The following is a 51,466-nucleotide window of genomic DNA, read 5'->3' on the forward strand; positions in this document are numbered from 1 at the left end:
GTTGGCGCTGCGGAGGTCGGCGCCGTAGAGGTTGGCGCTGCGGAGGTCGGCGCCGTAGAGGTTGGCGCTGCGGAGGTCGGCGCCGTAGAGGTTGGCGCTCTCTTTCAAAGCCACTTTAACGGCCATGCCGAGCTTCAATGACGGCAAATCGTCAGCCTTGCAGTCAATCTCAGCAGAAAACTGCACTTCGCCGCTGAATCTGTTCAGAATGTCGAATTTCATTTGTTTGTTCTCCTCATAGTGGTGTGGTGGTGGTTGGTGGTGTCAGTATGCCCAGATCAGCACTGCGGCGATGAAGATCGACAGCGCCAAGAATCCGGCGATGTCTTGCAACAACTGCTTGTGCACTTCCGTGATGATCTGCTGGACGCTAGGCGCTTCCACCAAGGCCGCGCTCATTCGCTAGCCTCGACACCGCCGACGCGAACGAACACTTCAAAGGTGCCGCCGTGCTCTTTGTGCAGGCGTGCGGCTTCAACCAGCGCTGAATCGTAGGAGGGATGTTCAAAGGGCCACATGCAGGGACGAATGCGTCCAGTGCTGTCGCCGCGGCGGAATACGAAGTGGCCACCGCCGACTTCCTCGCCGTTGCGCGGCTTCTTGGGGAAGCGGCGCATGTATTCGTATTTCGTCTTGGGCTTGCCGTGCTTCTTGGCCTTGTGGTCCGGGCGCTTCATGGGCTCGTCGGACTGGGCAGCAACAGCGATATCGCCGAACTCTTCGGGACGCGGTCTGTACATGGTGTATCTCCTCTTGTGGTGTGGTGGTGGTTGAGATCGAATTGGAGATCCGCCCGGAGACGGATGCCGAATGAGGTCAGGCGGCGAGACGAGCCCATTCGTTAATCAGACCACGTTCTTCGGCCTCGTCTGCAAGCCAATCCTTGATGAGTGCGGGTGTGATCTTCTCACCAGCATCGACGCGCACGTTGTAGCCGTTGAGCCTTTCGCGAACGGCAGAGAGCTTGGTGTTGCAATCAGTGATTTGGATGTTGCGCTTTGCTGTAAGTACTTCGCTCATCGTCTCATCTCCGGTTCTTGTGGTGGCAGCGAGATCGGCGGGTGGGGCTTCTTCGTCGCTGCTGATGAGCCGACTATGCGATAAACGAACAAGAGTGTCAAACAAAAGATTCGAAAAACGGATAATGTACGTTATTTGTTCTGTTCGATACCCGCATATTTCGTTTTGGCTCGCACAAAAAAACCGCCTCAAAGGGCGGTTTCATAATCACATGTGGGGCTGGTTATCGGAATTTGACGCCGGTAACTTTTGCGACGTAGTCGATAAAAACGTCCTCTTCGACCGCGCCTCCATTTATTGAGTACAAAGACCATCGGTCTTTTCGGGTTCCCCGCAGAAGGCGCTTTACCATAACCTTTCCATCTGCGCGCCAGACGACGCAAATGTTATTAATGTGTAAATCCTGGGGGTACTCGTAGACGGTATCGTAGAAAATCACCGACCCATCAGGGATCATTTCTCCCATTGAGTCGCCCTCAACCTCTAGGGCCGACGTATCAATGGGATAGTCACCGGTATTCTCAACTTCACCTATGACGCCGGCGTCAAGGCCGTGAACGTGCCCGCCCGCGCCGACCTTTCCGCGTATTAGAATAGGGATGCGGATTGCAGGTTCACCAACAAATTTTGCGAACTCTACATATTCCTCTAAGCCGATCTTGCGGTTTTCTGAAAATATCTTGTTGATGTAGTTCGCTGGCTTTCCCACGTGACGGGCAAGGTCAGATTGCGTCTTTCCAACGCGATCCAATCCATCCTGAAGCCACCGGCGAAAGTCATCCATAGTCATAGTCTGTTCCATATTTCGTTTATCGCATAAAATCGCGCAAAAATCTTTTCCGAAAATCGAATAAATATATTGACGTTTCAGTTCGATTATCGCATAACCAAAATCAACAGCGGCCACACAAGAAGCCGACAGGGCAAAAGACCCCAAGACGAACCTGCAGCATGAAAGGGAATGCGCATGTTTAAGGATTGCGAAAGAAGACGATCGACGACCCAAGCGTTGATCGGCATGAGCGCCATGACGGCGAGAAGAAGATGGGAGCATGAAGCTCCTGACCGCAGAAGAAGATGGCGGCCAGTGACCGGGCCGCCGTAAGCGCCAGTAACCAACTGGCGATAACAAAACCAAGAATGCCAGAAGGGGAGACGACTATGAGAAAGACCGCAACCAATGACTTCGAAAACTTAGCGCCGGTGGAGCATGAAGCTCTGCCGGCGTTGTCGTGCGTGCAGCATAAAACGAAAAGGGGCGTAATGAGCCGGCACCACCCGTAACTCCGCCCCTTCTCCGTACTAACACGCCGAGGAGACCTTCGCCGTAAGGCGGGATCAAAGCGCGTGTTCCATATCCGACACCACATCGGACAAGTGTATTCCTACACAAATTTGTAGGAATTGTCAAGCGGTAGTGCGGGCAGCCAACCTGTTATGCCGTAACTACTCGCTCCGAAAGGACGATGACATGGACAGCTTCCACGTTCCTCACCTCAAGCTGCGAGCCATCGTAGCGGCACAGCTGGACGGCACCGTTGCTCATACCTTCGAATCGCCCGATCCAGGCGAATCCGCCCGAATGTGCCAGAACGTCGTCACCAGCGGTGGGCCAGCGGGAAGGATCGAGCCACGCTTTCACGCCGACGTGGAAGATAGGCTCCATCACTTTCGTGTCGATGACAATCGCGTATCGGCCTTCCGGAATTCGTTTGCGGCCATCGTTGATCGGGTCGAATTTGAATTTGCCAGCTTTGCGGTCGGATATCTTGCCGTAGGTGCGGGCAACCGTAATCGGCGTGATGGAGGGGCTGGTTTCGGCCGCGTCGCGAGCCATCTCCGCCACGTCATCTTCGGAGACGCCGAGGAAGGCGGCAATCGCCGGGAATTGCCTAGGTCTAGGAATGACGCCAGCTTTCCAGGTGCTGTAGGTCTGCTGAGGCACACCTAGCTCTTCGTAGACAGCGCGATCCTTTACGGCTCTCCGCTTTTGCTCTTTCAGTATCGATTGCAGGAGGCGCGACTTAACTTCAGGCATGCATCCACCTTGGTGAAATCTTGACAAATTTGTAAAAATAGTTTAGTTTCATAACCCTGCCGCTTTGTCAACCGCATGGCGGCCACCACCCAGAGGAGACGACATGACGCTTATCACCAGCACTATGCTGGCGGATATGCACGCGCGCCGTGAGAACGGTGAGAGCGTCGCAGATATTGCCGCCAGATACAACGTCAAGCCAATGGCCGCATACCAGCGACTGCGGCGCACATACGGCCTGCAAAAACAGCGCGCCTTCATCCCGGCCAACGACAACAACCCCGACCGCACGACGCGCATGGCGCCGCACAACGGCGGCTGCTCCACGCTTTCCGGTCTTATGCCGGTTTCGCTGCCGCGCGTCGCTGCGAACGACAACATCGACGATGCTGACTTGCATGCAGGGCAGGTGGTCAACGACTACGCGCTGCGTGGGGTGGCGGCATGACCTGCGACTGCGAATTCTTCAATTTCGGCGATCCGGTTCGGAGCCGACAAAATCCGCACCTAACTGGCGTCGTCGTCGGTGATCGCAACTGGGGCAGTGAATACCTCGTGCGCCTTGCCGACGGTGCCACGACGATCTGGTGGCATTCGATCGAGATCGAACACGACCCTGATGGCGAGCCGCCGGCTAAAGAGGATGACGACACCAACGTCGTCAAGGTCGACTTCACACAACGGCGCGCGATGACCGCCGAGACAACAACGGAAGGAGCAGCGTGATGGGTGAGTTTAAGAAGGGTGACGTAATCAGAGCGAAGCGCGACATAAACAGCTTTTTCGACAAAGGGGCTCATTATCGTATTGCGAAAAAGATCGGCCAGAACTTCGTTCTCACCGATAACGACGAGCCGGAGATTGAGCATGCGAAACACCATACCGATTTGTCGTGGCTGATCGAGAATTTCGAATTGGTCACCCTCAAGATCGAGGCCGGCAAGTTCTACAAGACGCGCGATGGCCGGAAAGCGAAAATTGAACGCTTGCACTATAGCGACAGCTACGATTTCGTGGCGACGGTCGAAGGTCTGCCCGGCAACAAAGTCTACAAGAAAGACGGCAAGCACGGCAGCTGGTGGATTGCTAACAATCCCAGCGATGACATCATCGCCGAATGGATCGACGAGCCCGTGGCGAAGCCCAGCAACGACAACGCCAAGCCGAAGTTCAAGGTGGGCGATCGAGTCGAGATCACGGCAAACGATAACTACCGCGTCAGCTTCGTTGGAAGCTTCGGAACCGTTAAAGCAGTGCCGGCGAAAGCGGCGGCAGGATTCAGGGTTGAACTCGATGATGGGCGTGAGTTCCCGTTTTGGCCAAGCGAGATGACGGCTCGACCTTCGTCGGCACCCAAACCCACCACAACCATCGTTGCCCTCATCGAAAACGGCCAGCCCAAGCCATCCTCGACACCGCACGTCCATACATCCACCGACAGCGCCGAGAAGGAAGCCAAGCGCCTTGCTGCAAAATACAAAGGCAAGCAGTTCGGAGTGTTCACGCTGACAACCACGCATGAAGAAGCCGCCACGGTCTATGACCATAAGTGGCAGAACATGGCTGCGCTGGGCCTCAAAATCGACGCGATCAAGGAATTGCGCGCTGTTGCTGGGCTTGACCTTTTGTCAGCAAAGCGGGCCGTCGAAGCTTTCGACGCCGCAGCCTAACCACCAAAGCGGCTGGCCACCAACCAGCCGCACTTCACCACATCATTGAGGAGACAGATATGTCTAAGAACGTATTCGAGAAGCTTGCGCAGCGTGAGCATGAGAACGACACCAAGCTTGGCATGCCTTCAACCGACGCCGCTCACTTCGATCGGCGCATGCATCTGATGTCGTCCATTACTGGCGGCAACGGATGGAGCAAATTGCCAAAGGAGCCGCGCAAGTTCGCGGACGGAACAACGCGCGGCGTTCGCAAGCGTGCCGCACGCGCGGCGGCAAACTCAAAGGTAAGCGAGAACCGCCTGCCGATTTACATGCACAGCGCTGCCCGTCGCCGAGCTGCGGCTGATGCATTGAGGGTTGCGGCATGACACGCCCCGCAACGAACTGGCCAGCCTTCTGGTCTGCCTTCTCTGAGGCTGCTCTGACGCTATCGGCATTCGCTGCCCTCATTCTCTGGCTGGCAGTCCTGCCTACGGTCGGCGTGCTGTACTTCTTGGGAGCACTGGCATGATGTCCCCCTGGTACACCGAATCCATCACCGCACCACCGCTCGATCACGTGCCGGTCACACCAACGCCGCGCAAATACGTCTTTCGTGGCCTGAAACGCGGCGGCATCGCGGCACTCACCGCAGCAGCGGCAGTCGGCCTCATCATGCTGTTTCCGTTTGCTCTCGTTGCGATCGCCGTGCTCGGCGCATTCTGGTGGATGTTTTGCCGTCTGTTCGCGCGCTGATCGCTCATTGGCGGTGGCTCATCGTCATTGCTGCCGCCGCCTACATCGCAGCCATCATTTTCACCGCACCACCACACTGAGGAGGCCTTATGGCTATTTCACTTAGCAGCCTGAAGTCGACGAAGAGATCTGACCCGCCAGTCATCTTGCTCTACGGCGTCGACGGTATCGGCAAAACCAGCCTTGCCGCCGAATTTCCTGACGCGATCTATCTGCCAACGGAAGGAGAGCGCACGCCGTCAGACGTTGAACTCGTCACGCCTGGCACTATCGAAAGCTTCGACGAACTGCTGGACGTATTCGGCGAACTGCTCACCGAGGAGCACGACCGCAAGACGGTTATCATCGACAGCCTCGACGGTCTCGAGCCGCTGGTCTGGGCTGCGACCTGCCGACGCATCGGCGTGGCCTCGATCGAAGAGGCCGGATTCGGCAAAGGTTACGTCGAAGCCGACAGCGAATGGAATGAGCTCATGGCGGCGGTATCTGCCCTCGCTCAACGCGGCATCTGCGTTGTGATGCTTGCCCACCCTGAAATCGTCCGGTTCGACAGCCCAGTCACCGATCCCTACAGCCGCTATCAGCCGAAACTGCACAAGCGCGCCAATGCGCTGGTCCGCGAGAAGTCGGACATCGTCGCCTTCATGAATTACCGCATCTCCATCAAGGAGAAGGAAGTCGCGCGCCAGACGAAGGTTGCTCACGCTGAGGGCGGCAAAGAGCGTCAGGTTCATCTTTCCGAGGGCGCGGGCTTCAATGCAAAGAACCGCTACTCAATGCCTGACACCGTGCCGTACCGAAAAGGGCAGGGCTATGCCGAACTGGCAAAGCACTTTCCTGCGCCGACGGGAGTGGCAGCGTGAAGTTCAACTGTGGCCCCACCCAACAGGAGCGACGCCAGCAGGTACGAGATCGTTACTGCGTTTGGCACAAATGGTTCGCATGGTTTCCCGTGCGTGTCGGCAATCACGATTGCCGCTGGCTGGAGACAATCGAGCGCAAAGCTGGAGCCGTGACTTCTGCTGGCCTGATCTTCGAATTCACGCCCTGTGACTTCAAGTATCGCCCCATCACCAACCAACCACCGCACCACCACTGAAGGAGACTACGCATGGCCAAGATTGGCATCAGAGTTGAAGCGACCGAAGAGAACACACAACAGCGCGATTTCACAAACCTGCCGAATGGCGACTATCAGCTGGAAATCAGCGCCTCCGAGATCAAGGAAAAGAACAAGGATACCCGCGACCATGCCATCAATCTGAGCGTGACCATCGACGTCCTTGCCCCCGATGAACTCAAAGGCCGCAAGGTCTTCAACAACTACAATCTGCAACATCCAAACCCTCAAACCCAGGAAATCGGCCAGCGCCAGTTTGCCTGCCTTCTCCGCTCGCTCGGTCTGAATGAAGCGCCTGAAGATTCTGATGAATTGCATTTCATCTCCTTCATGGCACGCATCGGCATGGGCAAGGATAGCAAGGAGAAGAATGCCGATGGCACGCCGAAGTACGCGGCGCGCAACGAGTTGAAAAAATATTACTATCCCGATGAGGGTAACCTGCCCGAGCCGAAGGTCGATGCCGCGCCACCCGGTGCCAACGACAACCGCCGTACTGCCGCCAGCAACGACAACAAGCCTTCCGCTGCGACCGCTGGCACGACGCGCCGACCCTGGGGAAGTAAATAACCATCAACGCGGGCTGCCTCACCAGCGGCCCGCTATTTCACCACTTTTGAGGAGACACCCATGCACCTTGTCATCCACAAGGAGGACCTAACGCGGGCGCTTGCCGCCACGACGAAGGTCGTCGAAGCAAGATCCACCATTCCCATCCTGTCGAGCGTCCAGCTTGCTGCCGCAGGCGACGGACTGGCCATCACCGCAACCGACCTCGATATCAGCGCCACCGCAGGCGCACCGGCTGAGCTCAGCAAGGCTGGCAACATCTGCGTCAGCGCGAAGCTGCTCAACGACATCGCGCGCAAGGCAACCGGCGACATCACCATGTCACTCGACGGTGACAAGCTTTCGGTCAAATCTGGCCGCTCGCGTTTTTCGCTTGCGACGCTGTCGGCAGAAGACTTCCCGACACTTGGCGAAGACAAGTTCGACGCTGAATTCGAGATCGACCTGGCAGCGCTGTTCGCACCGGTGTCGTTCGCGATCTCGACCGAGGAGACGCGCTATTATCTAAACGGCGTGTTCTTCAAGGGCGGCAGCAAGTCGGAAGCCGTTGCTACCGACGGCCACCGCCTCGGCCGTCACATTGGCCCGGAGCTGCCGGCCTTCGAGGGCATTATCGTTCCGCGCAAAACGGTCGGTCTGCTGCCGAAGGGCAAGGTGCAGGTGGCCGTCAGCCAGCAGAAAATCCGCATCGTGTCGGACGACGTGCGCATCACGTCTAAGCTGATCGACGGCACATTCCCGGACTTCGAGCGCGTCATTCCGAAGAGCAACGAACGTGTTGTGACTGTCGATCGTGATGCGCTGATGAAGGCTTCCGATCGGGTTTCGACGGTGTCATCAGAGCGCGGCCGTGCCGTGAAGTTCAGCATTGCTCCCGGCAGCATCGCACTTGCTGTTGCGGCTGGCGAGGCGTCGGCGAATGACGAAGTCGAAGCTGAATACAGCGGCGAGCCGATGGATATTGGTTTCAACGCGGCCTACGTCCGCGACGTGCTCAACGTGTTGCCGTCGGGTCCGGTTAAGCTGGCCTTGCAGGATAGCGGCACGCCGGGGCTGATCACGTCCGATGGCTTCGAGGGGCTGACGCTCGTTTGCATGCCTATGAGGGTCAGCTGATGGCAAAGTTCATAGTGGAATACACGTTTCATGGACGTGCAAGCAGAACGATCGAAGCCGATACGATGGAGGATGCAGAAGCTATTGTTGATGCGGATGTTAACCAGGATGACTTCGATATCGACGCAGACAGCATAGACGACGTCAACTTCGACATCCAGGAGATGCATCCCGTCACCCGCGATGGCCGCGAATTGTGGACCACGTACGTCATGAAGGGTGACGTGCGCGGGCATCAAACTGCGCTCGCATCATCGCCACTCTTTGCTTCTGGGGTGGGGTCATAATGGCCCCACTACCCAAACCAGAATCCAGCACAGTCCGCGCCATCTATGCAGCCTACGAAGCCGCAGCCTCGTCATGGGACAGCCTCGGCATATCCGTCGGCGAGGCCAACAATCCGTGCGACCGCGCACTCTGGTACGCCTTCCGCTGGGCAACTCCGCTCGAAAAGCACCACGGTCGCCAGCTGCGCCTGTTTGAAACCGGCAACATTGAAGAAGACCGGCTCGTTGCCGACCTAGAGCGCATCGGCGTGGATGTCTACGGCCAGCAGGACAAGATCAGGCTGGTGCAGGGGCACGTCCGCGGTAAGTGCGACGGCAAGGCCATGGGTGTCGTTGAGGCGCCCAAGACTGAGCACCTGCTTGAGTTTAAATCGAGTAATGCCAAAGGCATGAAGCTGATTGTTAAGGACGGATGCGAGAAGGCCAAACCGCTTCACTACGGCCAGTGCCAGCTTGGATTACACGCGTTTGGCTTGTCTCGCTGCCTTTATCTCGTCAGCTGCAAAGATGACGACACGCTCTATGCCGAGCGCATCGAGTACGATCCGGAGTTTTGTCTGCGCCTGCTCGCAAGGTTGGAGCGCATCATCAATTCGCCAGAGCCGCCGTCACGCATCAACGATTCCGAAGACTGGTTCGAATGCACCTTCTGCAAGCACAAACCTGTCTGCAAGGAGAGCGCATGGCCCCGCGTCACATGTCGCTCCTGCATCCATTCCTCACCAGAAATGGACGGCGACGGACACTGGTCCTGCGCTCGATGGGCAAAGCCGATCTCGTTCGACGAGCAGAAGGAAGGCTGCCCTACGCATCTGACGATCCCGGCGCTCGTGCCTGGCATTCAAACGGATTGCTCGGAAGAGGACGAAACAATCACTTATGTGCTGCTGGACGGCACGACATGGATTGATGGCGCCACCAACGCCTGAACCACCTCAGGAGGAGACCACCATGCCGCTTGTAGCACGCATGCCGCTTGTAGCTGCCAACGACAACAATCCGCGCAGTCCAGAGTTCGACCGCAAGCTGCTGGCCTACGAGCCGGCATTGCGGAGACTCGCGCGAAAGATCACCAAGAACGAAGACGCGGCCGATGAACTGTTTCAGTCGGCGATGGTCGTCATGTTGCGCCGTCATCGCGAGTGCCGCATCGAGACCTTTTGGACGTGGGCCGTCCTTTGCGTTCGGGGGACAGCGCAGGACTTCGTTCGAACCAATTCAACCAAGTCGCGCTCCGCTGAGGTTTGCAGTCTCTCCGCGTTCGAAGAACTGCCGGGTTCCACTAATCCGCACCAGGAGGAGGGCACCGACCTATCGCTCGTTGTCTCCCTGCTGGAAGGCCGCAACGGCACGATGCTGATGCGCAGGGCGATGGGCGAGACGCTGGAAGCCATCGGCAACGACCACGGCCTCACCAGAGAGCGTGTGCGGCAGATCGTCATCAAGGAGCGGGCGAGGGTGCTTGGGCTGCTGCGGGAGGCGGATTGATGCTATCGCTGCGCCACTACCAAGAAGAAGCAGAAAACGCCGTTTTCGACTATTGGTCAACGACGGCTGGCAATCCGCTCGTAGACCTTGCGACCGGCTGCGGCAAGTCGCTGCTCATGGCTTCGCTCATCAAGAGGCTGGTCGAAGGCTGGCCGGACATGCGCATCCTTGTCGCCACCCACGTCGCCGAATTGATCGAGCAGAACTACCTTGAGCTGCTCGGCATTTGGCCATTTGCACCGGCGGGGATTTTCTCGGCTGGCCTTGGCCGGCGTGACGCGCGTAGCCAGATCATTTTTGCGGGCATCCAGACCGTGCACAGCAAGGCTGCGCCCATCGGGCATATCGACGTGCTGATGGTGGACGAGTGCCATCTGATACCCGCCAACAGCAACACGATGTACGGTCGCTTCATCGCGGCCCTGCGTGCCATCAATCCTGACATGAAGATCCTGGGGCTCACCGCCACGCCTTACCGGCTGGACACAGGCCGGTTGGATGAGGGCGACGATCGTCTGTTCGACCAGATCGTCTACACTTATGGCATCGCCGACGGTGTTGCTGACGGTTATCTTGCACCGCTCTCATCAAAAGCGACCGCGACAACCTTCGATATGAAGGGCGTCGGCAGGCAGGGCGGCGATTACAAGCAGTCCGCGTTGCAGGCTGCCGTTGACAAGATGGACGTCACGCGCTCCGCCGTAGATGAGATCGTTGCGAAGGGCGCCGACCGTAAATCATGGCTATGCTTCTGTTCCGGTGTTGAGCACGCCGAGCACGTGCGTGATGAGATCCGTTCGCGGGGTATCTCCTGCGAGATGATCAGCGGCGAAACACCGAAGGACGAGCGCCGGCGCATCATCGAGGACTTCAAGTCCTACAAGATCCGGGCGCTGACCAACAACTCGGTGCTGACCACCGGTTTCAATCACAAGGGCGTCGATCTGATTGCTGCCCTTCGCCCGACGCTGTCAGTTTCGCTGTATGTGCAAATGATGGGCCGCGGAACGCGCGTCATATACGCGCCTGGCATGCCGCTCGGCACGCCTCATGAGCGCATTGCTGCAATCAAGGCCGGCCCGAAACCTTCTTGCCTCGTGCTCGACTTTGCCGGTCTTGTCGACAAGCATGGACCGGTCGATATGGTGCAGCCGAAGGTGCCGGGTAAAGGCGACGGCGAAGCGCCTGTGAAGGTGTGCCCGTTTGACGTCGAGGATAAGAACGGTCGCTTCGGTTGTGGCGAGAAGGTGCATGCCTCGGCGCGCACGTGCTCTTGCTGCGGCTATGAGTTCGACATCGACGACAGCCCCAAGATCACAGCGACGGCTGCAGATACGCCGATCATGTCGACGGCAGACCCAGAACCCCGCACCGTCACATCGCGTACGTTCCGCCACCACCCCGGTAAAGAAGGCAAGCCCGATAGCGTGAAGGTCACGTACATGTGTGGGATGACCTCAATATCTGAATGGATCTGCCCTCAGCACCAAGGATTCCCCAAGTCGAAGGCCGACCGTTACTGGCGATCGCATGGCGGCAAGATGCCGTTTCCCAAGACAGTGCTGGAATGGCTCGAGCGGCAGCGAGAACTGCGCGACACGGCCGAGGTCATGATCGCCCCACGCGGCAAGTATTGGGACGTCAAGCAGTGGGTGCCAGCAGATAATGACAACAGACAGGCGCCGGCGAACGACAACCGTGATGAGGAAGATTGGCAGGCGCTAGTGGCGGACGATGTACCATTCTAATGAATTTTCTATATACTCAACTTGACGAAACTAATGAAAATTCCTTATATAGGTGGTGCATGGATAATGACGAATTTCGATCCATTCGTAAGCGTCTGGGACTAACCCAGTCGCAGCTAGCCGGCGTTCTGGGATATTCCAGACCTTTACAAGTCTCCGAGATAGAGCGCGAAACAAATCCAAAGCCCGTTCCTAGGGCTATCGCGTTGTTGATGAGGGCATATGACGAAGGATACCGACCGAGAGAATGGCCTCGGTAAGGTTTGCACAAAATGCGGAGAGTGGAAGTCGCTGGAGAAATTTGGACTGCGAAAAAATAGGAAGGGAGAGCGAGTTCCATTTTCTCGATGCAAATCGTGTGAGAATGCTAGTTCTGCGAAGAAACGGTCAAAGCCAGGATACGCAGAAAAGGAGAGGCTAGCAAACAGGCTGTACGCAGCAGAGAGGCGCGCAAATGATCCTAATTATGTGGCCTCAAAGAACGAGAAGAACCGGATATATGCGGCCCGGCGGCGAGAGGATCCAGACCACCGTGAATCGATAAACCTGTTGCGCAGGGTGCTTTGGGCCACTGACGAGCAGTATCGTATTCGATCTGGCGCGCGGCTCGTATCTTGGATCAATGAAAATTACGACAGGTGGCGGTCCATTGGTGCAAATCGCAGGTCTTTAGAGCGAGGTGCCGATGGGAAATTTACGCCGGACGACATCGATCGCATCAACAAATCTCAGGAATTCAAATGCGTATACTGCGGCGCATCTACAGAAGAAGAATTTCACATCGACCATATACACCCCATATCGCGTGGCGGGACAAATTGGCCAGACAACCTGCAAATTCTCTGTCGATCATGCAATTGCAGCAAGAAAGACAAGACCCACGAAGAATTCCTAACGTACAGGTTGGCAACAGCAGACGCTATCGCTGAATCCTTGACAAATTTGTAAAAACGGTATAGCATTTGAACAATGCGCCACACCAATGGCGTCACCACATTGAGGAGATGAGAATGAGCGAGAGAAGATCCGCCAACGACAACTATTTGGCCGCCGACGTCGCCAACCTCGAAGCGCTTTTCGCTGACATGCTGGCCGCTTATCCAGAGCTGGAAGCGGACGAAGAGCTTCGCGCCGACATGCTGGAAGGCGAGACCAAATTCCACGCCGTCCTTACGCGCCTAGTGAACGGCGAGCGCGACGCCGACAGCCTGGCAAAGGCCGTGGCCGGCCGCATCTCCGACCTGCAAGCACGAAAGTCACGCGCTGAGCGCCGAAAGGAAGCCATGCGCAGCCTGATGTTCAAGTTGCTGAAAGCTGCGGGCGTGCCGCGCGTGCCGCTGGCCGAGGCTACCATCTCGATCGGCAAGAAGGCTGCTTCGGTTGAGATCATCGACGAGGCGTTGCTGCCGAAAGCCTATGTGCGCGTTTCGACGTCGCCGGACAAGACGGCGATCAAGGAAGCGTTGCAGGCTGGGTCGTCTGTGCCGGGGGCAAAGATGGGCGAGGCGGGTGAACAACTCAGCGTGAGGGTGGCGTGATCATCAAACAGCATGAGGAAATGAAAGACGAGGGCGTTTGCCCTCGTTGCGAGGAGCGCGAGCTTTACCGTGACAGCGCTGATGTAGGCGTAGGCATCATATATGGCCCGTGGGGCTGCCCATGCTGCGGTTGGTCGGAGTCAGAGCGATACGACTTGGAATTCGGAGGAGGCCTGCAAGAAAATGGTTCTTACCTTGATCCATATGGTGGCCTCACACCCGCAGAAAATCCCATCGCGAAGATGCTTGCTGCGGAGGCCAAAGCCGCATGACCAAAACCATAATGATCGCCCACGGTAGCGCAGCTGTTCAGGCTGCTCGCATCATCGCGGCAGTGGCGAAGGAGCGCGAAGACAAGGCGCGCGGCTATGAGTTGGCCGCGCAGTGGCATGACAAGCAGGAGAAGGCTTGCCGCGAGATTGCCAACGACGCGCCTCGTATTGACGCGCCGACGCGAGCGAAAGCAGCTGTTGCCGCCATTCACCACGGGGCGAGTGCAGCAGGCCTTAGGAATGCGGCGTCGCAGTTAATGCGGATCGCCATCACAGAGTAAAACCACCCGCCGCGCCACCAACGCGGCTTCCGCTTCGGCGGGAACACCACAGTCTGAGGAGACAAAACAACGTGAGCATCACCTCGATGCACGACGGAAGAGTCGTGCTGCATCAAAACGATTGCCGTGACGTGTTGCGCGGCCTCGCCGACAACTCGATCGACAGTGTCGTTACCGACCCGCCTTACGCGCTGGTCTCGATCCAGAAGCGTTTCGGGAGGCCGGGCTCCGCTCCGGCCAAAGACGTTTATGGTCGCGGAGCTGCCGGCTTTATGGGCAAAACATGGGACACCGGCGAAGTCGCGTTCTCTGAGGAATTCTGGGCCGAAGTCTTGCGCGTTCTCAAGCCAGGTGGCCATGTAGTCGCGTTCTCTGGTACGCGCACCTATCATCGCATGGCTGTTGCGATCGAGGATGCTGGATTTGAAATCCGCGACCAGCTTGGTTGGGTTTATGGGTCGGGCTTTCCGAAGTCGCACAACCAGCATGGCGATTGGGAGGGCTGGGGCACCGCGCTCAAACCAGCGTGGGAACCTATTGCTTTAGCGCGCAAGCCGCTTGTCGGTACCGTTGCTGCCAACCTTGCCGAGTGGGGCGTGGGTGCGATCAATGTGAATGGCTGCCGGGTTGAATGGCCTGATGGCAAGGTTCCAGAAATTGGAATGCCGGAGTGGGGCGGGCCCAATAAGAAATCTACTGCTGTTACGGGACAAGATGGCGAAACAGTTGAGCGGGTTGGTCCGTCACAGCTAGGTCGCTGGCCTGCAAACATCATCCATGACGGCAGCGACGAGGTGCTAGCTGCGTTTCCAGACACGAAGAGTGGCATGATGAAGGCAGGAACCGTCCGTGCGGCGCAGGATGTTCCGGGCTCTGTGGTCTATGGCGTCTACGGCGGCGACGCGGCAAAGGCTGACACGTATGGTGACTCCGGATCCGCGGCCCGCTTCTTCTACTGCGCAAAGGCTAGTCGGGCAGACAGGGATGCCGGCATGTCGTCGTTCGAGACAAGGACGGTCGACGTGCTCGCAGGTCATCGTTCTCGCCGCATGGAGGAGGTGAAGCGCCCAGACGGCGCAACTCCAGCCACCGGCAAAAACACTCATCCGACCGTAAAGCCAACCACGCTGATGCAGTGGCTCTGCCGCCTCATCACGCCACCTGGCGGCGTCATTCTGGATCCATTCATGGGCTCTGGCTCGACGGGCAAGGCGGCTGTTCTCGAGGGCTTCCAGTTTATCGGCTGCGAGCGCGAAGACGAATACATGCCTATCGCTACAGCCCGGATTGCGTGGGTGATTGGCGCGACAAGTAAGGACGTCGCTGAGACTGTTGCGGTGCCGGCGAATGACAACCGTCCTGCTGACTTGTTTTCGGAGGCAGCATAATGGCTAAGCTCACCAAAGCCCAAGCAAAGGCACATGCGCAGGCCTGCGACCTGCTGACCAAACCAGTGCTGACCGAAGACGACAAGGACTTCGTGCTCAATAATTGGAATGAGGGCGCGAACCACGTCAACGGAGCAGCTGGCGCGTTCTTCACACCTTATGACATGGCGTTTGATTTCACGATCGACGCCATCGGGCAGGGCGGATATGGCGGGCGGATTATCGATCTGTGCGCTGGCATAGGCATGCTGTCATACGCATGCTGGCATCGCAGCCACCAGAAGGCCCGCATCACCTGTGTCGAGCGCAATCCGGATTACCTCGCTGTTGGCCAGAAGATCCTGCCGGAGGCGGAGTGGATCCTCGCCGACGTGATGGATGTGCTGGGTATGGGCCTGGATCGTTTCGACGTTGCGATCAGCAATCCGCCTTTCGGTAAAATTAAGCGAGCTGGCGGGGCTCCTCGCTACACTGGCGCAAAGTTCGAATTCCACGTCATCGATATAGCCGCGCATCTGGCTGACTCGGGTGCGTTCATCGTGCCGCAAATGTCCGCTGGTTTTAACTACAGCGGCAAGCCTCGCTACGAGCGACAGAAGGACGGCGAGGCGGTGAAATTCCAAGAGCTAACCGGCCTTCATTTCGAGGCTGGCTGCGGGATCGATACCGTTTTCTACATCAACGATTGGAAAGGTGTTTCACCCATGTGCGAGATCGTGTGCGTCGAGTTTGAACGGCCCGAAGAGGTGCGGGTCGCTGAGGCGGCGAATGACAATGTTGCGCCGGTTCAGGCAGATTTGTTTGGGGTGGCAGCATGAGCTCACTTGTCACGAACAAACACATTGGCCTCTTCGGCAGCCTTAATGAAGGCTTTGCGGGCCTTTGTTGGCTCCTCGCGGCCTTCAAGCACAGCAAGGCATACCTGTTTCGCGTTGGTGAGTTTCTTGCCCTCGTCGGTCGGCCACTGATTCATCAGCGTCAGTGCCGCCTCACTGGTGCTGTCGATCGTTCGATACTGGCCAATCATGCCGGTTTGGAATGTCACCGGCTTATTCCATCGTTTGGGGTCCATGACGCGATACCTCCCGGTGCGAATCAACTGCGAACAGGCAGCAATGTTCCGTTGGAGGCACAGGCATGACCAAACTCCCAACCTCGCCCCGCCAACACACGCCGACGGTCGACGCCGACCACAACCCGACGACCTGCTTCGTATGCGGCATGCACGCCTTCGGGATCGGCGTGAATCCTAATCCAAAACATGACCCCCACTACATCTGCCGGAGGTGCGCCGTGGGCATCGACAATTACAAAAAGATCGATCGGCTCGACGACTACGAGCTGCGCGCCCTGGATGCCGGCGTTGACGCCGTCGGCGAGTACATCGCCGAGCATGGGGTCACCGATTTACAACACTTTGACGAACTCATGCAGCGGATGATGGTGAAAGCCGCGTGGGAGGGGTGCGCGCGGGGACTTAGGGCGGCGCTTTCGGAGGCGCCGTTTTGATGGAGGGCAAGATGCAGCATGCAAATGACAATCACGCCGGCCTACGCTTTTTGTCCGTGTGCAGCGGAATAGAAGCTGCGTCGGTTGCTTGGCACCCGCTTGGCTGGCAATGTATTGGCGTGGCAGAAATCGAACCGTTCCCTGCTTTCGTGCTAGCGCACCACTATGGCGCAGGGCGTCCAAAGTACATGCCTAACCCAGGAGAACCGGGCATCAAGCTGAAGGACCAGCGTTCGCGAAAAACTGCCCTCAAGGCAGTGTCCAGGTTGCCGGTCGAGTCGGTTCTCACCAACTGGGGCGACTTCACCAAGATCGACACCAAGACGCTCGGCCGCGTGGATGTTCTCGCCGGACGGCCCTCGATACAAGGCTCTCGGCAACAGTTGGGCAGTGCCCAAGTTCGTGTGGCTCGGTCAGCGCATACAGAAACTGATGCCCGCCAACGACAATCAGGAGACCCCCATTGCAAACGCCGCTTGAACTAGCGCAACACTACGCCGCCCAAGGCTGGCCGGTGTTTCCCTGCCGCTCGCATGCCGAGGAGCAAGTTGACCAGGCGACCGGCGAGCTTATCACGCTTGGCGAAAAGACGCCTTTGACGCCTAATGGCTTCAAGGGCGCAACGCGCTTTCCGCGCATCATCGAAAGATGGTGGTCGGATTGGCCAGATGCAGCCGTCGGCTTGCCGACGGGCGAGAAGACAGGCTTCTTCGCTCTCGACATCGACAACAAGCCGGGCGGCGCCAACGGCTTTGACTGGCTGTCAGAGATGGAAGCGGAGCATGGACCGCTGCCCGACACGGCCCGCGTGACGAGCCCGAACGGCGGCCTCCATATCTACTTCAAGTACGTCGTGGGCACGCGCAACCGCGGCGCTCTTGGCGCTGGCGTGGATATCAGGTCCGAGGGCGGTTACGTGCTGGCCGCCGGCAGCAGGATGGCCAACGGGCGTTCCTACAAATGGGAGACCGACACGCGCGAGATAGCGGACGCGCCGGCATGGTTGCTCGACCTGCTGTTGCCGAAGTCTGCGCCATCTCACACGCAGTATAGCCTGTCGGCTGCGACCAACAACGCGTACGTGGATGCAGCCGTGGACCGTGAGCTTGCCGACCTTTCTGGCGCTCCCATGGGCACGCGCAATAACGCGCTCAATGACGCGGCGTTTTCGATCGGCACTATCGTAGGTGCCGGTGCGCTTAGCGAGGCTGAGGCACGCGCCTTGTTGCAGGACGTAGCGCGCGGTTGGGGCAGGGACTGGTCGCGTTGCTGCAAGACGATCGAGAATGGCCTAAGGGCTGGCATTCAGAACCCACGCCACATTCCGGAGCCGGACTTCCCGGCGCACGACAACACGCGCCTCGTGGACATCACACGGATGATCCAGCGCGGGCTTGAGAAGGGTAGGTTGCGCGAGCAGGCGGCGGCGACCAACAACGACCTTACCGCGCGGGAAGATGTGCCGCGAGACGACGCAGATATTCCCGCACAGGAAGTCGTATCACCTGCTGGTGATATAGAGCCCGTCAACGACAACGTGCCGCAATCGCCGATCACGGCGACGGCATTCAAATGGATCGACCCAAAGACATTGCCGCGCCGTGAGTTTGCCTACGGCTCGCATTTTATTCGCAAGTATGTGTCGGTCACGGTATCGCCGGGCGGCCTTGGCAAGACGTCGGCCAGCATCGCGGAAGGACTTGCCATGGTGTCGGGCAGGGCACTGCTAGGGATCAAGCCACCCAAGCGCTTGCGCACGTGGATATTCAATGCAGAAGACCCGCGTGACGAAATGGAGCGGCGCATCATGGCTGCTTGCATCCACTACAAGCTGAAGCCTGCCGATCTTGAGGGACATCTGTTCCTGGACAGTGGTCGCGAGCAGGAACTGTGCGTCGCCATCGAAGACAAGAAGGTCGGCGTTCGCATCCAGCAGCCGATCGTTGAGGCGGTGGTCGAGCAGATCGAGCGATACGGCATTGACGTCATGATCGTGGATCCATTCGTGTCCACGCACGGCGTGAACGAAAATGACAACGGGGCGATCGACAAGGTGGCGAAGCTGTGGGCGCAGATTGCCGACTACACCAATTGTTCGATCGATATCGTGCACCATCTGCGCAAGGTGGCGGACCGAGAGGCAACCGTCGAAGATGCCCGCGGTGCCGTGTCATTGATCGGTGCAGCGCGCTCGGTTCGCGTTCTCAATCGCATGTCAGAGGAGCAGGCAGGCGAGGCTGGCATCGATAAGGCTGACCGCTTTGGCTACTTCTATACCACTTACGGCAAGTCGAACCTGACGCCGCTTTCGCACAAGGCGGAGTGGCGCCATCTGGTGTCCACACCGCTCGGAAACGGCACAGGCCTCGCCCAGCCGCAAGACTTCGCGCCGGTAGTTACAGAGTGGCATTGGCCGAGCGCCGAGGATGTGGCGGGAGACCTCACAGACGACCAGCGTGCGTCTATTCTGGCGGCTGTGAGCGCGTCCGACTACAAGAAGTCACCAAAGGCCAAGAACTGGGTCGGAAGCGCTGTAGCGTACGCAGTGGGGCTGGATTTGGACGACAACGTGCAGCGTAAGCGAGCGGCCAGCCTTGTGTCCGCCCTTATGCGTGAAGGCGCGCTGGTCGAGAGGGAGGAGCGGGACCCGGTTAGGCGCGAGCTGGCGGTGTTTGTGAGGGCGGGTTAGGAGATCCTTCCCGCTGCTTGTTCGATTATAACGGCAATATCGTCAGGAGCACTGACAAAGCCAAGGTCATCTCCACTGAGAAGTTCGACAATCGCCCATTTCGCAGCATTGATGTGCACAAGACGGACATCGACCCTTCCGCTTTCAAGATTCTCGTACGTCCGGAGAGGAACGCCCATCACCGCAGCGAATTGTCGCTGATTGAGGTGGGCAGCATTCCTCAACGCCTTCAGTTCTTCACCCGACATTGAATTCCACGCTCTCTTTTGTTATCTTGGGAACCGGAGAGGTTGCAGCCCCTCCGGCACCCAGTTTACCGGCCGATGGAGAGTGTCAATCTCCACTTGCCGAACCGGACTTGGACGGTGAGCTTGATGCTCATGGTATCCTCCAGTCGGTTGCCGAAGCGGTTTTGCTTCGGTGAATTCTTTATGCCACCATTTTGGTGGTTTCGCAACTGAAAACCACCATTTTGGTGGTAAAAAAATAGATCCGTCGGCCTTGCGGGGCTGGCGGCTTTTTTTGCGGAACCAATACCGTCGTCGCGAGTTCTGGATCGCAAGTAGCTTGCGCACTGACCACGGATGTACTGGCAGAAGATGACAAGCGACAGGAAGGTCGGTGCGGTTTCGCCCCGGCCTTTTTTGTTATTCAGGTGCCAGTTGGACATCTACGTTCATATCTTGATCGACATTATCGGCGCTCACCAGTGCGGCTTCGAAGTACGGATGGATAGGCATTTTCGGTTTTTCCGGAGCCTCTGCTATAAGTTTTTCCACCCAGTCTTGATTGTACGTGTAATCCTTGTGGGCCACGTGATAAATGCAATACGACTTGTCTGTGCGGTCAGGCTTCTTTGCCCCGTTGTTGGGTCTAGCTTTATATTTTTTCCAAGCTTTGGTGTGGTCGTTCATCGTAAATATCTTGTTTGCCTTGACCACCTCTTTGACTACGTCGCTCGGTTTGTGAGGGTACATCTCATCAGCGACGCGATATTTTTGGAGGACATTGTGTATGTCCTTTCCTTCCTGAGAATCCGGGCTGACGAACTGGATGTGCGATTTGCTCTTGGAAGCGCTGTCGAGCGTGTATACGACTTTAAATTGGTATTCGATATCATCCAGCTCAGCATCACTCTTCCCTGCAATAAGACTGGCATCAAGTGCTGCGATGTTGGGTGGGATGTCGTAAGCGTGGATTTGAGAGGCTTGATCAATTGTCATCTTGCCGAACTGAAGCGCCACGGAAAGATCGTTCTGGAGGCTCACTCTCTCCCCGTGCCACTCGACAATGGTCTTATCGAAATTAAGGCAACACGCTTGAAATATCGCTAGCCAATTTCCGTCACTACGGCCGAATAGTCGGTGCTCGACTTCGTCTCTGATCGCCTTGATAGCTTTGAGGTTGCTTTTTATTCCTAATGAAAGAGGGCAATCACCCTTTTCCAACATGTGGCTCAAGGCCCAAGTGGTCCCATCTGCGTTGGTCGGACTCACGCCCTTCTTCTCGTAATGGTCATGCATCAAGTAGCACCAAGCGACGTTTGCCAGCATGGAGAAAACTTCTGTCTTAAAACGGTATGAGGCGTTATTGAATATGGATACCGCAAGAATCATTGCCTCTCGCGACCTAATCAACTTTTCGTCGGTGTATGGGTTAAGACCCGTAACAGGATCGAAACTCCGCTTCATTTGCTTGTATTTAGCGACTTCATCAGGAGTAGCGGCTGTCACGGTTTGTGCTTTAGCGGAGCCAAGGCGGCCATGGTTTACCGTTGGGTGTCGACCGTGATTGATAAGAACATGAATGTCCTGGCTTCTTTCGCCATCATCTAGCATCGCTTTTACGAGGCTTTTTTCCTCGGCTGTGAGCCCTGCACCTGTTCCGCCCTTAGCCATAAAAATCCCCCATATACCGCCGTCCTAATACAACCAAACTATAATCCATAATTCAACTTTAAATACTGCACGGTTCTCAAAATTCTATCCGTGCAGTAACTGTGCACATCCGGGCGGAGACACCTGCACAGCGCTGCCCGGTTAGTGCACGTTTAGTAGGGTATATATTTATATATACCCCTACACGTGCAACCGTGCAGGGCGGTGTGCCGCGCGCACGGTTCTCAAGATGATTTTTATTCGGGCAACGTGCAGCGGGCAGAAGGGCGGTCCGGCTGCAACCTGCCGAGAAGGCTGGAACTCGAATCAGGGTGGCCGCATTTTCGCGTCACAAGGAGGGCGCCATGCCAGACAACGAACCACAGCCGTACACCGTCGAGCAACTGCAACAGAAATACTCGGTCAGCCTGCATCTGGCCGTGGAGGTCCTGGAGCGCTTCGGCGGCGATCGGTCAAAAATAGACAAGTTCATGAAGCGCTGTCCTCACCGTGATGGGGAGCAGCACTAAGACACAGGGCCGGCGATGTTTTTTTGTCCAGCCAGTCTTGACGCCGAGGGCGGCGCCACCAATATTTTTTCTCGCTTCGTAATCTGGTTGTTTTGGATTGGAGGTAAGAAATGAACAGCCAAGATGTTTTATTTCGAGTACCAGTTCGCGTCCGGCTTCAGTGCGGACTAGAGAGAACATTCCTCAGCGTTTTCGATGCGCTGGATTTTTTGGAAGCAGAGTGGCCGCTCCGACGCGGAGAGCGATACAAAAGAGCGGTCGACAAATGTCGTGCCGCTCTGGAATGGGCAACGCCCTCCGAAGTCGCCAGAGAGGCATTTATCGCAGCATGCCTTGAAGCTGGGATGCCGATGGTGATGGCAAGCCCTGTGCCGGCAAGCAAACACAGTTCCAGTGTCCGCGCTACTGCATAGCAACGCAGCCCCGCTTCTGGCGGGGCTTTTTATTTGCGCAAAAAATATTTCCAAAATCCACTACCCGTTTTCAGGCCGTTCTCGGAAAGTATGTGTGTCGCCACCACGACACCACACCACACGAGGAGGCCAACATGGCAAAAGCCACCAGCATCCGCAAAGCCACCAGCCAGACCACTCGTATCAACGGGAAGCGTGTCGTCATCCGCACCTCACCCAAGGGCAAGGTAACCGTAGCCGACGCACCCATCAAGGAAAGCGATGGACAGGCTGCCCAGGTTCGTGCGCTGCGAGCCCTGCCAGAGTTCGGTAGACAGTTCCTGCTTGCTGGCGACATGAACAGCGCGAAGCGCGGCCCGCGTGCCCAGGCTGACGCAATCGCGACCGGGCTGACACCAGGTGAAGCCGATCTGCGGATTTATCTCAAGGGCGGTGTGCTGCGGATGATCGAGAACAAAGTCGGTAAAGGTCGGCTATCACCGGCGCAGGTTGAGCGTCACGCGTCACTGGCGAGGCTGGGGCATCCAGTGGAGGTGGTGCGGTTCACGTCCACGGCAGAGGCGGCCAGCAAAGCCGTGGCAATCGTCAAAGACTGGTTGGCGGATAACGACAACAGGAAGCAGCAGTAACGGCGCCTACCAAGCGCTAGCACCACAGGGGAGACGGATATGAACGAGGAAGACGTAGACGAAATTCCGGTACGTATCGAGGCGTACCAATACGTAAACCGCCAGAAGACAATTGATAGCATTCGTAGCGCTTTCGACTGGCTGGAAAATTCGCGGCGCAAGGATCGATACGACATCGTTAGGACCGCAATTCTAGAGCAGTTCCTGAATCTGGAAGGACGCGTTCTCGGTCATTTTCATGAGTATGTAGGTGGCAAAGATTTCATACACAAAGACCAAGCGTGGATACTAGCGTGCCGACAGCGTGAGTTCGTCAGAGAGTGCTGCGCGAGAATGGCCGAAGGGAAAGACGAAGAGCCAACACCCCTCAGCGAGGCAATAAGAGAACTGCCGATCGGTCCAGAAGTGAAAGTAATTCCCGATTACAGCAAGAGGATCGTCTGATGAGCGAACAGGAAGACCAGATCATTGACGCCACTGGCAGGGTAGCCTTCACCGGAGACCAGCCGCATCCATACAGGACGAACACCCGCTTCCGTAAGGTGGATGGGAAGTGGGAGCCAATCGAGGAAACAAAAACGAGAGACGTTCTCAAAACCCCGCCGACTGCACAGGAGAGGGCGGATGGCCGAGAGAGAGCAAAAACCAAGGCGGCGGATGAGGCGAGGAAAATGGCGAAGGTTCGGAGGGCGATAGTGAAGCGACAGTCGATTGGTGATCCGGCGTTCCGACAGAGTGATGGAGAGGACTTCCCGTTGCTAGAGGCACTTCGTCGGGAAGGGCGCGAGGACATGATTGCTATTGTGATCCGATATCGTCGCCTAGTTGCCCTGTGCGAGGCCGAGCCATTGAAGGGGCTGGACTACAGCAAGGCAGATGGCGGCGAGGTTGTGCGGGAAACGAAGAAGCTGACGCCAGAAGCCGATATCGATGCTGCGAAAGCTTCCGACTGGAAAGATATGCCGGACGGCGAGATCAAGGTTACGACGAAGATCAAAAAAAGCCGAGGATCATACGCTTCCGCTGCTAAACGAACCATCGTCGCAGCCAACGACAATGTTGCGTCAGGCAGCGTCATCAAGTCGGAAAGCCTGCACGTCAAGATCACCGACGAAATTCTGAATGAACACATTGACGCAAAGCCCATTCTGGCAGAACTGCGCAACGCTTTGGGACCGCTGGTTGAGCCGTTCGAGGATGCGGTGTTAGGTGGACGATCTTATACCGATGTGGGTAGGACGACCGGTGAGGACGGGAGGCCTTCCGTTGCGGGGAAAGCCATCGTTGGCATGGCGTGCGGAACGATCAGCGTGAAGTGGCAGGAGATAGATAAGCGAGAAAAGGCCCTAGAAGCCCTTGCCCTTCAACGCTTTCGCAGTCGTGCGGCGTAGGCAGTGGCAGCCACGCCGTTTCAGCGCACCGAGGGGTGAGAGGGTATCGAAAGATATCTTCGCCCCTTTGCGGTTACGACCGCCCCGCCGTCATGCTGCATTCGGTGCAGCCGCTGAACGATGCGGGTAACTATCACGTGGAGTAGAGCAGTCTGGTAGCTCGTCAGGCTCATAACCTGAAGGCCGTGAGTTCAAATCTCACCTCCGCAACCAATTGGCCATTTGACGCAAGATGCTAGCGGCTTGCACGCGGCATTCGTCGGCCATTTCCAATCCCATGCGCGTTCTCCTCCGCGGCGTGGTGATCGTGCGGCCCGTTCCCTTAAGTGGTTGAGCGGGCCGCTTTGAGTTTTTGAATGGATGGTTGGCGCAGCGGTAACGCAGCTGTTTGCTAAACAGTACATCCGAAAGGATGCGTTGGTTCGAATCCAACACCATCCGCCATGGGTGAGCGGCAGCGACGGTGGAGCTGCACCGGTCTGTAAAACCGGCACATAGAAACGCCGCAGGTTCAAATCCTGCTTCACCCACCAACTCTGGAAGGCGCCGCTAAATGGTTGGCAATCGGTCTTGAAAACCGAGGGGGCCGCAAGGTCAGGGGTTCGATTCCTCAGTCTTCCGCCACATTCAATGGGGTGTGCTCTGGGTAAGCGGGTAATCCTTGCAAGATTGCCGCCGGTCGGTTCGATTCCGACACGCTCCACCATTACGCCGGCATAGCTCAGTAGGTAGAGCGCCTCCTTTGTAACGAGGACGTCGTGGGTTCAATTCCTGCTGCCGGCACCATTCATCTGTGTGTAGCTCAGTCTGGTCAGAGTACCGCACTTGGACTGCGGGAGCCGCTGGTTCGAATCCAGCCACGCAGACCAATCACCAGGCAGCACAATGCCCAAACCCTACGGCCGATCAGCCGAGGCCGCGCTTTACCGTCGCCTGTACAAGACAGCGCGATGGCAGCGACTGCGCGAGGCGCAGCTTACGGCTGAGCCGCTATGCCGGTTCTGCCTGGCGATAGAGGATGTCACCGAAGCTACTTCATGTGACCACATCAAGCCGCACAAGGGCGACGAGGCATTGTTCTACGACCCGACCAATCTGCAATCGTTGTGCGCTCCATGCCACGACACATTGAAGGCTCGCATCGAGCGAGGTCAGCAGGCCGTGGTGATTGGTGTTGATGGATATCCGGTGGAGGTCGGTGGGTAGGGGGTGCCTCGAAAGTGGCCGACCGACCACCGCAGGACCGCCGGGGTAACGCAATTCAAATGCAAACACAGATTTTTGCCTAGCGCGTGCGCAAGCGCGCGTGCGTGAGGGGATTCCGCATGTCTGAGAAGAAAAGCCGCGTCGACAGCGTTGACGAGGCCGTAAGGATTGCTTCTGCGGCGTCTGAGGAAATCTTGTTTCCCGAAAACGTGCCCCTTGATGACGGCGACGTCCCATTTTTCAAGAACGTCATTGCCGAATACGCCCGCGCCGACTGGTCCGCGCACCAGCTTGAGATTGCCGCGATGCTCGCTCGCACGATGGCCGACCTAGTTAGGGAGCAAGACCTGCTCCGTACCGAAGGTTCAGTCGCCGTTACCGAAAAAGGCACGCCGGTCGCCAATCCCCGAAAATCCGTGGTCCAGATGCACGCGTCTTCCATCCTTTCGTTCCGCCGATCACTGGCGCTGCATGCGCGCGCCGTACAAGGCGAGGCGAGGGACGCGGCAAAGCGGCGAGACCAAGCCAAGGAGATCGAGGCAGGCGCGAGCGTGGATGACGAACTCCTAGCCTGATTGAGGTTGTGAATGCTTTCTGAGGCCGTGGTCGGCGCCATCAAGTGCGGCCCGATCCCGGTTCTGCGCGACTGGCGCGGACTACCGACGTCGGAGCTCACCCGCGGCGAGAAGATGTGCCGCTTCATCGAAGAATATTTGGTCGTGCCAGAGGGCGCGCTGGTCGGTCAGCCGATTAGGCTGCTCGACTTCCAGGTGGCCTTCATCCTGTCGGTCTATGACAATCCGAACGGCACGTCGCGCGCATATCTGTCGATCGCACGTAAGAATTCCAAGACTGCTACCATTGCCTGTCTGTTGCTCGGGCACGTGATTGGACCAGAGGCGTTTCCGAATAGCCGCATCATGTCTGGCGCGCGTTCTCGTGATCAGGCTGCGGAAGTTTTCAACTACGCCAGCAAGATGCTGATGATGTCACCGCGCCTTAAAGGGCTGTATCGCATCGTCCCGTCCGGTAAGATGATTGTCGGCCTGCGCAAAAACGTCGTTTACCGCGCCAGCTCGGCCGAGGCCAAGAGCGCACACGGCGGTTCGCCACTCGTCGCCATTCTGGATGAAGTTGGCCAGATCAAAGGCCCGCACGACGACTTCGTCGAAGCGATCGTGACATCGCAAGGCGCCTATGGCGACAAGGCGATGATCTTCGCTATCTCGACGCAGGCAGCGACTGACGGCGACCTCTTTTCGCGATGGCTGGACGATGCCGAGACATCAAAAGCACCACGAACGGTTTCGCACCTCTATACGGCTCCGGCTGATTGCGACGTCCTCGACGAGGAAGCGTGGCAGGCCGCAAACCCTGCGCTTGGCAAGTTCAAGTCCGTTTCATCGGTTCGCGACGACGCGGAGCGCGCGGCACGTATGCCGACCGAAGAAGCCAGCTTTCGCTGGCTCCATCTCAACCAGAGGATCGATGCCAATGCACCGTTTGTGTCTCCGGCTATTTGGCGAGCGTGTAACGCTCGAGTTGTGGACTTTGATGATCTCCCTGTGTTTGGTGGGCTCGATCTTTCTGAGGTGAGCGACTTGACTGCTCTGGTGCTCATGGCGCCGAAAGAGCAGGACGGAAAGACCATCTGGCAGGTGAAACCAACGTTTTGGCTGCCGGGAGACGGCATCCGAGCCAAAGCCAAGGCCGACCGGGTGCCTTACGATGTCTGGCACAAGGATGGCCATCTCGAAGCCGCCCCAGGCAGAACCGTCGACTACGAGTTCGTTGCGCATTACCTGCGCGACCGGTTCGAAGAGATGGACATTCGCAAGATCGCGTTTGACCGCTGGAATTTCAGGCACTTGAAGCCGTGGCTGCAGAAGGCTGGATTCTCGGACGATCAGCTTGAAGGCGACGACGCTGTTTTCCAGCCTTTTGGGCAGGGCTTCCAGTCGATGTCGCCGGCTCTACGCGAGCTCGAAAGTATCATCCTGAATGGCAACCTCGCCCACGGCGACCATCCGGTGCTTACGATGTGCATGATGAATGCCACCGTCAAGTCGGATCCTGCCGGCAATCGAAAGCTCGTCAAACATAACCGCGAACGCCGCATCGACGGCGCAGTCGCCTTGGCAATGGCAACGGCGATGGCCGGAACCTACGAGGGCGGCGACAGCGGAAACCTGGACGACTTCGTCAACAATATCATCTCTGTCACCTGGTGACGGGCAACCTAGTGGTGGGGCCTGATGGGCTTTTTTGAGAGATGGGTCGGAAGGCCTATCAAGCTCACCGATGGCGAGTTCTGGCGAGGCTTCTTTGGCCTCGGTACCACGTCCGGGGAGACAGTCACGATCGAGAGCGCCCTTTCGCTCGATGCGGTTTGGGCGTGCGTCAATCTCGTGCAGAACGCGGCCGGCACGCTTCCTTGCATCGTTTATGGCGAGGACGGCGTGACGGTCGATAAGAACGCTCCGCTTTACGAGCTTCTGCACGACATGCCGAACATGGACGACACGGCGCCAGAGTTCTGGTCGATGGCAGCAATGTGCTTGCTGCTCGACGGCAACTTTTTCGCGGAAAAGAAGATGAACGGCGAGCGCCTCGTTGCGCTCAACCCGCTTCACCCTTTGAGCGTTGATGTGTGCCGGTCGAAAGACGGCCGGAACACGCGCTACTACGAGGTGACGGAAGACGGTAAAAAGCGTCGAGTGCCAGAAGGCAAGATGTTTCACGTCCGCGGCGTCCGGCTGCCGGGCTGTGATCGCGGCATGTCGCCTATCGGCGTTGTGCGCAATACGGTCGGGAGCGCATTGGCAGGCGAAAAAGTCGCTGGCCGGATGTTCAAGAACGGCCTACTTTCTTCGCTCATCGTTAGCTCGGATCAGATCCTGAAGCCTGAGCAACGCAAGCAGATATCCGACACTCTGACGCAATTCGCCGGTGCTGAGAAGGCCGGTGGGGTGACGGTATTGGAGGCTGGCTTCAAGCCGTATCCGATGTCGATCAACCCGAAGGATGCTCAATTCCTTGAGGCGAGGCAGTACAGCGTCGAGCAGATCTGCCGCATCTTCGGCGTGCCGCCCATTATGATCGGGCACGCGGCCAACGGCACTACGACCTGGGGCAGCGGCATCGAGCAGCTGATCCTCCAATTCACCAAGACCTGCATGCGGCCGATGCTTAAGCGCATCGAAGCGGCAATCTATCGTGACTTGCTGGACGCAAAGACCAGAAAGACCACGAAGGTGAAATTCAACATGGAAGAACTCTTGCGCGGTGACAGCACGGCGCGAGCAGAATTCCTGTCGAAGATGGTCACGAACGGCATCTACCTCGTCGATGAGGCTCGGTCTTACGAAGACAAAGCGCCAGTGGACGGCGGCAACAAGGCGATCGTTAATGGCACGATGACGCGCCTCGATACGCTCGGCAAGACCGAAACTCCGGCGCCAACGCCAGCAGCGCGCGCTGCATAAGGGAAAATCATGAAGTTTGAACACCTGATTTCGGCCTTTCTGGCCGAACCTTGGGCTATTCAGCGCGAAAAACTGGGCGTTTTGGCTGATGTTTTGGTGGCGCGGGCCGAAGGTGAGAAGCTGTTTTCGTCCGAGTTCGCGGCATCGATCGACGATGCGCGAGCCAAGGAAATTGCTGAAACCAGCGGCAGCGTCGCCGTAATCCCGGTTTATGGGGTTCTGGCCGATAAAATGGACCTGTTTTCCGCGATGAGCGGCGGCACTTCCTATGCCGGCATCAAGAAAGCGCTGCACAAAGCGCTTTCGAACGAGGACATCAAGGCCGTTGTGCTCGATATCGACAGCCCCGGCGGCACGGTTCCAGGAACCGACGAGCTCGCGACCGAAATCCGCAAGCTGCGCGGCGGCGAAAAGCCGATCATTGCGCAGGTCAACAGCTTGGCGGCGAGCGCTGCTTACTGGATTGCAGCTTCTACCGACGAAATTGTCGTTACGCCTTCCGGCCGCGCTGGTTCGATCGGTGTTTACACCGCGCACGATGACCTGTCGGCTTCCCTTGAGCAGCGCGGCATCAAGCGCACCTACATTTCTGCTGGCAAGCACAAGGTCGAAGGCAACGAAACCGAGCCGCTTGGCAAGGATACGCTGGCGCATGTCCAAGATGGCGTGAATCGCTCCTACAATCGCTTCGTCGCGTCCGTCGCCGAAGGGCGCGGCGTGACGGTCAGCAAAGTCGAGGACAATTACGGCCAAGGCCGCGTTTTCTACGCCGAAGCGCTGATGGACCGCGGCATGGTCGACCGTATTGCTACGCTGGATGAGACTTTGGCCCGCTACGGCGCCGACGTTGAGCCTGCGCCGGTAAGGCGCATCAAGGCTGCGAACGCCGCAAAGGCTGAGGCTGCGCAAACGCTGGTCGTGAAGATGACGGCCGGCGAACAAATCACAAAACGCGAGTTCGAAAACGGCATCAGGGGACTGATGGGGTTGTCGGGCTCTGAGGCAGAGCGGGCCGCTCGGCTCTACCTCAAAGATGGTCAGGGGGCTCCTGACGTCGAGACGGATGCTGCTGCTTTGGCAGCCATTGACCGGCTTATCGCTGAAGCAAAATCACCACTCATTCGATAAAGGAGCCACTCATGGCTGATAATCAACTTGCCGATAAGATCGGCGAGCTCGGTACTTCGCTTGCGTCCATCAAGGAGCAGGTGGGCAATCTCGCAGCCGACTTTACCACGAAGCTTGCCGCCAACGGCGAAGTTTCGGCGGAGCTGAAGGAAAAGACTGACAAGGCTCTGTCTGAACTTGGCGACGTTACGACCCGCCTCGGCGAGATGGAGAAGCGCGCCGCTCGAGAAAACGAGATCGGCGAAAACGAGCAGAAGTCGCTCGGTGACCTCGTGATCGATTCTGCCGAGTTCAAGGCCGGTATGCTCACCGGTGCATCTCGCGGCTCAATCCGCGTAAAGGCTGACCGCGCTGCCATCACCTCTGCCAATACCACCGTCGGCGCCGGCCGCTCTCAGGGTACGTCTCTGGTTCCAGGCGCTCGCGTTCCTGGCATCTTTGGTCTGCCTGAGCGTCAGCTGACGATCCGCGACCTCGTGCTGCCTGGTCAGACTGCTTCGAGCTCGATCGAATATGTCAAGGAAACCGGCTACACGAACAACGCTGCACCGGTCGCTGAAACGACTGCGAAGCCTTATTCGGATCTGACGTTCGACATGACGTCCGCGCCGGTACGCACGATCGCGCACCTCTTCAAGGCCTCTCGTCAGATCCTGGACGACGCGCCTGCGCTTCGCTCCTACATCGACGGCCGCGCTCGCTACGGTCTCCGTTTCGCCGAGGAAAATCAGCTGTTGAATGGCTCTGGCACTGGCCAGAACATCCACGGTCTGGTTCCGCAGGCTACCGCGTTCAATCCGGCGTTCGCTGCCTCTGACGAAACGGGCATTGACCGTCTGCGTCTGGCTGTTCTGCAGGTCGTTCTTGCCGAGTATCCGGCAACCGCGTTCGTTCTGAACCCGATCGACTGGGCAAAGATCGAGCTGACCAAGGATGCCGGCGGCAATTACATTATCGGCAATCCACAGGGCTCGCTCACTCCGACGCTCTGGAACCTGCCTGTCGTTTCGACGCAGGCCATGGCCGCAGGCGAGTTCCTCACCGGCGCGTTCAGCTTCGCCGCCCAGATCTTCGATCGCATGGAAATCGAGGTTTTGCTCTCGAGCGAGAACGTGGACGACTTCGAGAAGAACATGTTCACCATCCGCGCTGAAGAGCGTCTGGCGTTCGCAGTCTATCGCCCCGAGTCCTTCGTGACTGGCGATGTCGAAGGCGCCTAATTGATCTGAGGGGAGCTTCGGCTCCCCTTCCTTGGAAGGGAGTGAACATGACCGATTTTCTAGAAGTGAAAGCCAAGCGCACGTTCGCCGTCGGCAAAGAGCTGAAGACCAAAAAGAGCGATCCATTCAAGGTCGAGGCGGGCGAGGCGAAGCAGCTCGATGAGCTGGGCTTGGTCGACATCATCGGCGAAGTTAAAGCTGGCGCCTCTGTTGAAGACGACGCCGCGGACGAAGCCGCTGACAAGCCGGTGATCTCCTCTGCTCGCTCGACGAAGAAGAAGGACAAACCCGATGCTGTCAACGAAGGTTCGTAAGCGCAGGGTCGCATCCTATATCGGCGCCGGTATCGTTAACGGTATCGGCTCACCGGTGAATTCAGTTGCTCCTGCCATTACTGGCACAGCGCAGGTTGGCCAGACGTTGACGTCGACGACGGGCACATGGTCCGGCTCGCCGACTTTCGCGCGGCAGTGGTTTGCTGCTGGCGTCGCGATCTCGGGCGCCACTGCGGCCACCTATGTGCCGGTCGCTGGCGATGTTGGAAAGGCCATCACGGTTCGCGTGACCGCTACCAATGACAAGGGCAGCGTGCCCGTCACAAGCGCGCCGACGGCCGCAGTTGTGGCGGCTTGATATGGCGATCGTCGATCTCGAAACCGTCAAGAAGCATCTCCGTGTCTTTCATGAAGATGAAGATGCGGAGATCGGCCTCTATCGCGACGCCGCTGAGAGCATTGTTACGCAGCATCTTGATCGCGAAGTCGTAGCCGCAGGCGAAACACCCACGGCCGCCGACGGCATCGCTGCAACGCCCGCAATCGTGTCGGCGATCCTTCTGGTGACCGGTGACCTCTACGAGGTGCGCGAGCCTGACCCGAAGGCAACAGGTGACGCGGTCCTTCCCCGCGCAGTCCGAATGCTTCTGGCACCGTGGCGTGTATGGCGAACATTGGCGGATGACTATGTGGCTCCGTTTCCATGAACCGTTCGACTGGCGCCAGCCAGCCTTCACCATCGCCTATAAGGCCGGTCTCTACAACGTCACGCGCAAGTGCGCCGCGGCTGCGATAGCGGCTAAGGCTGCCGAACCCACCAAGGACCGACCGAATGCCAAAACGCAAAAGAGCGGGCGCAGGCTCGCTGAGTGAGCGCATCGGCTTTGAGGCTGAGGTCGAGGGCGATGATGGGTATGGTGGCGTGGTAGTCGGATTCGCGGAGCAATTCGTCGAGCCCGCCCGCCTTGACCCGCGCGTCGGTTCTGAGCCCGTCATAGCCAGCCGCCTGCAGGGCATCCAGCCTTTCACGATGACTGTCCGGAGCAACGAACGCACGCGCGCCATCACACCAGCTTGGCGGGCGCGGAACAAGCGCACCGGTGTGGTCTACGCGATCAAGGCTGCTGTCAACATCGACGAGCGCAACCAGTTGATCGAGCTGCTTGTGGTGCAAGGGGAGGCGTCGTGATTAAGGCAAAGGTTCTAGGCCGCGAAGCGCTGACGAAAAAGCTCAATCAGGTCGCTCCGCTCGCCAACAAGTACGCCGCCGAAGCGAAGCTACAGATCGCTACCGAAGCCGCCGATAAAATTTCTGACCGAACGCCGATAAGCAACAGCGCAACGGCCGGCGACTACGCTGCCTCTATACAGGGCGCCAAGATTTCTGACAGACCGACTGCGAAAGCGCTTGTCGGTGCATCGGCCAGCAAGGATCCGGATGCGACTGGCGTTTTCGCTGCGTGGATTTGGCATTTTCTGGAGTTTGGTACTCGACCGCACAACGTTTCAAAGGGTGGCGGTACTGTTGCCGGCAAGAAGCAGGCGGCCGGCGCAAAGATGCACCCTGGCACGCGGGCGCAACCGCATATTTTCCCGACGTGGCGAGCATTTAGGGCAAAAGCGAAGAAGCGCATCAACGACGCAGTCTGGCGAGGCGTGAGGGAGGCCATGAAAAAGTAATGGCTAGCCCCGATCTAGAACTCCAGGGTGCCATCGTTGCGAGGCTGAAGGCGCGAGCAGGCCTGACGGCGAAGGTGGCGCAGAGAATTTATGACAGACCGCCGACCAACGCACCGTTCCCATACGTCGAATACGGCGAAAGCCAAGTCATCAGGGATGATGTCGGCTGTTTAAAGTCGAACCTCATCTACGTGACGATTCACGTTTGGTCGCAATACTCCGGAGGCTTCAAGGAGCTGAAGGAAATCATTCACGAGGTCGTCGAGGCTCTGGATGAAGCGCCATTAGTGCTGCCCTCACATCGATTGATATCGATCACGCGGCAAGACACCCGTCATTTCAAAGACCCGGACGAAGTCACGACCCACGGTGTCGTCGAGTTTGTCGCGCGCGTCGAGACACCGGCCTGATTGGCCACCACCCCTAGTTTTTGAGGTTTACAAATGGCCGACGGTCAACAGATTGGTCGTACGCTGCTCATCCAGATCGGTGACGGCGAAACTCCTGAAGTCTTTTCGAACCTGTGCGGTCTTACGACCCGCAGCTTCAATATGTCCGCAAATGAAGTCGATACGACTATTCCGGACTGCGCCAATCCTGCGAATACGCCGCAGAAAACAGCAGATCCGGGGATCAAGAATCGCACGTTCTCTGGTTCAGGCAAGTTCGTGAAGAGCGCTTCGAACACTGCGTTCATGGTGCACGTCAACGACGCCACGAAGTTCAATGCCAAGGTGATTGTGCCTGGCCTCGGTACTTACACTGGCCCTTGGTTCGCTTCTGAATTTGAGTTCAGCGGCGAGATGGAAGGCAATATGGAATTCACGGCCACGTTCGTCGCTGCCGGCCCTCTTGCCTTTGTTGCGGAGGCGTAATTGAGCAGCCCTGAAAAGCCTTTTCCGTTGGAAGTGAACGGAGCTCGCGGGGAGGTCGGCCTGTGGGTCGGCAAGGAGCCGCTGGTGATCGTCGCGGAGATGGGCCGTCTTGCCGCCGTGTCTTCGCGCCTTTCCTGCAAGAGCATGTCCGATCTGTTTCTTCGCCTTTCAGGCGTCGAGCCGGCCGCTACTGTGGCCGCACTCGACCTGCTTACTGTGCGCGGCGACAAAGTCGCGGCAATTGGCGCGCTGAAGCTCAAGCACTTCGGTGCCGTCGCCAAGGCTATTTCCGAGGCGCTGTCTCATCATTTCGATGAGGACGACGAGGGAAACGGGGAAGCCGCTCAAAAGGCGGCATAGAAGAACCTTTCCCTTGGCGCGACTGGCAAAAGATCGCATTCGGCGGCCTCGGCTGGACCCCAGGAATATTCTGGGCGTCTAGCTTGACCGAGTTCACCCTTGCGGTGAAGGGCAAGGCCGAAGCGAACGGAGCCAAAAAGTCCGTGGCGCCGCCGTCTGACGAAGAAATGGATGAATTGATCAAGAAGTACGGTGGTTAGGCTAAGCCGGGCTCGGCTTAGCTGAGCAGTCGACCGCGGCAAAGGTCGTGTTCTCATGATTCTTCACGCTCTCGCGGTAGACACTGCATCCAGTGGCCTTTTCGATCGCTTTAGTGTTCCGAACCCAAACCATCGGATCGAGCATCAGGAATGACTGGTCTTTTGGATTGTTCGGCATCGCCTTGTAAGAGTCAGCCTTGTTGCCCATAGGAGAGACGGAAAATTCAATACCGTCGATCTCAACGACTTGCCCGTTTGGATAGTACTGCTCCATTTTGGTGCAGCCCGTAAGGACTGCGGCCATTGAAGCCGCCATTGCCATCGCTATTTTCATGGTACCCCCAAAGATATTACGCTGGCTTTAGCTTAACGGCCGTACCCGTAGCCGCGACAAAAAGTATGCCCCCGGTACCACCGGTCGCGAGTTGATTATAATCGAGGTCGACGGAGATCACCGCATCAGCTCCGACCGCGTGAGCTTCTGACCTTAGGCCATCCAAACACGCGAGACGAGCCTCCTTGAGGGAGGCTTGCGATGCATTTGCCCGGCCGCCCACAAAGTCCCGCCAATTGTTGGCCACGTCTTTGAAAATGTTCATGCCGAGGGCAGCTTCGGACGCGACGATCGATATGACGCTATCTACTTCACGGTTGGGCACGTCAATCGAAGTCGTCATGATGATCGACTGCTTTTTGGCGTCGCCTTCGCTTGTCGCGACTGCTTCTTCACAGTCAACGCAGTGGCCGTCTTTCCCGCCCAGATAATAGTCCGTCCCGCATCGTTTGCACTTGGGCATATCCATCCTTCTCGGCTCGCCATTGGCGGGCTTTTTCACGTTAGGACACCGACTTGGCCGGCAACAACAGTGATGATCTGATTATCTCAATCAGCACCGACCTTGCAACCGTAAAGCGTGCGCTAAATCGGCTGGTGTCGGACGTAGGCGCGGCATCCAGCGGCATCGAGAAACGTTTTGCCGCTACCGGTAAGTCGATCAACAACTCGATGACCACATCGATGCAGGATCGCATCAACAGCATGGTGGGCATCGGTACGACGGCAGCAAAAGAATGGAACGGGGTTCTCGCTGATCAGCAGAAAGAGCTTGATCGCCTCCGCGCCAAATACAGCCCGTTGTTCGCAACAATTTCGAATTACAAAAGCGCGGTAGCCGAAATTAGGCAGGCCCATGCCGCCGGCGCAATTTCTGCCAACGAGATGGCGTCGGCGATCCAGAGAGAGCGACAGGCGGCGCTTGCGTCGACCGCGGCCATTAAGGGTCGCAACGCCGCTCTGAAGGCTACGGTCACGGCGAGTACCGGCAACAGCTTCAATACCGCAAACATTGCCGCTCAGTTCCAGGACATCGGCGTGACCGCAGCGATGGGAATGTCTCCCATTCAGATCGCCCTGCAGCAGGGCACCCAGCTTTCGGCCGTCCTGCAGCAGATTAAAGATAGCGGGCAGGGTGTCGGCCAAGGTCTTGCGGCTGCTTTCGCGTCGGTGATTTCTCCGTTGTCGCTGGTGACGATCGGCGTCATCGCCGCAGGCACAGCGGCATTTCAGTACTTTTCGACGATTATGAGCGAAGGCGATAAGTCCGCCGAAGTGCTCAAAGAGCAGGCTGCGCTGATTGCTGCGGTCGCCGAACGCTGGGGCGATGCCGTTCCCGCTTTGCGCGACTACGCCGACCAGCTGAAACGAGCGCAGGACAATGCCGACCTCACCAAGGGCGCCGACATTGTAAATACCAATACGCTCGCTAACGTACGCAAAGAGGTCGAAAGTACGCGCGCCACCATTGCCGATCTGGTTTCGCAACTTCAGTCTGCAGGTGAAGAAGCTGACGTTATCAAGAACCTCCAGTCAGCATTCAATGACTTCGCGAAGGCTGCCGAAGAAGGCAAGGCACAGACTGAAGATGTCGACCGTGTGCAGGCCGCTCTAAGTGCGGCGATCAACAGCACTGGCATCCCCGCGCTCGCTGAGTTCGCCAAATACTTCTCCACACTGTCGGCGGCAGCGCTGACTGCCGCGGATAGCGTCCAAAAGGTCAATGAGGTCACCTCTGTTGCGACCTCGAGGATCAATGATCCGAGGACGTGGCGAGGAGCAGGCCAGCAGGATTCCCAATTCGGCGCCGACGCCACAATCCAAGGAACGCAGTTTCCGCTACCGGATAACGGGCCGACACCAGATCGCCGCCCGTCCGATCTGGACACAGACAAAAACAGAGGTTTCGGTACGCCGAAGCGGGCAAAGGCTCCCAAAAAAACCGCATCTGACCGCTTCTCAGAAGACCTTCAGGCTGTCCGAGATAGGACTGAGGCGTTGCGCCAGGAAATGAACCTTATTGGCTTGTCCAATGAGGCTCAAGTCAAGCGACGTACAGCGCTAGATCTGGAGCAGAAAGCGCTGGCCGACCTTCGCGAAGAGGCGCGCAAGAAGGGCGAAAAAGACCTCGAAAGCATTACGCTGTCGCCCGACAAGATTGCTGCAATCGAGCAGGAGTCTGCCGCATATGCTCGGCAATCCGAAGCGCTTAGGAAAGCGCAAGAGGAACAGCAGAAGCTGAATGAATGGAACAACGTTGCGAGAGATGCGACGCGTGGCTTTATCGACGATCTGATCCACGGCGAGAGCGCCGCAGACGCATTTGCGGGGGCGCTCAGCCGCATTGCAGATGCCCTTCTGGACGACGTTCTTAACAGCATCTTCAAGGTCAACAACGCTGCTGGTGGCGGTGGTGGGTTATTGAGCGGACTGTTCAGTCTGTTTGGCGGTGGTGGCAAGAGCAGTTTCCCTTCGGCTCCCGGCTCTTCGCTTTTCTCAGAAGGCGGCTTCACTGGTCCGGGTGGCAAATACCAGCCCGCTGGCATCGTCCACAAGGGCGAAGTCGTGTGGTCGCAAGCCGACGTGGCGCGCGCCGGCGGCGTAGGGGCAGTTGAAGCGCTTCGCAAAGGCTACGCCAACGGCGGCCCGGTAGGAATTTCAGTTCCGAGTGTGCCGAGTTTGCGATCAATGTCCGCACAATCCGCCGGTGTAGTCGTCAATTTCAATCCAGTCGTCGACAACCGCGGAGCATCTGTTGAAGCTGTCGCGAGACAGGAAAAGGCGCTTGCCAAGATGCAGGGCGAGCTGCAAAGCCGCGTTGAGGCCGCTGTGCGGTCCGCTCAGAAACGAAACGTGAAGTTGGGGTAGGAAATGACAATCACATACCCAATCCCAACTTCGTTTTTCGACGAATTCCCAGGTTGGTCGACAGAGTTCAACCTGCTGTGGCGACAAGAACAATCGCGCACAGCAGGAGGCCAAACGATAGTCAAGGACATGGGCTCGCCGCTTTGGCAGATGACGGCGCAATCGCGCTCGATGAAGCCTAACGAGCTGGACTATTGGCGTGCGCGACTGACCAGCCTGGAGAACGGCCTCAAGACCTTCCGCGCCTTCCCGAAGTCGCGTTGCTTCCCGGTGGCATATCCCGATGGCAGCTGGCCAACCGGCGGCGCATTCGCCGGGGTGGGGCAGGTGGCTACGATTGCGAGCAACCGCAAGGCTGTCTCTCTCTCCGGCCTGCCGGCTGGCTACAAGGTCTCGGTAGGCGATTACGTCCAGATCGGCGACAAAGACCTGCATATGGTGATGGAGCCTATGACGGCCAGCGCAGGCGGCGTGACAACGCAGTTTGAGGTTCGCCCGCATCTGTGGCCGGGCGTTACGGCACCTGTCACCGCTACACTGGTCAAGCCTTCCTGCATCATGGCGATCGTGCCGGGATCGATTTCGACAACTGCCGACGTGGCAACGGGTCGTGGCACAGTCACGTTTCAGGCGATTGAAGCCCGCTAAGGGGTATCATGAGAAACATCTCAGCAGAAAACCTTGCTGCGCTTGAGGCGCGGCAACTGGTGGCGCGTGACTTCCTCTGGTTTGTCGCGCGCGATCGGGCAACTGGTGCGCCGGTTACCGATGGTATGTGGTCGGACGTCGGCAACGTGACTGCGGCTGTGGTTCATCCGGACACGGGCTTGCCTGTCACGCGTGACTGGTATGGCTCCGGCACGCTGGTGCAGATCGACGACATTCCGCTTGTCGCCAATCTGTCGGTGCAGAACGTCAATATCCGCCTGTCCCAGGTCAGCGAGCACGTTCAGACGCTTGTGCGGCAGTATGATTGCCGACAGGCCCGCGTCGAGATCTTCCGAGGATTGTTCGATCCGGACAGTCGCCAGATGGTGGCGCCGGCTGAATGCCGCTTCGTTGGCTTCGTTGACACCATCACGATCAGCACGCCCTCCGAGAACGAAGAGGGCAGCGTGACGATGGTTTGCGCCAGCCACACGCAGGAAATGACACGCTCTAATCCCGCGACGCGGAGCCACGCCACGCAGGTGCTGCGGCAGGCAGGCGATGCGTTCTACACAGATGCTGACACCTCGTCGGAGTGGGAGTTCTTCTGGGGTTCGGAGAAGGGCAAGGTCGCCACGCAGCCGAAGCGCCGCAAATTTTTAGGTATATTTTAGAGGAGATTTTGGATGGCTGAGGCTTGGCTGCCGGTCTGCGGCTTTGAGGGATTCTATGAGGTTTCGAACCTTGGACGAGTTCGGTCCGTCAATCGAACGGTAACACGAGATTACGGCGACGGCAGGAAAACGACAGTGCGCCGACGCGGCGCCGTCATGAAGTTCGATTACCGCGACGGGTACGCCACAGTCCGCATGCAAGCCGAAGGCAGGTCGTTCAAGGCATATGTCCACAGGCTCGTCTGTGCGGCGTTCAATGGGCCGCAGCCGACGCCTGAGAAGAGCGTGGTCGCACACAATGACGGCGACTTTACCAACAACACGCCCGAGAACGTGCGCTGGGCTACCCCAACTGAAAATCAGCGTGACCGTGAGGGCCACGGAACTCATAACAGGGGCGAACGATCGCACCTGCGCAAGCTGACGTGGGATGATGTCTCCGAGATCAGAGAATCTTCGGAACCAAACCCGCATGTCGCCCGTCGATTTGGTGTCACGTCAGCAAACGTTCGCATGATCAGGCGGATGAAAACTTGGATACCTCTCTGATGGACGTCCGCTTCGCCGCCGCAGGGGATCGCGACCGCGTTGTGGCGCTCCTGCGTGAGAGCCATGAGGCCGCTGGCTTCACATTTCCGTTTCAGGCGGCTTATGCCGATCGACTTTTTCAGCAACATCTGGCTTCGCCGTTGGCGTGCGTTCTCGTTGCTGGTGAGCCTGCGCAGGGGCTGTTGATGGCGTGTGCTTTTGAGCACCCCTTCGGCGCAGGTCGCATTGCCAAGGAAACGGTCTGGTTCGTAACGCCAGAAGCGCGAGGCCGAGGCGCCATCAAGATGCTTGATGCTTATGAGACGTGGGCGCGATCGGTCGGCTGCGTCTCTGCCGGCATGGCTTCGCTGGCAACCAATGACGTCTCCAGCCTCTACGAACGGCGCGGCTACAGCGCTGTCGAGACACATTTCATGAAGCCGCTTTAGCGGCCGCGCGCATCGCGCATCCCAAGGAAAATCGATGGCTATCTTTTCTGGCATCGCAGCGGCGATCGGCAGCGCTATTACTGCTGTCTCCAGTTTTATTGGTGGCCTAGGTGTCGTTGGCTCTTTCCTGCTGAAAACGGCTGTAGGTGTCGGCGTCAGCCTGCTCGCCCAGTCGCTCGCCGGCAAGCCCAAAGATCCGACATTCTCGATCAACGGCACACTGCAAGGCGGCGGCGATATCTCGCGCTCCTTTATCCTCGGTCGCACTGCGACTGCTGGCTCTCTCGTGTTCGTCAATACGTGGGGGCATGACGGCGACACACCGAACGCCTATCTGACGCAGGTGATTGCGCTGTCGGATCTGCCCGTGCGCGGCCTTGCGGAAGTCTGGGTCAATGGCGAACGCGCGACGCTCGGCGGCCTGACGGATCGCGGCTATGCAGTCAACGAGTATCCCGACAGTCTCTGGGTCAAGTTCTACGACGGCACGCAGACGACGGCGGACAGCTTCCTGTTCACGTCCGTTTCGAACGGCAACAGGTGGTGGAACCCGGATCGCATCGGGCGCGGCGTTGCTTATGCGATCGTAACGGCTCGCGTCTCGAAGAACATGTTTTCGGGCGTTCCGTCCTTCAAGTTCGTGATTGAGGGCCTGCGCCTTTACGATATCTCGCGTGACAGCACCCAAGGCGGCGTTGGTCCGCAACGCTTTGCCGATCCGGCGACGTGGGGCGGAGACGGTGACTTCCTGCCGGCAGTACAGATTTACAATCTGCTGCGCGGCATCACCTACAACGGCCAGTGGTTCTATGGTTTGCAGAACCTTTCCTCGTCACGCCTTCCTGCGCCGGCGTGGATTGCCCAGATCGAGAAGCATCGAGCAGGTACGCTGGAATCGACGGGCTGGGTGAACACCTATCGCAGCGGCGGTGAAATTCAGGTTGATGCGCCTCTGACCTCCGCCGTCGAAGCGCTACTAACGGCTTGCCAAGGCAGGATTTCGGAAGTCGGCGGCGTCTACTATCTTCATTCTGGTGCTCCTGACGCTCCTGTCATCGCTTTTACCGACGATGATATCCTGTCGACAGAAGAGCAGGAGTTTACGCCGTTCCTCGGTCTGGCTGACACCATCAACGGCGTTTCGGCCAACTATCCTTCGCCTGCCGATGGCTGGGTCGCCAAGACCGCACCGCCGCTCTATCGGGCGGACCTTGAAGCGATCGACGGCAACCGCCGCCTGATGGCCGACGTCGATCTGAATTTTGTTCCGTATCCGGAGCAGGTGCAGCGCCTGATGAAGTCTGCGCTGGAAGAGGCTCGCCGCTTCCGCCGGCACACGATTGTACTGCCGCCCATGTTCTGGGCTTATGCGACACCAGGAACGGTGTTTTCTTGGACGTCTGAGCGCAACGGCTACATTGCGAAACTGATGCGGATCGACGGTGTCGCCGATCGTGCCAACCTCGATCTGATGATCGACATCACCGAAGTTGACCCGGCTGACTACGACTGGAGCAGCGACACCGAGTTCAAGCCACCGGTTGACGGCCAGCTTGGTGTCATTCGCCCGACGCCTCAGCCGATAATCGATTGGTATGCGGAACCTGCGACGGTCAAGGACAGCGCTGGTCAGGATCGCAGGCCGGCAATCCGGCTGACGTGGGACAACAGCGACGGCCGTCTCGATGACGTGATCGGTATTGAATACGAGATCCGGTTACAGGCAACCCTGGAGAAGGTCACAGAAGGCAGGACAGACCAGCCGCAAGCTGGCTCGATGCTCATATCGCAAGGCCTGTTACCGAATGAGAGCTACGTCGTTCGTGGGCGCTATATCCCCGGTGGCGACAGGCCTGTTTTATGGTCGGGCTTTATCCCGGTCATCACGCCGAACGTGCTGCTGTCTGATCTCGACGTTTACGTAGACATCGATCTTACCGGCATTAAAGACGCTCTCGGCTGGCTTCGCAACAGCACCAGAACAGCGCAGGACGCCATAGACGGCCTCATAGCCGCTCAGATGGAGCTGTCAACGGTTGCCTATAAGGACACCCGTAAACTTGCCAGAGAGCTGTCTGTGGAGCTTGGCGCCGCACGCGCTGAATATCGCGAGGATATCCAGCTTGCGGTTAACGAAACCATGGCTGTCGCTGGCAAGGTGGAAACACTGACGGCGGCGTTGGGTGGCAGCTCAGCGTTCGTCAATGTTGCCTGGGCTGCTGTTGCGGCGCCGACCGGTTATGCTGCTCGATACGGCATCGTTGCTGCCGTCAATGATGGCCAGTACCGCGCGGCTTCATTCCTGATGGATGTGCCGGCGAACCCGTCCAGTCCAACGCGCATCATCATGAAGGCCGGGCAGGTCGTCATGGTGAGTGATGATGACGCAAATGTGGAGCGTCCATTCGTGTTCGAGAATGGTGAACTTACCCTTCTCGCCGCGAACATTCGCCGCATCAAGTCCGGCCTCATCGAAGGCTTCAACGGCAAGATGATGATCGACGTCACAAACGGTCGTATGAGGATCCGCTCAGCATGAAACAACTACATATCGGATTAGACTACGAGGGTGTCGGGAGCGTCAAGATCACCAAGGGCGCATATGATCCGGGGATGACCCATGACAGCACGTTGGGGGCGTTTTCGTATAATTCCAAATTCGCCGTCCAGGCGCAAATTGCCGGCCGTGACACCCAGCCATTTCGGGACGGCGAATATAATTATCCGCCCGGCTCCAGCAATGATAACTTCACGTTGCGAAGCTGGCGCTTTCCATCCGACACCTCGCAAAATCGCGTATTTTACCGTGCCGCCTATTTCCCCGGTCTGAATTACACCCTTCCGCTTTTTGAGGTGTTGATCCGGCGCACCACAGACAATTACTACGTCAACGCCCGATCAATCGTGAGTACCTACGGATACGAAAGCCGTGGTGAGCGGATCGCGACTGTGATGCCGCTCAACGATCAAAGCGACTTTGGTTGGAAAACCAACAACCGAACTTTGGTGGACGCCAATTACCGCACCGTCGGCGACATTCTTCAGTTGTCGAACATGTTTGGTCCGGTCAGTTCTGGAAACTACAATTATCTGACGAATGAGCTTGTCGTGTGGAACCTGCCCGGTGACGAGGCCGGCATTATCGATGCGCAGCCGATGCAGCCCAACCCGGAGCATTTTGCCGTCAACCTCGACAGTTCCGGCCTCAAGGTCGCAAAGCCCGGCTATAACGTCGATACGGCCTTTGGCACGCAGCTCGCTTTTGACAGCAGCAACAGGCCGACGAAGATCGTGGCCGCCGATGACATCTTTGTACCATCGGGCGGTTCGGAATATGTCCTGCCGATGGCCGTGCCCGATGGCACCATGTGCATCGTCAACTTCTACACCGGCGGCACCATCATCTATCCTGCCAACCCCCACGAGGCACAAAGCGGCGCGGACTGGCGTATTGCCGGTAACCGTCTCTACTTCAGCAATCCGAATGGCGGTTGCCGAGCGCGGTTCATGGTCGTGGCTTTCGACCAGACGTCGCAGACGGCCGGCGACAACGATGTCTTCCGCATGTTCGAAGAGAATGGCGAAGACGTTATCCAATTCCTTCGACCAGGTGCCGGCAATCCGCCTGCCTTTGCGGACATCATCGTCGATAGCCGCTGGCCCGCAATCTCGCTACTGGCGCAGGGATATTTCGGTGTTGGCGGTGGCGCACAGAACACACCGATCCCGATCGACACGACCAACTTCTACCCGATCGTCCGTTACATGACGGTGCATTCCGCTTCGCCGGGGGCGAATGGTGGCGAGAACTCCTACTCCAAGATGATCCGTCCGCCGATCACTGCCAAATATCGCGTCAATCATCCAACCGTCGGGTTCCCCTGGAGAGATTCGGGCGATAGCTCGTATGTGACAATCAATTCAAACGCAGCGGTGTTCACGACCTTCTCGGGGGCGGCCGCTTACGCTCGCGTCATCAACAATGGCGGCGGCAGCTACAGCGTTTCCTACACCTATCCATCATCGCCGGTCGTCGGCATCCGCTACTACATCTTCGGCATCCCGAAATAGGATCAATCAATGTCAGCTAATAACCAGATGCAGGTCGGAGTCCTCGTCGCCCTGCAAGAAGTGGAAGTGCGCGAAGAATTCCTCAAACAGCGCACGCTCTTGCTCGCTCAGCATGTCGCAATGCTCAAAGAAGAACAGAAATCCCTTCTCGGCAGGATCAGCGGTCTTGATGCCGACCTGCGCGTTGCGCGCGGTGAAATCGACGGAGCATCCGAATAATGGCTAACACCACATGGTACGGCGACGGCACGGCAACCGTCGCTGTCGGCTCTCGCACCGTGACCGGCACGGATACAGGCTGGCTGACGGCGGTTGCCGGACTGACGCCGATCAAGGCCGGGGACAAGTTCGGCATCCATGTCGGCCGCCCGATCGTCATCGAGCAGATCATCAGCGACACGGAACTATTGCTCGCCGATGACTGGCCCGGTCCAGCCCAGACGGACGCGCCTTACAAGGTCGAACTGACCTCGCCTACAATCGCCGCAGTCGAGGCTATGCGCCAGCTGCTGGCTTCGCTGTCGAATGGCAATCTGGACAGTCTTTCTGAAATCTCGGTTGGCACCGACGATATCCCGATTGGGATTGGTCCCGGTGTGTTCGGCACGATCAAGAAGTTTGAACTGAAGGACGGCGTTCAGTTTGATGAGTGGGTTCCGAACCTCGCTGGTAGGGCAGTTTACAACGGTGCCGCCAAGGACTTCTCTGTTCTGGTTATCGATATCGGAGACGGCCGGTCTGCGATCTACTTCAAAAACTCGGCAACGTCGGGTGACTGGAGTGCGCCGTCCTATGTGACCGGCCCTATTGGTCCTGCCGGCGTCAACCAGCGCGGCAACTACAGCGCCGGCACGGCTTACGCAATCCGCGATATCGTTCAATATGGTGGTTCGACATGGATTGCCAAAGTCGCAACCACAGGCAATGCACCGCCAACTCTGCCGACGACTGAGAATACCCAGTGGCTGCTGTTTGCGCGCTCCGGCACTCCTGGCGTCGTGGATCGGGGTGCCTATAGCGGCGCCACGGCTTATACTGCGAATGATATCGTCCTCAACAATGGCTCGACGTGGATTGCGCTGCAATCTACCACCGGGAATGCACCGCCGGTATTGCCCACCGAAAGCGACGCCTATTGGCGGCTGCTCGCGCGCAAGGGGACGGATGGCACCGGTACGGGCGATGTTGTTGGGCCTGCGGGGGGCGTGGCCAATAATGATTTGGCGGTTTTCGCCGATGCGACAGGAAAGCTTATCAAGAAAGCTCCCAACAACGTGGTTAGCAATGCACTTTTGTCGCAGCTCGCTGCGCCTGCGATTAAGGGGCGGCTGACGGCCGGAACCGGCAATGTTGAGGACTTAACGCCTGCGCAAGCCAATCAGTTGTTGGGTGGGTGGGAGCCAATAGGAGGCCTTAATCTTGCCACCCAGTCGGCTGCAATAGTCAACAATCTATCGGCGTTCCGTGCGATTAGGTGCCACGCAGATTTCTCGGTAGACAGCGGCGCCTATGCCGCAATTCAGGCCTCTACCGATAATGGCGCGACATTTATCACAACGAGCGCAACGTACCCATTTATCCTCGTAGACGGCAGTGGGACGGGAACTGTTACCGGAGGAAACGGGACGGTTCCGGGCCTGCTGTTAGGTAACGGCGTGGCCGGTAGTGTCGTTTCCATTTTCAGTTTCAATAAAGCCAGAATCGCTCGTTCTGTCGGCTGCCAGAATTACCAAACTACGGGAGAGGTGCTGCGCCAAATCGGGCAGAAAATAGATAGCTCCGTAGCTCGAAACGCTATCAGGGTAATAGCGTCATCGGGCGTCTTTTCTTACGGCGAATTTTTATTCGAAGGGATACGAGGATGAACATTCAGGTTCTTGATGCAGAAACAGGCGAAACCCTCGAACGTCCTTTGACTACGGAAGAAATCGCTGAACTGGAAACAATCCCGCCCCCCGCGCGGACAATCACCGACTACGATAATGCCATCCAGAACCTTGTCGACGGCACGGCTCGAGAGCGTCAGTTCCGCGACGGCGTGACGCTGGCGTCTTATATTGGATCGACAAAGCCGAAGTGGGCAGCGGAAGCTCAGGCTTTCGTCGCGTGGCGTGATAACGTCTGGTTCTACGCTTACGGTGAGTTGACCAAGGTGCAGGCTGGTACGCGCCAGCAGCCATCCGTTGAGCAGTTCCTTGACGAGATCACTCCGATCGCTTGGCCGGTGGCGTAACCCGGCACCCTCCGTCCGATAGTTCAACCGCCTACGCCACTGGACTCGCTCAACAAGCGAGGGCCGACAAATATCGCATCAGCCCAGCACAGTTCGTTCGATCGATTCAATCCGTATTGCCAATCATAGACACGGTACAGGCGATAGCCGAGCGAGTTTAGGTAGGCCGCGATGTCCCAGAAGAGTGGCTGTCCTTCATAGAGGTGCTCGAACTCGACCTCAAGGCAGAGCAAATCGATAGCTCCGGCAGCCAGCAAACCTGCTCCACCTTTCAGCGCGGCCAGTTCAGCCCCCTGAATGTCCATCTTGAGAATGTCGATATGATCCCACCTCTCGCTAGCCGCCAGGCGGTCCAGAGTGGTTGTTTCGATATCAACTTTCTCAATTTCACTCGCTTGACCATGCCAATACGACATGTCGCCAATCGGCAATAGAGAATGGGTGCCGTCATGCGAGTTAATGTGAAGCGAGGCTTTGCCGGCGTGCTCGGCTAGCCCCAAGCGTGACAAGCGGACACGATCTCCATAAGGGCGCAATAGTTCTACCGCTCGGCGATTGTTGGCTTCGTCTGGTTCAAAAGCAAAAACACGGGCAGATGGGAAAGCGTCGAGATATTCGATCGTAGAATGCCCGTGATGAGCGCCAACATCGAGGATGATGGATGGCTTTGGCACTAGGCGGCGTTGTTCATCAAGCATGCTTGGCGGGACGGGTGGTAACTCCACTGAGGCCGCGCCTTGCCTGAAGGCATCGTCTACCGCGTTTTTTAGACCGTCGATCTCATCCCGCATCAAATCCAGCCGGGAATACGCGGATCGAGCGAATGGGGCACGTCGCAGGAAACTCTCAACGAGAGTGCGGATCGACTTGTTCTTATTGTTTTCGCCCGTCAAACGTCTACCCTCACAAAGCTTCCGAACAGCAACTTCTCAGCTTTAGCCTCGCACGAAGAACATTTCAATCTCTGCTTGATCTCTGATCTGCGTACCACTTCTTGAACGGAGGCGAGAACAGCCAGAGCGCCCCGGCATCCAAACAATGAGAGGCCCGCCGCTCCGCCAAGCGACGAGGCCTCACGCCGCGGCCTGTTTCAGGGGACGCGCGACAGGCACGGTCTTAAAGCCGTCGCCAGCCCCCTTCAACCGCAGAAGTTGCCCACGATTCAGAGAAACCCGTATTTGTGGGGCTTCTCGATGATCAAATTTTCGAGAGCAAAAAAATAGAGGCCCGCAGTGGCTGGGTGTTGCTGCGGGCCTCTGTCAGGTCGCTGGGCGGAGCGACCACGCGCAAGGTGGCTCTTGGCGCATGAACGTCAGATGAATGTCGCGCGTTTGGCTGCGCCGAGAAACAACCCCTAAGAATCAGGAATCCAAAATGCCAATCACCAAAATCTCCACACAGGGGAGGGCTTTCGTGCGCCTGCATGAGGGCAATCCTCTCACCGCCTATCTCGATCCTGTCGGTGTCCCGACGATCGGAACCGGGTTCACCATGCGCAGCGATTCAGTGCGCCGAGAACTGGCCAAGATCGGCATCACGAAGCTTATGCCGGGCAAGACCAAGATCACGGCCGCGCAGAGCGACGCCATCCTTGATGCGGTTCTCGCTGCCGAATACGTGCCCGCCGTGGTTGCTGGATCTCCCGGCAGCCGCAAACAGCATGAACTCGACGCAGCCGCATCTGTGACATTCAATCTCGGCGTTGGCGCGATGAAATGGACGTGGGCAGACCTATGGCGCAAGGGCCAGATCCAGAAGGCCGCCGCTCATCTCGCAAGCAACTACAACACTGCGAAAGGCAAGAAACTGCCAGGTCTCGTGCGCCGTCGCAAGGAAGAGGCGCTTCTATTCGAGAAGGGTATCTATACCGGCGTTGGCGTGACGAAAGAAGTGACGGCGGAACCGCCGGTGCTACCGGATCCAGTTGTGAAGGAAGCGCAGGAGCTGCTCACGACTGCTGGCCTCAATCCCGGCGCTATCGACGGTTGGATGGGCGCAAAGACCAAGGCTGCCGTGATCGCATACCAGAAGGCTCACCCGCACCTTATCGCTGACGGCATCATCGGTCCTGCCACAATCGCACAGCTTCGTCGCGACGCAGGCGCGGCGAAGGACGTGGTTACAAAAGGCGCGAGCTCTGCGGCTGGTTCTGGGTTGCTTGCCTTCACTGCTGGCCTCCCATGGGGCTGGATCGCCGCAGGCGTGCTTGTGGCGGTTGTAGGCTACGTCGCCTATCGCAATCGCGATGTTATCGCCCGCCGGTGGAATAGCTGGCGCGGTAAGGAGGTGGTGGTTTGATCCTTTTATGGGCGAAGCTCAAAGGCTATCTAGCCACAATCGGCGCGGCGCTCGCGATCCTCGCGGGCGTCTTTTTGTATGGCCAGAGGGCAGGGCGCTCCGCGGCAAAAGACGAACAGGCCGCAGCGAATGCCAAGGCCATCAAGAAGGCCGGGGACGTTGAAAATGAAATCAAGAATTTGGATGACGCTGGCGTTGATGACGCTCTTGGCAAGTGGATGCGCGACAAGCGGTAGCTACTGCTATATCGCGAAACCGGTGCGGCCGTCTGTTGAGGACAGCCTGACGCCGGAAACGAAGCGCCAGATTCTTATCGAGAACCAGAAGCTGCAGAAGCTCTGCGGGGTAAATCCATGACCGGCGCCGAGATCATGGCCGTCGCGGTGTTCATTATCACCGTGTTCGGCTTTCTCTTCGGCGTCTGGAAGTACGTCGACGCCAAGATCAACGCCGCGAAAACAGAGGCGTCTGGCGCTGCTTCAGCGGCGTCAGCAATGGCGTCCCTGGCGAGGGAAGAGCTCGCAGCGCACCGCCTGCACGTGGCCGAAACGTACGTCTCCAAGTCCGGCCTTCGAGAACAGACAGAGCAGATCATGGGCGCGATCGGCGCCGTGAAGGACGCAGTCGACAAGATGACGCTGCGCGTGGACCGCATCGTTGAAAATCAGTCAAAGCCGCGTTCGACGCGGGGCTCCTGAGTTAACCCGCTTGCCGCGCTACTGCTTCTTCACCTCGTCTCGTTTCATCATTTCAGCCAGATCTTCCAAGAGAGCCGCCGGACCGATTGCGCCGTTGTGCGCGAGGTCTCCCGATGCCTGACGAAGGGCTTTCTTGTAATCTTTCAGCTTCATCGCGCCGGCATCTTCCAGCGTATTCGCGAGAGCGATCAACGCCGTATTGTTGGCGGCCTGCATGTTGGCCATAACCTCAATGATCTCTTCGATCGGATCGTGTTTCTTTCCCATCAATTTGAGCCCTCGTCTCGTTTCATCCGATCAAGCTCATCCGACCCCAACGCTGCTTCAAGTACCGCGTCTACCTCCGGCAAGAAGCTCTCCCACATAGGCCGATGGTTGAATGCGGTATTCTCTGGTACGTCGCTCAATCGACACAAAGCCCGGGCCGCGCGTTCGCGGGGAGGCTGGGGGCGCTTCATAAGAAGATCACTCTCCTATCCATGCAAAAGCTTATCGCTCGCAGTTTCTTTCACTCGTCTGTCGCATCTCGCCAAAACTCGTTGGTCGATTCGATAAAAGCATGCGTATACCTTCCGCTGCATCGAGCAATACATTCACCTTTTCATCTTCGGAGAGCTCTCCGGTCTCCGAAGATGCGGTGTGGAGATAGCTTATCAAATCACGATTGATCGGCTCGCCCGGTACTTCCTCGTGAAGTCGTTGAACCATATCGATCGTTCTATTCAGCAACGTTCTCATTTGGTGGGAAGTGAGGTTCGGTACGTCCGACGCCGCTTTCTCCAACTCTGAAATAAGCCCCTTAGGCATACGTTCAGCCCTCCCGCCTGATTTATGTCCTCTCCGCCTTAAATGAGAGCACGAGATAAGCGAAGAGTCTATGTGCAAAATCTCTGTGGTGGGGCGTGATGACGCGCCAAGAGTTACTTAAAGCGGATGACAGATTTAAGGGGGATTCTCGCGATCAAATGGCCGTCGCCGCGAATAACTTCAAAAGAGCTGCCATCTACAACTTCGTCCTTGAGAATTTTTTCAGAGAGCATTTCTCTTGCGGCTTGAACGGCCTCTTGTCTGGCCTGTTCATCAGTTAAGAGAATTGCCCCCTCCATATCCACTGAGAGACCTTCAGCGTCTCGAACGTGGAAAAAGTACCGTGGCATAGCGATATTCCCGGCATGCGTTCAGAGAATCTCGGTACCAACGAGCAGTCACTTGGTATGGTTCCGTAGCTCCAAGTCTCGATCGAGCGGAAACCGAACGCTCGGCACCCTTCGAGCCCCTCTGACGGCTCCTTATACGGAAAGTGCTCCCAGCAATGCCAAGAGGACTTTTCAGCCTTCGATCGGCTGTAGCCGAATCCGCCCCACGCCTTACAGCCTGGATGCTCACACCAGTGGTTTTCATGGATGCCGTCTCCGACTTTATTGTTTTGGTCGCTCACAGCTGCGCATCTCCAATAATCTCTACAGGGCCGCGTGACGTCTCGATCAAAGGCCAACGGACTTTTCTTCTCCACTCCGTCAACGCATCATCTGGAGACGTGCAAAACACCCATTCGATAAATGCGCCTGAAATCTTGGGGTGATCGTAGAGCAGAGCGGCAATCCCCTTCCGTTCGCTAAACAGGATTTCCATCTTTGCCCCGGTCGGTATGTCGTCGTCGTCGGCGAATAATTCGGTCGCCACATATCCAGAGTAGGCGGTGAGGTCCGATTCTTGATCGACTTCTGCCATTAAGCGTGGATCAATATCTTCGTGGATGGCTTTTGTCGCTCCGACGAAGTCACCGTCTTCCAGCGGGGATTTTACATAGACGCCATGCTTCTCAAGCAGGTATGGACGAATATGCATGTTCGCCTCCTATCCGAATAGATCGGCCGTCCTGCTTTCGCTTTCTACCGGCAGCAGAACCAACCCATCATCTGGC

The 51,466-nt window shown here is 57.7% G+C and carries 75 protein-coding genes and 7 tRNA genes (1 of these 82 cut by a window edge); 64 read left to right on the forward strand and 18 right to left on the reverse strand.

Annotated elements, in window-relative coordinates; translation table 11 throughout:
• The 6 genes from JZX89_RS00005 to JZX89_RS00025 all read right to left on the reverse strand — a co-directional run.
• Window positions 1-222: pentapeptide repeat-containing protein (locus JZX89_RS00005; protein WP_207132706.1), on the reverse strand; the 222-nt coding region annotated here is incomplete at its 3' end.
• 42 nt (window positions 223-264) lie between these two features.
• A complete protein-coding gene (locus tag JZX89_RS28755) occupies window positions 265-399 on the reverse strand; it encodes a hypothetical protein (RefSeq protein WP_256438085.1) in 135 nt (44 codons plus the stop codon).
• Complete coding sequence (locus JZX89_RS00010) at window positions 396-740, reverse strand: hypothetical protein (RefSeq protein WP_207132707.1); 345 nt, start codon at window positions 738-740, stop codon at window positions 396-398. Before JZX89_RS00010 ends, JZX89_RS28755 begins: the two co-directional genes overlap by 4 nt.
• Before the next feature lie 76 nt (window positions 741-816).
• Window positions 817-1,020 (reverse strand): hypothetical protein, encoded by a 204-nt coding sequence (locus JZX89_RS00015; protein WP_207132708.1) that lies wholly within the window; start codon window positions 1,018-1,020, stop codon window positions 817-819.
• Between the two features lie 223 nt (window positions 1,021-1,243).
• Window positions 1,244-1,957 (reverse strand): LexA family transcriptional regulator, encoded by a 714-nt coding sequence (locus tag JZX89_RS00020; protein WP_207132709.1) that lies wholly within the window; start codon window positions 1,955-1,957, stop codon window positions 1,244-1,246.
• 498 nt (window positions 1,958-2,455) lie between these two features.
• On the reverse strand, window positions 2,456-3,058 hold the full coding sequence (locus JZX89_RS00025; RefSeq protein WP_210348266.1) for a hypothetical protein: 603 nt from the start codon (window positions 3,056-3,058) through the stop codon (window positions 2,456-2,458).
• 103 nt (window positions 3,059-3,161) lie between these two features.
• On the opposite strand from JZX89_RS00025, the gene JZX89_RS00030 reads away from it, so the two are divergent.
• The 20 genes from JZX89_RS00030 to JZX89_RS00125 all read left to right on the forward strand — a co-directional run bounded on the left by JZX89_RS00030 (window position 3,162) and on the right by JZX89_RS00125 (window position 16,092).
• The gene (locus JZX89_RS00030) at window positions 3,162-3,506 is read left to right on the forward strand and encodes a hypothetical protein (RefSeq protein WP_207132710.1); all 345 of its coding nucleotides are present in this window, start codon (window positions 3,162-3,164) and stop codon (window positions 3,504-3,506) included.
• Window positions 3,503-3,784 carry a hypothetical protein gene (locus JZX89_RS00035; RefSeq protein WP_207132711.1) on the forward strand — a complete coding sequence of 94 codons (282 nt, stop codon included), beginning with the start codon at window positions 3,503-3,505 and terminating at the stop codon, window positions 3,782-3,784. Before JZX89_RS00030 ends, JZX89_RS00035 begins: the two co-directional genes overlap by 4 nt.
• The gene (locus tag JZX89_RS00040) at window positions 3,784-4,728 is read left to right on the forward strand and encodes a hypothetical protein (protein ID WP_207132712.1); all 945 of its coding nucleotides are present in this window, start codon (window positions 3,784-3,786) and stop codon (window positions 4,726-4,728) included. Before JZX89_RS00035 ends, JZX89_RS00040 begins: the two co-directional genes overlap by 1 nt.
• Before the next feature lie 59 nt (window positions 4,729-4,787).
• Window positions 4,788-5,099 (forward strand): hypothetical protein, encoded by a 312-nt coding sequence (locus JZX89_RS00045; protein ID WP_207132713.1) that lies wholly within the window; start codon window positions 4,788-4,790, stop codon window positions 5,097-5,099.
• A complete protein-coding gene (locus JZX89_RS00050) occupies window positions 5,096-5,242 on the forward strand; it encodes a hypothetical protein (protein ID WP_207132714.1) in 147 nt (48 codons plus the stop codon). The genes JZX89_RS00045 and JZX89_RS00050 overlap by 4 nt, the downstream gene beginning before the upstream one ends.
• A complete protein-coding gene (locus JZX89_RS00055) occupies window positions 5,239-5,466 on the forward strand; it encodes a DUF4349 domain-containing protein (protein ID WP_207132715.1) in 228 nt (75 codons plus the stop codon). Before JZX89_RS00050 ends, JZX89_RS00055 begins: the two co-directional genes overlap by 4 nt.
• Window positions 5,467-5,555: 89 nt before the next feature.
• On the forward strand, window positions 5,556-6,329 hold the full coding sequence (locus tag JZX89_RS00060; RefSeq protein WP_207132716.1) for an ATP-binding protein: 774 nt from the start codon (window positions 5,556-5,558) through the stop codon (window positions 6,327-6,329).
• The gene (locus tag JZX89_RS00065) at window positions 6,326-6,565 is read left to right on the forward strand and encodes a hypothetical protein (protein ID WP_207132717.1); all 240 of its coding nucleotides are present in this window, start codon (window positions 6,326-6,328) and stop codon (window positions 6,563-6,565) included. The genes JZX89_RS00060 and JZX89_RS00065 overlap by 4 nt, the downstream gene beginning before the upstream one ends.
• Window positions 6,566-6,577: 12 nt before the next feature.
• Window positions 6,578-7,156 (forward strand): DUF669 domain-containing protein, encoded by a 579-nt coding sequence (locus tag JZX89_RS00070; protein ID WP_207132718.1) that lies wholly within the window; start codon window positions 6,578-6,580, stop codon window positions 7,154-7,156.
• A 60-nt stretch (window positions 7,157-7,216) separates the two neighbouring features.
• Window positions 7,217-8,272 (forward strand): DNA polymerase III subunit beta, encoded by a 1,056-nt coding sequence (dnaN, locus tag JZX89_RS00075; RefSeq protein WP_207132719.1) that lies wholly within the window; start codon window positions 7,217-7,219, stop codon window positions 8,270-8,272.
• Entirely contained in the window at window positions 8,272-8,559 is a 288-nt protein-coding gene (locus tag JZX89_RS00080) for a hypothetical protein (protein ID WP_207132720.1), read from the forward strand. The genes dnaN and JZX89_RS00080 overlap by 1 nt, the downstream gene beginning before the upstream one ends.
• Entirely contained in the window at window positions 8,559-9,488 is a 930-nt protein-coding gene (locus JZX89_RS00085) for a PDDEXK family nuclease (protein ID WP_207132721.1), read from the forward strand. The genes JZX89_RS00080 and JZX89_RS00085 overlap by 1 nt, the downstream gene beginning before the upstream one ends.
• Window positions 9,489-9,510: 22 nt before the next feature.
• Window positions 9,511-10,047, forward strand: a complete 537-nt coding sequence (locus JZX89_RS00090; protein WP_207132722.1) for a sigma-70 family RNA polymerase sigma factor — start codon at window positions 9,511-9,513, stop codon at window positions 10,045-10,047.
• Window positions 10,047-11,795, forward strand: coding sequence for a DEAD/DEAH box helicase (locus JZX89_RS00095; RefSeq protein WP_207132723.1), 1,749 nt, complete (start codon window positions 10,047-10,049; stop codon window positions 11,793-11,795). The genes JZX89_RS00090 and JZX89_RS00095 overlap by 1 nt, the downstream gene beginning before the upstream one ends.
• 59 nt (window positions 11,796-11,854) lie before the next feature.
• Complete coding sequence (locus JZX89_RS00100) at window positions 11,855-12,055, forward strand: helix-turn-helix domain-containing protein (RefSeq protein WP_078054203.1); 201 nt, start codon at window positions 11,855-11,857, stop codon at window positions 12,053-12,055.
• Window positions 12,018-12,743 (forward strand): HNH endonuclease, encoded by a 726-nt coding sequence (locus JZX89_RS28840; RefSeq protein WP_207132724.1) that lies wholly within the window; start codon window positions 12,018-12,020, stop codon window positions 12,741-12,743. Before JZX89_RS00100 ends, JZX89_RS28840 begins: the two co-directional genes overlap by 38 nt.
• Before the next feature lie 62 nt (window positions 12,744-12,805).
• Window positions 12,806-13,333, forward strand: coding sequence for a siphovirus Gp157 family protein (locus JZX89_RS00110; protein WP_207132725.1), 528 nt, complete (start codon window positions 12,806-12,808; stop codon window positions 13,331-13,333).
• A gap of 268 nt (window positions 13,334-13,601) precedes the next feature.
• Window positions 13,602-13,886 (forward strand): hypothetical protein, encoded by a 285-nt coding sequence (locus tag JZX89_RS00115; RefSeq protein WP_207132726.1) that lies wholly within the window; start codon window positions 13,602-13,604, stop codon window positions 13,884-13,886.
• Window positions 13,887-13,957: 71 nt separating this feature from the next.
• Complete coding sequence (locus JZX89_RS00120; protein ID WP_369809520.1) at window positions 13,958-15,274, forward strand: DNA-methyltransferase; 1,317 nt, start codon at window positions 13,958-13,960, stop codon at window positions 15,272-15,274.
• Window positions 15,274-16,092 carry a methyltransferase gene (locus JZX89_RS00125; protein WP_207132727.1) on the forward strand — a complete coding sequence of 273 codons (819 nt, stop codon included), beginning with the start codon at window positions 15,274-15,276 and terminating at the stop codon, window positions 16,090-16,092. Before JZX89_RS00120 ends, JZX89_RS00125 begins: the two co-directional genes overlap by 1 nt.
• Window positions 16,093-16,094: 2 nt before the next feature.
• Here JZX89_RS00125 and JZX89_RS00130 read toward each other — a convergent pair whose 3' ends face one another.
• Window positions 16,095-16,346 carry a DUF982 domain-containing protein gene (locus JZX89_RS00130; protein ID WP_207132728.1) on the reverse strand — a complete coding sequence of 84 codons (252 nt, stop codon included), beginning with the start codon at window positions 16,344-16,346 and terminating at the stop codon, window positions 16,095-16,097.
• A gap of 65 nt (window positions 16,347-16,411) precedes the next feature.
• Here JZX89_RS00130 and JZX89_RS00135 point away from each other — a divergent pair, with 65 nt between their 5' ends.
• The 3 genes from JZX89_RS00135 to JZX89_RS00145 are packed head-to-tail and all read left to right on the forward strand — an operon-like array spanning window position 16,412 to window position 19,472.
• On the forward strand, window positions 16,412-16,783 hold the full coding sequence (locus JZX89_RS00135) for a DUF6511 domain-containing protein (RefSeq protein WP_207132729.1): 372 nt from the start codon (window positions 16,412-16,414) through the stop codon (window positions 16,781-16,783).
• Complete coding sequence (locus JZX89_RS00140; RefSeq protein WP_207132730.1) at window positions 16,783-17,268, forward strand: DNA cytosine methyltransferase; 486 nt, start codon at window positions 16,783-16,785, stop codon at window positions 17,266-17,268. Before JZX89_RS00135 ends, JZX89_RS00140 begins: the two co-directional genes overlap by 1 nt.
• Window positions 17,247-19,472 (forward strand): bifunctional DNA primase/polymerase, encoded by a 2,226-nt coding sequence (locus JZX89_RS00145; protein WP_207132731.1) that lies wholly within the window; start codon window positions 17,247-17,249, stop codon window positions 19,470-19,472. The genes JZX89_RS00140 and JZX89_RS00145 overlap by 22 nt, the downstream gene beginning before the upstream one ends.
• On the opposite strand, the gene JZX89_RS00150 is transcribed toward JZX89_RS00145, so the two are convergent.
• The 3 genes from JZX89_RS00150 to JZX89_RS00160 form a co-directional block, all read right to left on the reverse strand.
• A complete protein-coding gene (locus JZX89_RS00150; protein WP_207132732.1) occupies window positions 19,469-19,720 on the reverse strand; it encodes a helix-turn-helix domain-containing protein in 252 nt (83 codons plus the stop codon). The genes JZX89_RS00145 and JZX89_RS00150 overlap by 4 nt on opposite strands.
• 65 nt (window positions 19,721-19,785) lie before the next feature.
• Window positions 19,786-20,142: a hypothetical protein gene (locus tag JZX89_RS00155; protein ID WP_207132733.1), complete on the reverse strand. Its 357-nt coding sequence runs from the start codon at window positions 20,140-20,142 to the stop codon at window positions 19,786-19,788.
• Window positions 20,120-21,370 (reverse strand): DUF3644 domain-containing protein, encoded by a 1,251-nt coding sequence (locus tag JZX89_RS00160; protein WP_207132734.1) that lies wholly within the window; start codon window positions 21,368-21,370, stop codon window positions 20,120-20,122. Before JZX89_RS00160 ends, JZX89_RS00155 begins: the two co-directional genes overlap by 23 nt.
• A 344-nt stretch (window positions 21,371-21,714) precedes the next feature.
• On the opposite strand from JZX89_RS00160, the gene JZX89_RS00165 reads away from it, so the two are divergent.
• From JZX89_RS00165 to JZX89_RS00300, 28 genes are all read left to right on the forward strand, one after another.
• Complete coding sequence (locus JZX89_RS00165) at window positions 21,715-21,879, forward strand: hypothetical protein (RefSeq protein WP_207132735.1); 165 nt, start codon at window positions 21,715-21,717, stop codon at window positions 21,877-21,879.
• A gap of 110 nt (window positions 21,880-21,989) precedes the next feature.
• The gene (locus JZX89_RS00170) at window positions 21,990-22,292 is read left to right on the forward strand and encodes a DUF982 domain-containing protein (RefSeq protein ID WP_207132736.1); all 303 of its coding nucleotides are present in this window, start codon (window positions 21,990-21,992) and stop codon (window positions 22,290-22,292) included.
• 134 nt (window positions 22,293-22,426) lie between these two features.
• The gene (locus JZX89_RS00175) at window positions 22,427-22,921 is read left to right on the forward strand and encodes a VRR-NUC domain-containing protein (RefSeq protein ID WP_210348269.1); all 495 of its coding nucleotides are present in this window, start codon (window positions 22,427-22,429) and stop codon (window positions 22,919-22,921) included.
• 39 nt (window positions 22,922-22,960) lie between these two features.
• The gene (locus JZX89_RS00180; protein WP_207132737.1) at window positions 22,961-23,365 is read left to right on the forward strand and encodes a hypothetical protein; all 405 of its coding nucleotides are present in this window, start codon (window positions 22,961-22,963) and stop codon (window positions 23,363-23,365) included.
• A complete protein-coding gene (locus JZX89_RS00185; protein WP_207132738.1) occupies window positions 23,365-24,312 on the forward strand; it encodes a hypothetical protein in 948 nt (315 codons plus the stop codon). Before JZX89_RS00180 ends, JZX89_RS00185 begins: the two co-directional genes overlap by 1 nt.
• Window positions 24,313-24,448: 136 nt before the next feature.
• Window positions 24,449-24,525, forward strand: a tRNA-Met gene (locus JZX89_RS00190).
• A gap of 145 nt (window positions 24,526-24,670) precedes the next feature.
• Window positions 24,671-24,756: transfer RNA gene (locus JZX89_RS00195), tRNA-Ser, on the forward strand.
• A 1-nt stretch (window position 24,757) separates the two neighbouring features.
• Window positions 24,758-24,845 (forward strand) — tRNA-Tyr (locus JZX89_RS00200).
• A gap of 5 nt (window positions 24,846-24,850) precedes the next feature.
• Window positions 24,851-24,936 (forward strand) — tRNA-OTHER (locus JZX89_RS00205).
• A gap of 8 nt (window positions 24,937-24,944) precedes the next feature.
• Window positions 24,945-25,018: transfer RNA gene (locus tag JZX89_RS00210), tRNA-Ala, on the forward strand.
• Window positions 25,019-25,022: 4 nt separating this feature from the next.
• A tRNA-Thr gene (locus tag JZX89_RS00215) sits at window positions 25,023-25,098 on the forward strand.
• 5 nt (window positions 25,099-25,103) lie between these two features.
• Window positions 25,104-25,181, forward strand: a tRNA-Pro gene (locus JZX89_RS00220).
• A gap of 16 nt (window positions 25,182-25,197) precedes the next feature.
• On the forward strand, window positions 25,198-25,518 hold the full coding sequence (locus JZX89_RS00225) for an HNH endonuclease (protein ID WP_207132739.1): 321 nt from the start codon (window positions 25,198-25,200) through the stop codon (window positions 25,516-25,518).
• A gap of 119 nt (window positions 25,519-25,637) precedes the next feature.
• On the forward strand, window positions 25,638-26,093 hold the full coding sequence (locus JZX89_RS00230) for a phage terminase small subunit, hendrixvirinae-type (protein WP_207132740.1): 456 nt from the start codon (window positions 25,638-25,640) through the stop codon (window positions 26,091-26,093).
• A 12-nt stretch (window positions 26,094-26,105) separates the two neighbouring features.
• The gene (locus tag JZX89_RS00235; protein WP_207132741.1) at window positions 26,106-27,749 is read left to right on the forward strand and encodes a terminase large subunit; all 1,644 of its coding nucleotides are present in this window, start codon (window positions 26,106-26,108) and stop codon (window positions 27,747-27,749) included.
• A 24-nt stretch (window positions 27,750-27,773) separates the two neighbouring features.
• Window positions 27,774-29,003 (forward strand): phage portal protein, encoded by a 1,230-nt coding sequence (locus JZX89_RS00240; protein ID WP_207132742.1) that lies wholly within the window; start codon window positions 27,774-27,776, stop codon window positions 29,001-29,003.
• A 9-nt stretch (window positions 29,004-29,012) separates the two neighbouring features.
• Window positions 29,013-30,131, forward strand: a complete 1,119-nt coding sequence (locus JZX89_RS00245) for a S49 family peptidase (protein ID WP_207132743.1) — start codon at window positions 29,013-29,015, stop codon at window positions 30,129-30,131.
• Window positions 30,132-30,142: 11 nt separating this feature from the next.
• Window positions 30,143-31,351 (forward strand): phage major capsid protein, encoded by a 1,209-nt coding sequence (locus tag JZX89_RS00250; RefSeq protein WP_207132744.1) that lies wholly within the window; start codon window positions 30,143-30,145, stop codon window positions 31,349-31,351.
• Between the two features lie 47 nt (window positions 31,352-31,398).
• Window positions 31,399-31,665, forward strand: a complete 267-nt coding sequence (locus JZX89_RS00255) for a hypothetical protein (RefSeq protein ID WP_207132745.1) — start codon at window positions 31,399-31,401, stop codon at window positions 31,663-31,665.
• Entirely contained in the window at window positions 31,643-31,984 is a 342-nt protein-coding gene (locus tag JZX89_RS00260) for a hypothetical protein (RefSeq protein ID WP_113033538.1), read from the forward strand. Before JZX89_RS00255 ends, JZX89_RS00260 begins: the two co-directional genes overlap by 23 nt.
• Before the next feature lies 1 nt (window position 31,985).
• Complete coding sequence (locus JZX89_RS00265; protein WP_207132746.1) at window positions 31,986-32,333, forward strand: head-tail connector protein; 348 nt, start codon at window positions 31,986-31,988, stop codon at window positions 32,331-32,333.
• Window positions 32,308-32,499: a hypothetical protein gene (locus JZX89_RS00270; RefSeq protein ID WP_207132747.1), complete on the forward strand. Its 192-nt coding sequence runs from the start codon at window positions 32,308-32,310 to the stop codon at window positions 32,497-32,499. Before JZX89_RS00265 ends, JZX89_RS00270 begins: the two co-directional genes overlap by 26 nt.
• Window positions 32,459-32,815 (forward strand): head-tail adaptor protein, encoded by a 357-nt coding sequence (locus tag JZX89_RS00275; protein WP_207132748.1) that lies wholly within the window; start codon window positions 32,459-32,461, stop codon window positions 32,813-32,815. Before JZX89_RS00270 ends, JZX89_RS00275 begins: the two co-directional genes overlap by 41 nt.
• Window positions 32,812-33,306, forward strand: a complete 495-nt coding sequence (locus JZX89_RS00280; protein WP_207132749.1) for an HK97 gp10 family phage protein — start codon at window positions 32,812-32,814, stop codon at window positions 33,304-33,306. Before JZX89_RS00275 ends, JZX89_RS00280 begins: the two co-directional genes overlap by 4 nt.
• A complete protein-coding gene (locus JZX89_RS00285; protein ID WP_112292736.1) occupies window positions 33,306-33,716 on the forward strand; it encodes a DUF3168 domain-containing protein in 411 nt (136 codons plus the stop codon). The genes JZX89_RS00280 and JZX89_RS00285 overlap by 1 nt, the downstream gene beginning before the upstream one ends.
• A 33-nt stretch (window positions 33,717-33,749) precedes the next feature.
• Window positions 33,750-34,181, forward strand: a complete 432-nt coding sequence (locus JZX89_RS00290) for a phage tail tube protein (protein ID WP_207132750.1) — start codon at window positions 33,750-33,752, stop codon at window positions 34,179-34,181.
• Entirely contained in the window at window positions 34,182-34,541 is a 360-nt protein-coding gene (locus tag JZX89_RS00295; protein WP_207132751.1) for a hypothetical protein, read from the forward strand.
• Complete coding sequence (locus JZX89_RS00300; protein ID WP_072494513.1) at window positions 34,538-34,741, forward strand: phage tail assembly chaperone; 204 nt, start codon at window positions 34,538-34,540, stop codon at window positions 34,739-34,741. Before JZX89_RS00295 ends, JZX89_RS00300 begins: the two co-directional genes overlap by 4 nt.
• Before the next feature lies 1 nt (window position 34,742).
• Here the strand turns inward: JZX89_RS00300 and JZX89_RS00305 are convergent, their stop codons facing one another.
• Both JZX89_RS00305 and JZX89_RS00310 read right to left on the reverse strand, forming a co-directional pair.
• The gene (locus JZX89_RS00305) at window positions 34,743-35,075 is read right to left on the reverse strand and encodes a hypothetical protein (protein WP_246746636.1); all 333 of its coding nucleotides are present in this window, start codon (window positions 35,073-35,075) and stop codon (window positions 34,743-34,745) included.
• A gap of 16 nt (window positions 35,076-35,091) precedes the next feature.
• A complete protein-coding gene (locus JZX89_RS00310; RefSeq protein ID WP_369809521.1) occupies window positions 35,092-35,577 on the reverse strand; it encodes a YbjQ family protein in 486 nt (161 codons plus the stop codon).
• A 14-nt stretch (window positions 35,578-35,591) separates the two neighbouring features.
• Between JZX89_RS00310 and JZX89_RS00315 the strand changes: the two genes are divergently transcribed.
• The 10 genes from JZX89_RS00315 to JZX89_RS00360 all read left to right on the forward strand — a co-directional run bounded on the left by JZX89_RS00315 (window position 35,592) and on the right by JZX89_RS00360 (window position 46,546).
• Window positions 35,592-37,943, forward strand: coding sequence for a phage tail length tape measure family protein (locus JZX89_RS00315; protein WP_207132752.1), 2,352 nt, complete (start codon window positions 35,592-35,594; stop codon window positions 37,941-37,943).
• Window positions 37,944-38,072: 129 nt separating this feature from the next.
• Window positions 38,073-38,591, forward strand: a complete 519-nt coding sequence (locus tag JZX89_RS00320) for a hypothetical protein (RefSeq protein ID WP_246746637.1) — start codon at window positions 38,073-38,075, stop codon at window positions 38,589-38,591.
• 8 nt (window positions 38,592-38,599) lie between these two features.
• Window positions 38,600-39,265 (forward strand): hypothetical protein, encoded by a 666-nt coding sequence (locus tag JZX89_RS00325; protein ID WP_207132754.1) that lies wholly within the window; start codon window positions 38,600-38,602, stop codon window positions 39,263-39,265.
• A 12-nt stretch (window positions 39,266-39,277) separates the two neighbouring features.
• On the forward strand, window positions 39,278-39,814 hold the full coding sequence (locus tag JZX89_RS00330; protein WP_207132755.1) for an NUMOD4 motif-containing HNH endonuclease: 537 nt from the start codon (window positions 39,278-39,280) through the stop codon (window positions 39,812-39,814).
• The gene (locus JZX89_RS00335) at window positions 39,799-40,242 is read left to right on the forward strand and encodes a GNAT family N-acetyltransferase (RefSeq protein ID WP_246746638.1); all 444 of its coding nucleotides are present in this window, start codon (window positions 39,799-39,801) and stop codon (window positions 40,240-40,242) included. The genes JZX89_RS00330 and JZX89_RS00335 overlap by 16 nt, the downstream gene beginning before the upstream one ends.
• Window positions 40,243-40,276: 34 nt before the next feature.
• Complete coding sequence (locus JZX89_RS00340) at window positions 40,277-42,781, forward strand: phage tail protein (RefSeq protein ID WP_207132756.1); 2,505 nt, start codon at window positions 40,277-40,279, stop codon at window positions 42,779-42,781.
• A complete protein-coding gene (locus JZX89_RS00345) occupies window positions 42,778-44,313 on the forward strand; it encodes a hypothetical protein (protein ID WP_207132757.1) in 1,536 nt (511 codons plus the stop codon). Before JZX89_RS00340 ends, JZX89_RS00345 begins: the two co-directional genes overlap by 4 nt.
• A gap of 9 nt (window positions 44,314-44,322) precedes the next feature.
• Window positions 44,323-44,532, forward strand: coding sequence for a hypothetical protein (locus tag JZX89_RS00350; protein WP_207132758.1), 210 nt, complete (start codon window positions 44,323-44,325; stop codon window positions 44,530-44,532).
• Window positions 44,532-46,178 (forward strand): fusion protein, encoded by a 1,647-nt coding sequence (locus tag JZX89_RS28455; RefSeq protein ID WP_246746639.1) that lies wholly within the window; start codon window positions 44,532-44,534, stop codon window positions 46,176-46,178. The genes JZX89_RS00350 and JZX89_RS28455 overlap by 1 nt, the downstream gene beginning before the upstream one ends.
• Window positions 46,175-46,546: a hypothetical protein gene (locus tag JZX89_RS00360; protein WP_207132759.1), complete on the forward strand. Its 372-nt coding sequence runs from the start codon at window positions 46,175-46,177 to the stop codon at window positions 46,544-46,546. Before JZX89_RS28455 ends, JZX89_RS00360 begins: the two co-directional genes overlap by 4 nt.
• A 23-nt stretch (window positions 46,547-46,569) precedes the next feature.
• Here JZX89_RS00360 and JZX89_RS00365 read toward each other — a convergent pair whose 3' ends face one another.
• Complete coding sequence (locus tag JZX89_RS00365; protein WP_207132760.1) at window positions 46,570-47,439, reverse strand: FkbM family methyltransferase; 870 nt, start codon at window positions 47,437-47,439, stop codon at window positions 46,570-46,572.
• Between the two features lie 481 nt (window positions 47,440-47,920).
• Between JZX89_RS00365 and JZX89_RS00370 the strand changes: the two genes are divergently transcribed.
• From JZX89_RS00370 to JZX89_RS00380, 3 genes are all read left to right on the forward strand, one after another.
• Window positions 47,921-48,844, forward strand: a complete 924-nt coding sequence (locus JZX89_RS00370) for a glycoside hydrolase family protein (RefSeq protein WP_207132761.1) — start codon at window positions 47,921-47,923, stop codon at window positions 48,842-48,844.
• Window positions 48,841-49,080 carry a hypothetical protein gene (locus JZX89_RS00375; protein ID WP_207132762.1) on the forward strand — a complete coding sequence of 80 codons (240 nt, stop codon included), beginning with the start codon at window positions 48,841-48,843 and terminating at the stop codon, window positions 49,078-49,080. Before JZX89_RS00370 ends, JZX89_RS00375 begins: the two co-directional genes overlap by 4 nt.
• Window positions 49,081-49,197: 117 nt before the next feature.
• Complete coding sequence (locus tag JZX89_RS00380) at window positions 49,198-49,542, forward strand: hypothetical protein (protein WP_207132763.1); 345 nt, start codon at window positions 49,198-49,200, stop codon at window positions 49,540-49,542.
• 18 nt (window positions 49,543-49,560) lie between these two features.
• Here the strand turns inward: JZX89_RS00380 and JZX89_RS00385 are convergent, their stop codons facing one another.
• The 5 genes from JZX89_RS00385 to JZX89_RS00405 form a co-directional block, all read right to left on the reverse strand.
• Window positions 49,561-49,809, reverse strand: a complete 249-nt coding sequence (locus JZX89_RS00385; RefSeq protein WP_207132764.1) for a hypothetical protein — start codon at window positions 49,807-49,809, stop codon at window positions 49,561-49,563.
• 222 nt (window positions 49,810-50,031) lie between these two features.
• On the reverse strand, window positions 50,032-50,349 hold the full coding sequence (locus JZX89_RS00390) for a hypothetical protein (protein ID WP_207132765.1): 318 nt from the start codon (window positions 50,347-50,349) through the stop codon (window positions 50,032-50,034).
• 113 nt (window positions 50,350-50,462) lie between these two features.
• Window positions 50,463-50,699, reverse strand: a complete 237-nt coding sequence (locus tag JZX89_RS00395) for a DUF6894 family protein (RefSeq protein ID WP_207132766.1) — start codon at window positions 50,697-50,699, stop codon at window positions 50,463-50,465.
• 277 nt (window positions 50,700-50,976) lie between these two features.
• Entirely contained in the window at window positions 50,977-51,390 is a 414-nt protein-coding gene (locus JZX89_RS00400) for a hypothetical protein (protein ID WP_207132767.1), read from the reverse strand.
• 9 nt (window positions 51,391-51,399) lie between these two features.
• A protein-coding gene (locus JZX89_RS00405; RefSeq protein ID WP_207132768.1) for an SOS response-associated peptidase crosses the window boundary here: on the reverse strand, window positions 51,400-51,466 show its 3' portion. The gene runs 596 nt beyond the window's last position; the window shows 67 of its 663 coding nt (coding positions 597-663); its start codon lies beyond the right edge, outside the window; its stop codon occupies window positions 51,400-51,402.

The organism is Agrobacterium burrii, from assembly GCF_017313405.1.
Classification (GTDB): Bacteria; Pseudomonadota; Alphaproteobacteria; order Rhizobiales; family Rhizobiaceae; genus Agrobacterium; species Agrobacterium burrii.

Bases quoted from the DNA above. Each gene is read 5' to 3' on its own strand.
- JZX89_RS00070 (WP_207132718.1), top strand. From the start codon at position 6,578: ATGGCCAAGATTGGCATCAGAGTTGAAGCGACCGAAGAGAACACACAA.
- JZX89_RS00275 (WP_207132748.1), top strand. From the start codon at position 32,459: ATGCCAAAACGCAAAAGAGCGGGCGCAGGCTCGCTGAGTGAGCGCATC.
- JZX89_RS00380 (WP_207132763.1), top strand. From the start codon at position 49,198: ATGACCGGCGCCGAGATCATGGCCGTCGCGGTGTTCATTATCACCGTG.
- JZX89_RS00060 (WP_207132716.1), top strand. From the start codon at position 5,556: ATGGCTATTTCACTTAGCAGCCTGAAGTCGACGAAGAGATCTGACCCG.
- JZX89_RS00305 (WP_246746636.1), bottom strand. From the start codon at position 35,075: ATGAAAATAGCGATGGCAATGGCGGCTTCAATGGCCGCAGTCCTTACG.
- JZX89_RS00250 (WP_207132744.1), top strand. From the start codon at position 30,143: ATGGCTGATAATCAACTTGCCGATAAGATCGGCGAGCTCGGTACTTCG.
- JZX89_RS00360 (WP_207132759.1), top strand. From the start codon at position 46,175: ATGAACATTCAGGTTCTTGATGCAGAAACAGGCGAAACCCTCGAACGT.
- JZX89_RS00010 (WP_207132707.1), bottom strand. From the start codon at position 740: ATGTACAGACCGCGTCCCGAAGAGTTCGGCGATATCGCTGTTGCTGCC.
- JZX89_RS00135 (WP_207132729.1), top strand. From the start codon at position 16,412: ATGACCAAACTCCCAACCTCGCCCCGCCAACACACGCCGACGGTCGAC.
- JZX89_RS28455 (WP_246746639.1), top strand. From the start codon at position 44,532: ATGGCTAACACCACATGGTACGGCGACGGCACGGCAACCGTCGCTGTC.
- JZX89_RS00090 (WP_207132722.1), top strand. From the start codon at position 9,511: ATGCCGCTTGTAGCACGCATGCCGCTTGTAGCTGCCAACGACAACAAT.
- JZX89_RS00125 (WP_207132727.1), top strand. From the start codon at position 15,274: ATGGCTAAGCTCACCAAAGCCCAAGCAAAGGCACATGCGCAGGCCTGC.
- JZX89_RS00030 (WP_207132710.1), top strand. From the start codon at position 3,162: ATGACGCTTATCACCAGCACTATGCTGGCGGATATGCACGCGCGCCGT.
- JZX89_RS00345 (WP_207132757.1), top strand. From the start codon at position 42,778: ATGAAACAACTACATATCGGATTAGACTACGAGGGTGTCGGGAGCGTC.
- JZX89_RS00055 (WP_207132715.1), top strand. From the start codon at position 5,239: ATGATGTCCCCCTGGTACACCGAATCCATCACCGCACCACCGCTCGAT.
- JZX89_RS00370 (WP_207132761.1), top strand. From the start codon at position 47,921: ATGCCAATCACCAAAATCTCCACACAGGGGAGGGCTTTCGTGCGCCTG.
- JZX89_RS00100 (WP_078054203.1), top strand. From the start codon at position 11,855: ATGGATAATGACGAATTTCGATCCATTCGTAAGCGTCTGGGACTAACC.
- JZX89_RS00285 (WP_112292736.1), top strand. From the start codon at position 33,306: ATGGCTAGCCCCGATCTAGAACTCCAGGGTGCCATCGTTGCGAGGCTG.
- dnaN (WP_207132719.1), top strand. From the start codon at position 7,217: ATGCACCTTGTCATCCACAAGGAGGACCTAACGCGGGCGCTTGCCGCC.
- JZX89_RS00130 (WP_207132728.1), bottom strand. From the start codon at position 16,346: ATGGACCCCAAACGATGGAATAAGCCGGTGACATTCCAAACCGGCATG.
- JZX89_RS00240 (WP_207132742.1), top strand. From the start codon at position 27,774: ATGGGCTTTTTTGAGAGATGGGTCGGAAGGCCTATCAAGCTCACCGAT.
- JZX89_RS00095 (WP_207132723.1), top strand. From the start codon at position 10,047: ATGCTATCGCTGCGCCACTACCAAGAAGAAGCAGAAAACGCCGTTTTC.
- JZX89_RS00160 (WP_207132734.1), bottom strand. From the start codon at position 21,370: ATGGCTAAGGGCGGAACAGGTGCAGGGCTCACAGCCGAGGAAAAAAGC.
- JZX89_RS00270 (WP_207132747.1), top strand. From the start codon at position 32,308: ATGACTATGTGGCTCCGTTTCCATGAACCGTTCGACTGGCGCCAGCCA.
- JZX89_RS00225 (WP_207132739.1), top strand. From the start codon at position 25,198: ATGCCCAAACCCTACGGCCGATCAGCCGAGGCCGCGCTTTACCGTCGC.
- JZX89_RS00165 (WP_207132735.1), top strand. From the start codon at position 21,715: ATGCCAGACAACGAACCACAGCCGTACACCGTCGAGCAACTGCAACAG.
- JZX89_RS00015 (WP_207132708.1), bottom strand. From the start codon at position 1,020: ATGAGCGAAGTACTTACAGCAAAGCGCAACATCCAAATCACTGATTGC.
- JZX89_RS00175 (WP_210348269.1), top strand. From the start codon at position 22,427: ATGGCAAAAGCCACCAGCATCCGCAAAGCCACCAGCCAGACCACTCGT.
- JZX89_RS00385 (WP_207132764.1), bottom strand. From the start codon at position 49,809: ATGGGAAAGAAACACGATCCGATCGAAGAGATCATTGAGGTTATGGCC.
- JZX89_RS00400 (WP_207132767.1), bottom strand. From the start codon at position 51,390: ATGCATATTCGTCCATACCTGCTTGAGAAGCATGGCGTCTATGTAAAA.
- JZX89_RS00180 (WP_207132737.1), top strand. From the start codon at position 22,961: ATGAACGAGGAAGACGTAGACGAAATTCCGGTACGTATCGAGGCGTAC.
- JZX89_RS00320 (WP_246746637.1), top strand. From the start codon at position 38,073: ATGGGCTCGCCGCTTTGGCAGATGACGGCGCAATCGCGCTCGATGAAG.
- JZX89_RS00290 (WP_207132750.1), top strand. From the start codon at position 33,750: ATGGCCGACGGTCAACAGATTGGTCGTACGCTGCTCATCCAGATCGGT.
- JZX89_RS00025 (WP_210348266.1), bottom strand. From the start codon at position 3,058: ATGCCTGAAGTTAAGTCGCGCCTCCTGCAATCGATACTGAAAGAGCAA.
- JZX89_RS00155 (WP_207132733.1), bottom strand. From the start codon at position 20,142: ATGTCCAACTGGCACCTGAATAACAAAAAAGGCCGGGGCGAAACCGCA.
- JZX89_RS00265 (WP_207132746.1), top strand. From the start codon at position 31,986: ATGGCGATCGTCGATCTCGAAACCGTCAAGAAGCATCTCCGTGTCTTT.
- JZX89_RS00085 (WP_207132721.1), top strand. From the start codon at position 8,559: ATGGCCCCACTACCCAAACCAGAATCCAGCACAGTCCGCGCCATCTAT.
- JZX89_RS28840 (WP_207132724.1), top strand. From the start codon at position 12,018: ATGACGAAGGATACCGACCGAGAGAATGGCCTCGGTAAGGTTTGCACA.
- JZX89_RS00185 (WP_207132738.1), top strand. From the start codon at position 23,365: ATGAGCGAACAGGAAGACCAGATCATTGACGCCACTGGCAGGGTAGCC.
- JZX89_RS00110 (WP_207132725.1), top strand. From the start codon at position 12,806: ATGAGCGAGAGAAGATCCGCCAACGACAACTATTTGGCCGCCGACGTC.
- JZX89_RS00395 (WP_207132766.1), bottom strand. From the start codon at position 50,699: ATGCCACGGTACTTTTTCCACGTTCGAGACGCTGAAGGTCTCTCAGTG.
- JZX89_RS00255 (WP_207132745.1), top strand. From the start codon at position 31,399: ATGACCGATTTTCTAGAAGTGAAAGCCAAGCGCACGTTCGCCGTCGGC.
- JZX89_RS00260 (WP_113033538.1), top strand. From the start codon at position 31,643: ATGCTGTCAACGAAGGTTCGTAAGCGCAGGGTCGCATCCTATATCGGC.
- JZX89_RS00330 (WP_207132755.1), top strand. From the start codon at position 39,278: ATGGCTGAGGCTTGGCTGCCGGTCTGCGGCTTTGAGGGATTCTATGAG.
- JZX89_RS00050 (WP_207132714.1), top strand. From the start codon at position 5,096: ATGACACGCCCCGCAACGAACTGGCCAGCCTTCTGGTCTGCCTTCTCT.
- JZX89_RS00045 (WP_207132713.1), top strand. From the start codon at position 4,788: ATGTCTAAGAACGTATTCGAGAAGCTTGCGCAGCGTGAGCATGAGAAC.
- JZX89_RS00340 (WP_207132756.1), top strand. From the start codon at position 40,277: ATGGCTATCTTTTCTGGCATCGCAGCGGCGATCGGCAGCGCTATTACT.
- JZX89_RS00035 (WP_207132711.1), top strand. From the start codon at position 3,503: ATGACCTGCGACTGCGAATTCTTCAATTTCGGCGATCCGGTTCGGAGC.
- JZX89_RS28755 (WP_256438085.1), bottom strand. From the start codon at position 399: ATGAGCGCGGCCTTGGTGGAAGCGCCTAGCGTCCAGCAGATCATCACG.
- JZX89_RS00170 (WP_207132736.1), top strand. From the start codon at position 21,990: ATGAACAGCCAAGATGTTTTATTTCGAGTACCAGTTCGCGTCCGGCTT.
- JZX89_RS00040 (WP_207132712.1), top strand. From the start codon at position 3,784: ATGGGTGAGTTTAAGAAGGGTGACGTAATCAGAGCGAAGCGCGACATA.
- JZX89_RS00150 (WP_207132732.1), bottom strand. From the start codon at position 19,720: ATGTCGGGTGAAGAACTGAAGGCGTTGAGGAATGCTGCCCACCTCAAT.
- JZX89_RS00115 (WP_207132726.1), top strand. From the start codon at position 13,602: ATGACCAAAACCATAATGATCGCCCACGGTAGCGCAGCTGTTCAGGCT.
- JZX89_RS00245 (WP_207132743.1), top strand. From the start codon at position 29,013: ATGAAGTTTGAACACCTGATTTCGGCCTTTCTGGCCGAACCTTGGGCT.
- JZX89_RS00390 (WP_207132765.1), bottom strand. From the start codon at position 50,349: ATGCCTAAGGGGCTTATTTCAGAGTTGGAGAAAGCGGCGTCGGACGTA.
- JZX89_RS00140 (WP_207132730.1), top strand. From the start codon at position 16,783: ATGGAGGGCAAGATGCAGCATGCAAATGACAATCACGCCGGCCTACGC.
- JZX89_RS00230 (WP_207132740.1), top strand. From the start codon at position 25,638: ATGTCTGAGAAGAAAAGCCGCGTCGACAGCGTTGACGAGGCCGTAAGG.
- JZX89_RS00325 (WP_207132754.1), top strand. From the start codon at position 38,600: ATGAGAAACATCTCAGCAGAAAACCTTGCTGCGCTTGAGGCGCGGCAA.
- JZX89_RS00080 (WP_207132720.1), top strand. From the start codon at position 8,272: ATGGCAAAGTTCATAGTGGAATACACGTTTCATGGACGTGCAAGCAGA.
- JZX89_RS00350 (WP_207132758.1), top strand. From the start codon at position 44,323: ATGTCAGCTAATAACCAGATGCAGGTCGGAGTCCTCGTCGCCCTGCAA.
- JZX89_RS00235 (WP_207132741.1), top strand. From the start codon at position 26,106: ATGCTTTCTGAGGCCGTGGTCGGCGCCATCAAGTGCGGCCCGATCCCG.